Origin of the sequence: Saccharospirillum sp., assembly GCF_040881935.1 — a bacterium.
In the GTDB taxonomy this organism is placed as follows: domain Bacteria; phylum Pseudomonadota; class Gammaproteobacteria; order Pseudomonadales; family Natronospirillaceae; genus Saccharospirillum.
The window spans coordinates 1-48562 of the sequence record NZ_JBBECH010000003.1; the positions used below are offsets into that span (position 1 = coordinate 1).

Annotated in this window: 40 protein-coding genes; 10 read left to right on the forward strand and 30 right to left on the reverse strand. The window is 56.3% G+C overall.

Translation table 11 applies throughout. The annotated features are described in order from the left end of the window. Positions 1–359: 359 nt before the first annotated feature. The 7 genes from WEB54_RS00070 to rpsU all read right to left on the reverse strand — a co-directional run bounded on the left by WEB54_RS00070 (position 360) and on the right by rpsU (position 9907). Positions 360–1031, reverse strand: coding sequence for a nitroreductase (locus WEB54_RS00070; protein WP_368052604.1), 672 nt, complete (start codon positions 1029–1031; stop codon positions 360–362). A 21-nt stretch (positions 1032–1052) separates the two neighbouring features. Further along, positions 1053–2417 (reverse strand): sigma-54-dependent transcriptional regulator, encoded by a 1365-nt coding sequence (locus tag WEB54_RS00075; protein WP_368052605.1) that lies wholly within the window; start codon positions 2415–2417, stop codon positions 1053–1055. After that, positions 2414–4618 (reverse strand): ATP-binding protein, encoded by a 2205-nt coding sequence (locus tag WEB54_RS00080; RefSeq protein ID WP_368052606.1) that lies wholly within the window; start codon positions 4616–4618, stop codon positions 2414–2416. The genes WEB54_RS00075 and WEB54_RS00080 overlap by 4 nt, the downstream gene beginning before the upstream one ends. Before the next feature lie 310 nt (positions 4619–4928). Then, positions 4929–6773: an RNA polymerase sigma factor RpoD gene (gene rpoD / locus WEB54_RS00085; RefSeq protein ID WP_368052607.1), complete on the reverse strand. Its 1845-nt coding sequence runs from the start codon at positions 6771–6773 to the stop codon at positions 4929–4931. A 219-nt stretch (positions 6774–6992) separates the two neighbouring features. Further along, positions 6993–8939, reverse strand: a complete 1947-nt coding sequence (dnaG, locus tag WEB54_RS00090) for a DNA primase (protein WP_368052608.1) — start codon at positions 8937–8939, stop codon at positions 6993–6995. A 216-nt stretch (positions 8940–9155) separates the two neighbouring features. Beyond that, positions 9156–9602: a GatB/YqeY domain-containing protein gene (locus WEB54_RS00095; protein ID WP_368052609.1), complete on the reverse strand. Its 447-nt coding sequence runs from the start codon at positions 9600–9602 to the stop codon at positions 9156–9158. A gap of 89 nt (positions 9603–9691) precedes the next feature. Beyond that, on the reverse strand, positions 9692–9907 hold the full coding sequence (rpsU, locus tag WEB54_RS00100; protein WP_028669284.1) for a 30S ribosomal protein S21: 216 nt from the start codon (positions 9905–9907) through the stop codon (positions 9692–9694). 431 nt (positions 9908–10338) lie between these two features. On the opposite strand from rpsU, the gene tsaD reads away from it, so the two are divergent. Genes tsaD through folK (WEB54_RS00115) form a run of 3 tightly spaced genes read left to right on the forward strand, consistent with a single transcriptional unit; the run spans position 10339 to position 12287 of the window. Further along, entirely contained in the window at positions 10339–11370 is a 1032-nt protein-coding gene (gene tsaD, locus WEB54_RS00105; RefSeq protein ID WP_368052610.1) for a tRNA (adenosine(37)-N6)-threonylcarbamoyltransferase complex transferase subunit TsaD, read from the forward strand. Further along, entirely contained in the window at positions 11363–11746 is a 384-nt protein-coding gene (gene folB / locus WEB54_RS00110) for a dihydroneopterin aldolase (RefSeq protein WP_368052611.1), read from the forward strand. The genes tsaD and folB overlap by 8 nt, the downstream gene beginning before the upstream one ends. 1 nt (position 11747) lies before the next feature. Next, positions 11748–12287, forward strand: a complete 540-nt coding sequence (folK, locus tag WEB54_RS00115) for a 2-amino-4-hydroxy-6-hydroxymethyldihydropteridine diphosphokinase (RefSeq protein WP_368052612.1) — start codon at positions 11748–11750, stop codon at positions 12285–12287. Positions 12288–12485: 198 nt separating this feature from the next. On the opposite strand, the gene WEB54_RS00120 is transcribed toward folK (WEB54_RS00115), so the two are convergent. Beyond that, positions 12486–13121 carry an arylesterase gene (locus WEB54_RS00120; RefSeq protein ID WP_368052613.1) on the reverse strand — a complete coding sequence of 212 codons (636 nt, stop codon included), beginning with the start codon at positions 13119–13121 and terminating at the stop codon, positions 12486–12488. Between the two features lie 16 nt (positions 13122–13137). Between WEB54_RS00120 and WEB54_RS00125 the strand changes: the two genes are divergently transcribed. The 3 genes from WEB54_RS00125 (at position 13138) to WEB54_RS00135 (ending at position 17274) form a co-directional block, all read left to right on the forward strand. Beyond that, positions 13138–13830: an ABC transporter ATP-binding protein gene (locus WEB54_RS00125; RefSeq protein ID WP_368052614.1), complete on the forward strand. Its 693-nt coding sequence runs from the start codon at positions 13138–13140 to the stop codon at positions 13828–13830. Continuing rightward, on the forward strand, positions 13827–16367 hold the full coding sequence (locus tag WEB54_RS00130) for an ABC transporter permease (RefSeq protein ID WP_368052615.1): 2541 nt from the start codon (positions 13827–13829) through the stop codon (positions 16365–16367). Before WEB54_RS00125 ends, WEB54_RS00130 begins: the two co-directional genes overlap by 4 nt. A 283-nt stretch (positions 16368–16650) precedes the next feature. After that, positions 16651–17274, forward strand: coding sequence for a peroxiredoxin (locus WEB54_RS00135; RefSeq protein ID WP_368052616.1), 624 nt, complete (start codon positions 16651–16653; stop codon positions 17272–17274). A 265-nt stretch (positions 17275–17539) separates the two neighbouring features. Here WEB54_RS00135 and WEB54_RS00140 read toward each other — a convergent pair whose 3' ends face one another. Beyond that, positions 17540–18424, reverse strand: a complete 885-nt coding sequence (locus WEB54_RS00140) for a LysR family transcriptional regulator (protein ID WP_368052617.1) — start codon at positions 18422–18424, stop codon at positions 17540–17542. Between the two features lie 135 nt (positions 18425–18559). Here WEB54_RS00140 and trxA point away from each other — a divergent pair, with 135 nt between their 5' ends. Both trxA and WEB54_RS00150 read left to right on the forward strand, forming a co-directional pair. Next, positions 18560–18886, forward strand: coding sequence for a thioredoxin (trxA, locus tag WEB54_RS00145; protein WP_368052618.1), 327 nt, complete (start codon positions 18560–18562; stop codon positions 18884–18886). A gap of 496 nt (positions 18887–19382) precedes the next feature. Further along, entirely contained in the window at positions 19383–21887 is a 2505-nt protein-coding gene (locus WEB54_RS00150; protein WP_368052619.1) for an acyl-CoA dehydrogenase, read from the forward strand. A gap of 216 nt (positions 21888–22103) precedes the next feature. On the opposite strand, the gene WEB54_RS00155 is transcribed toward WEB54_RS00150, so the two are convergent. Both WEB54_RS00155 and rnt read right to left on the reverse strand, forming a co-directional pair. Next, positions 22104–22403: an MTH1187 family thiamine-binding protein gene (locus WEB54_RS00155; protein WP_368052620.1), complete on the reverse strand. Its 300-nt coding sequence runs from the start codon at positions 22401–22403 to the stop codon at positions 22104–22106. After that, a complete protein-coding gene (gene rnt, locus WEB54_RS00160; RefSeq protein ID WP_368052621.1) occupies positions 22400–23092 on the reverse strand; it encodes a ribonuclease T in 693 nt (230 codons plus the stop codon). Before rnt ends, WEB54_RS00155 begins: the two co-directional genes overlap by 4 nt. 137 nt (positions 23093–23229) lie before the next feature. Here rnt and WEB54_RS00165 point away from each other — a divergent pair, with 137 nt between their 5' ends. Then, a complete protein-coding gene (locus tag WEB54_RS00165; protein ID WP_368052622.1) occupies positions 23230–23526 on the forward strand; it encodes a hypothetical protein in 297 nt (98 codons plus the stop codon). 64 nt (positions 23527–23590) lie between these two features. Here WEB54_RS00165 and WEB54_RS00170 read toward each other — a convergent pair whose 3' ends face one another. From WEB54_RS00170 to gluQRS, 19 genes are all read right to left on the reverse strand, one after another. After that, a complete protein-coding gene (locus WEB54_RS00170) occupies positions 23591–28240 on the reverse strand; it encodes a DUF6701 domain-containing protein (RefSeq protein ID WP_368052623.1) in 4650 nt (1549 codons plus the stop codon). Continuing rightward, positions 28237–28653, reverse strand: a complete 417-nt coding sequence (locus tag WEB54_RS00175) for a hypothetical protein (protein ID WP_368052624.1) — start codon at positions 28651–28653, stop codon at positions 28237–28239. Before WEB54_RS00175 ends, WEB54_RS00170 begins: the two co-directional genes overlap by 4 nt. Continuing rightward, positions 28643–29449: a prepilin-type N-terminal cleavage/methylation domain-containing protein gene (locus WEB54_RS00180; RefSeq protein WP_368052625.1), complete on the reverse strand. Its 807-nt coding sequence runs from the start codon at positions 29447–29449 to the stop codon at positions 28643–28645. The genes WEB54_RS00175 and WEB54_RS00180 overlap by 11 nt, the downstream gene beginning before the upstream one ends. Then, complete coding sequence (locus WEB54_RS00185) at positions 29449–29961, reverse strand: prepilin-type N-terminal cleavage/methylation domain-containing protein (protein ID WP_368052626.1); 513 nt, start codon at positions 29959–29961, stop codon at positions 29449–29451. The genes WEB54_RS00180 and WEB54_RS00185 overlap by 1 nt, the downstream gene beginning before the upstream one ends. After that, entirely contained in the window at positions 29958–30428 is a 471-nt protein-coding gene (locus tag WEB54_RS00190) for a type II secretion system protein (protein ID WP_368052627.1), read from the reverse strand. Before WEB54_RS00190 ends, WEB54_RS00185 begins: the two co-directional genes overlap by 4 nt. Positions 30429–30630: 202 nt before the next feature. After that, the gene (locus WEB54_RS00195; protein ID WP_368052628.1) at positions 30631–31080 is read right to left on the reverse strand and encodes a type II secretion system protein; all 450 of its coding nucleotides are present in this window, start codon (positions 31078–31080) and stop codon (positions 30631–30633) included. 515 nt (positions 31081–31595) lie between these two features. Then, on the reverse strand, positions 31596–33239 hold the full coding sequence (gene pgi, locus WEB54_RS00200) for a glucose-6-phosphate isomerase (protein WP_368052629.1): 1644 nt from the start codon (positions 33237–33239) through the stop codon (positions 31596–31598). 409 nt (positions 33240–33648) lie between these two features. Next, positions 33649–34029, reverse strand: coding sequence for an aspartate 1-decarboxylase (panD, locus tag WEB54_RS00205; RefSeq protein ID WP_368052630.1), 381 nt, complete (start codon positions 34027–34029; stop codon positions 33649–33651). Positions 34030–34113: 84 nt separating this feature from the next. Then, on the reverse strand, positions 34114–34956 hold the full coding sequence (gene panC / locus WEB54_RS00210; RefSeq protein ID WP_368052631.1) for a pantoate--beta-alanine ligase: 843 nt from the start codon (positions 34954–34956) through the stop codon (positions 34114–34116). Positions 34957–35020: 64 nt separating this feature from the next. After that, on the reverse strand, positions 35021–35818 hold the full coding sequence (gene panB, locus WEB54_RS00215) for a 3-methyl-2-oxobutanoate hydroxymethyltransferase (protein ID WP_368052632.1): 798 nt from the start codon (positions 35816–35818) through the stop codon (positions 35021–35023). Between the two features lie 174 nt (positions 35819–35992). Continuing rightward, a complete protein-coding gene (folK, locus tag WEB54_RS00220; protein ID WP_368052633.1) occupies positions 35993–36487 on the reverse strand; it encodes a 2-amino-4-hydroxy-6-hydroxymethyldihydropteridine diphosphokinase in 495 nt (164 codons plus the stop codon). Positions 36488–36509: 22 nt separating this feature from the next. Further along, positions 36510–37859, reverse strand: a complete 1350-nt coding sequence (gene pcnB / locus WEB54_RS00225; RefSeq protein ID WP_368052643.1) for a polynucleotide adenylyltransferase PcnB — start codon at positions 37857–37859, stop codon at positions 36510–36512. An 886-nt stretch (positions 37860–38745) separates the two neighbouring features. Then, positions 38746–40185 carry a sigma-54-dependent transcriptional regulator gene (locus WEB54_RS00230; protein ID WP_368052634.1) on the reverse strand — a complete coding sequence of 480 codons (1440 nt, stop codon included), beginning with the start codon at positions 40183–40185 and terminating at the stop codon, positions 38746–38748. A gap of 151 nt (positions 40186–40336) precedes the next feature. Next, positions 40337–43270, reverse strand: coding sequence for an ATP-binding protein (locus tag WEB54_RS00235; RefSeq protein ID WP_368052635.1), 2934 nt, complete (start codon positions 43268–43270; stop codon positions 40337–40339). Further along, entirely contained in the window at positions 43270–43437 is a 168-nt protein-coding gene (locus WEB54_RS00240; protein WP_368052636.1) for a hypothetical protein, read from the reverse strand. The genes WEB54_RS00235 and WEB54_RS00240 overlap by 1 nt, the downstream gene beginning before the upstream one ends. Positions 43438–43534: 97 nt before the next feature. Further along, the gene (locus WEB54_RS00245; RefSeq protein WP_368052637.1) at positions 43535–44494 is read right to left on the reverse strand and encodes a DUF3369 domain-containing protein; all 960 of its coding nucleotides are present in this window, start codon (positions 44492–44494) and stop codon (positions 43535–43537) included. Positions 44495–44510: 16 nt separating this feature from the next. Beyond that, on the reverse strand, positions 44511–44723 hold the full coding sequence (locus WEB54_RS00250; protein WP_368052638.1) for an ATP-binding protein: 213 nt from the start codon (positions 44721–44723) through the stop codon (positions 44511–44513). Further along, positions 44692–46140, reverse strand: coding sequence for a hypothetical protein (locus WEB54_RS00255; RefSeq protein ID WP_368052639.1), 1449 nt, complete (start codon positions 46138–46140; stop codon positions 44692–44694). Before WEB54_RS00255 ends, WEB54_RS00250 begins: the two co-directional genes overlap by 32 nt. 105 nt (positions 46141–46245) lie before the next feature. Continuing rightward, the gene (gene gluQRS / locus WEB54_RS00260) at positions 46246–47109 is read right to left on the reverse strand and encodes a tRNA glutamyl-Q(34) synthetase GluQRS (protein ID WP_368052640.1); all 864 of its coding nucleotides are present in this window, start codon (positions 47107–47109) and stop codon (positions 46246–46248) included. A 110-nt stretch (positions 47110–47219) separates the two neighbouring features. Between gluQRS and WEB54_RS00265 the strand changes: the two genes are divergently transcribed. Continuing rightward, on the forward strand, positions 47220–48410 hold the full coding sequence (locus WEB54_RS00265) for an aminotransferase class I/II-fold pyridoxal phosphate-dependent enzyme (RefSeq protein ID WP_368052641.1): 1191 nt from the start codon (positions 47220–47222) through the stop codon (positions 48408–48410). The last annotated feature ends 152 nt before the right edge of the window (positions 48411–48562 follow it).

Consider the following 48562-nt stretch of genomic DNA (forward strand, 5'->3'; position numbering starts at 1 on the left):
GGGTCGGCGTGGATCCGTCCATGGAGCCTAGACCGCAGCATCCATGCTGCGGACTACCCCAGATAGGCCTACCCGGCAGCCAACACTTGGTTGGTGGAAACTTGATGCTCCAAAGATAGCCACTCAGAACTACACCGAAGTCTCGGAGTTGGACGCGATTGATTATAAAAGGGGTGCAGGGCGGTTCCCTGCAGCAGCGGGCAGGAAGCCCGCATCCCGTGAAGTGGCACAGGGATGTGCCTCTGAACGGTGGCAGCAGGGAACCGGCCTGTACCCCGAACTCATGCCACCTGTAGATTCAACCACAGCCCCAAACGACAGCCATCTGTAGATTCAACCACAGCCCCAAACGACTCCCATCAGAACCCAAGAAACCGCGCATACTCGTCGAGTGGGGCGCGAGGTGTCTCGAACTGGTTTTCGGGTGCCAGGGGGTCGCCGTAGCCCAGGGCCATGCCGCAGACGACGACTTCGTTGTCGGGGATGAGTAGTTGGTCGCGAATGATGTGTGGGTAGCTGGCGAGGGCGCCGATGCCGCAGCTGTCGACGCCTTCGACCTGGGCGGCCAGGAAGATGGATTGGATGAACATGCCCAGATCCATATAACAACCTTTGCCCATGGCGCGTTCGATGGTGATGACCAGGCCGACCGGAGCGTCGAAGAAGTGGAAGTTGCGACGGTGTTGGGCCAGGCGGCCGGGGATGTCGCGGCGGGCAATGCCCAGGCTGTTGTATAGGGCGTAGCCGACTTCTCGCTGGCGGGCTTTCAGGTAGGCGGGCATGGGTTGCGGGAAGTAGTCGTATTCTTCCGGGCGGGTGTCGGATTGCTCGAACGCATCGCACAGTCGACTGCTGAGCTGGCTGAGTGGCTTGCCGGTGAGCAGGTAGGCAAAGCCCGGTTGCAGGTTGGCACCGCTGGGTGCGCGTCGGGCGCTGGTTAGAATGCGTTCCAAGGTCGCTTTTTCGACGGGCTGGTCGAGGAAGCGGCGGGTTGAGCGGCGGTTTTGCAGGGCATCGGGCAGGGCGGTCATGTCGAGTCGGCTTTGTTGGGTTCAGAGGGTGAAGGCTTCGCGTTTGAGGCCGTATTTTTGCATTTTCTGGTTCAGGGTGCGCCGGGGCAGGTCGAGTACGTCCATGACGGCTTTGATGTTGCCCTTATGGTGGCTGAGTTCGGCGCTGATCAGTGCTTTTTCGACCTGTTCGAGCCTGGCAGAGAGCGAGCCTTCGCCGCTGTGGGCATTGCCCCGGTTGCGCGAACCCAGTTGCAGCAGTTCGGACACTGATACCTGGTTGAAACTGCGCGTCAGCAGGTAACGCTCGGCGGTGTGTCGCAGCTCGCGTACGTTGCCAGGCCAGTCGTGCAGTTCCAGTGCGACCAGATCGTCGTAGCTGAGATCCGGTACCGGGATCTGGTTTTGGGCGCTGGCCTCCTGCATGAAGTGGCTGAAGAGGAAGGGGATGTCGCGCGGGCGCTCACGCAGTGGTGGCAGCTGGATGTCGGCGACCATCAGCCGGTAATACAAATCTTCGCGAAAGCGGCCTTCGTTGGCGGCCTGGCGCAGGTCTTCCTTCGTTGCGCTGAGAATGCGTACGTTAAACGGAATCGGAGTATGGGAGCCGACGCGCACGACCTCGCGTTCCTGCAATACGCGCAATAGCTTGATCTGAAACGCCATCGGCATGCTTTCAATTTCATCGAGAAACAGCGTGCCTTTGTGGGCGGCTTCGAAAATGCCCTTGCGTTGTTTTTGGGCGCCGGTGAAAGCCCCGGCTTCGTGGCCAAAGAGCTCGCTTTCCAGCAGGTTTTCGGGAATGGCCGCGACATTGATCGCCACGAAGGGCGCTTGCTGGCGAATGCTGAGCCGATGCAGGCTGCGCGCGACCAGTTCCTTGCCGGTGCCGGTTTCGCCGGAGATGATCACATCGGCGTTGACCCGGGCCAGCGCCTGAATGTGCTGGCGCAGCGTGCGTATTGGTTCGGAATCGCCAATGATGGTGTCGGCCAGTTCGTCGGTATCAGTGTGCGTCTGGTGTGGTTGGGTGGCCAAATGTACGCGGCGCTGTTCGCTGGCACGCTGGATCATGTCGACCAGACGCTCAGGCTTGTAGGGCTTCTCGATAAAGTCGAAGGCACCAAGCTTCATGGCTTCCACGGCCTGGGCGATGCCGCCGTGTCCTGTGATCAGTATCACCGGAATCGCCGGGTCGACGGCCTTCAGCAGGCTCATGCCGTCCATGCCGGGCATGCGGATGTCGCTGACCACCACGCCATCGAAGTCTGGCGTTAGCAGGGGCAGGGCGGCATCGGCCGAGGCAAAGGTGTGTACCCTGACGTCAGCCAGATCCAGCCATTGCTCCAGTGAGGCCAGTACTTCAGGGTCGTCGTCGATGATGACGGCGGTGGTATCACAAATCATTTCATGGCCTCGGATTGCTGAACGGCAGGGCGCAGAGAGTGAGCGAAGGTCAGGTAAAACACCGTACCTCCACCGGGGTGACTGTTGACCGTTAGCTCTGCACCCAGATCACTGGCCAGATTGTAACTGATTGCCAGCCCCAGCCCCATGCCATCACCAACGGCCTTGGTCGTGTAGAAGGGTTCGAAAATGTGGGCCAGCTTGTCGGCCTCGATGCCTGGGCCGGTATCGCGGATGGTGAGTTGAAGCCCGGTATCGCGGTTCGATTGCGTCGGTGAAGAGTCCGTTGCGTCCAGCGTGATGGTGATGCTTCGGTGTTCGGCGTCGGCCAGGGCATCGATGGCATTGCTGATCAGATTAACCACGATCTGCTCCAACATCATGGTGTTGGCCTGAACCTCACGGCGGGAGCGAATGTCGAGCTGGCAATTGATGTCGGCGGCGAGCAGCCGGGGTCTGAGCAGCTCCAGCGCATAGCGAACAGGGGCTTCCAGGCTGACCTGGGTGGCACCAGTGTTGCGCTTGCCGGAAAAAATGCGCAACTGGCGTGACAGGTTTGACAGTCGGGTGAGCAGGTCTTCAATCTTGCCCAGATTGGTGCCGACGGCATCCAGCTTGCCGCGTTGCAGCAGTAAATGGCTGCTGGCGGCGTAGTTCGAAAGCGCCGTGATCGGCTGATTCAGCTCGTGGGCGATGGCCGAAGACATACGCCCCAATGCAGCCAGTTTCTGGTTCTGAGCGAGTGCCGCCTGGGCCTGTTGCAAATCCCGGGTGCGTTCTTCCACTCGTTGTTCCAGCGCCGTATTGGCGTCTTCCAGGGCCTGCTGAGTGGCGGTCAGTTCGGTGATGTCCTGCACGGTGACAATGTATTCCTGTGCCGATCCAACCCGAATCGGGTTCAGGGTGTAGAGCACCGGGAAGCGGCTGCCGTCGGTGCGCAGACCCTCTGCCCGAACCGTCGCCTGTCCATATTGGCCGGGTTGCCAGGGGGTCAGCAACTGGCCGGGCCGGTGATTCAGATCGTTCTCTGACAGCGCAAAGAGGCGGCGCGCCTGTTCATTGATGAACAGCGGGCGAAACTGGTCGTCCAGATTCAGCAGCCCGGCATCGGTGTTCTGAATGATGGCGCGCTGGTGGTGTTCGCGCTCGGCGGTCAGGCGGCTGATGGCGCGCTGGGCCTCGGTACGGCGACGGCGCTCACGGTAATAAAGCAAGGCACCAGCCAAACTGGCGTAGCCGATCAGCACCAGGCTCTGGCGGGTACGAACGCGGGCCTGGGTTTCGGCCAGCGGCTCGCGCAGATGCATCTGCCAGGGGTAGTCATCAATAGTTGAGGCAAAGACCAATTGGGTTCCGTCATCGCCAAGAGTAAACGTGGACCAGCGCTCCGACTGCCACTCCGTAACCGGTTGCAATTGTATTACCGGGTCCTGCCCGAATTGCCGGGTGCGGGCGAGTTGATCCTGATGGACTTCGCTCAGCGGCCGGGTGGCGTAGTAATGCCAGCGCGGTGACGACGACAGAAAAATAATGCCTTCCTGATCGGTTACCCAAACGCCGTCGCCAGAGGCCTGCCAGCTTTGTTCCAGGGGTTGCAGGTTAATTTTGACCACGATAACGCCATGAATCGAACTGTCGCTGGCACGTACCGGAGCCGACAAAAACAGACCCGGGATTCCCGACGTGGCGCCGACCGCGAAATAGAAACCCGGCTTGCCGTTGATGGCATCGTGAAAATAGGGTCTGAATGCATAGTTGGAACCGACAAAGCTGAATTCGGTCTCGAAATTACTGGACCACTGAGTCATTCCACTGGGGTCCATCAGGAAAATCTCATCGGCCCCGGCCTGTCGCTTAATAGTGCGCAGCAGTATGGACGTTTCCATTGAATTCTCGACCGCCGGTTGCTGCGGGTCCCGTTGCGCCAGCGCGGTAACGATACGCGGATCGTTGGCCAGAATGTGAGGCAGGTACAGATGCCGGTCGATGGACGCCGACAAGGAGGTTTCAAAAGCCCCCAGTCGCTGCTGTGCGCGCTCGGCCGCCTGAGCGATGTCCAGTTGCATCAGGCTGCGCTGTGCCAATACCAGAGCGATAAGGACTAAACCCAGCCCGACAATCAGCCAGAACGGCAACGATCTGACCCAGCGACCGGGTAGACTGCGTTTTTGTAACGCCTGAAGGGATGCAGTAAGCGGCATGAAATTTTATCGTTTTTGTGCCTGAGGCCCAAGTGTACCGCAATGCCTGAAGGGCGCGAACTTTCTGGTTTGTGGTTATCTTTGGGGTTTAACTAAGGTGTCGGTGGCACAGTAAGCTAGCGGCGGATGGCAGGGCTGCTCTTGCGGGGGTATCTGAGGCATGGATGCCGAAGTTAAGCCTACATGGACGTATTTACGGCGCCCCCGCAAGAGCAGCCCTGCCATCCGTTGCGGGTGCAAGGCGATGTCAGTCAACGTCAGGCATAAAAAAACCGCGCCGGGGCGCGGTTTTTCAGTCGGACGTGATGGATCAGTCGTCCAGGAAGCTGCGCAGGTGATCGCTGCGCGTCGGGTGGCGCAGTTTGCGCAACGCCTTGGCTTCTATCTGACGAATCCGCTCGCGGGTTACGTCGAACTGTTTGCCGACCTCTTCCAGGGTGTGGTCGGTATTCATGTCGATGCCGAAACGCATGCGCAGCACCTTGGCTTCGCGCGCGGTCAGCCCGGCCAGCACTTCGCGAGTCGATTCGCGCAGGCCGGTTACCGTGGCCGAGTCGATCGGCATTTCCATAGTGTTGTCTTCGATAAAATCGCCCAGTGAGCTGTCTTCGTCGTCGCCAATCGGCGTTTCCAGCGAAATTGGCTCTTTGGAGATCTTCAACACCTTGCGGATCTTATCTTCCGGCATGTCCATCCGTTCCGCCAGTTCTTCCGGCGTCGGCTCGCGCCCCATTTCCTGCAACATCTGGCGGGAAATACGGTTGAGCTTATTGATGGTCTCTATCATGTGCACCGGAATACGAATGGTGCGCGCCTGGTCGGCAATCGACCGGGTGATTGCCTGACGAATCCACCAGGTGGCGTACGTTGAAAACTTGTAGCCGCGACGGTATTCGAACTTGTCGACCGCTTTCATCAGACCGATGTTGCCTTCCTGAATCAGATCCAGAAACTGCAAGCCGCGGTTGGTGTACTTCTTGGCGATCGAAATTACCAGACGCAGGTTCGCCTCGACCATTTCTTTCTTGGCACGACGTGCCCGGGCTTCACCGATGGAAATGCGGCGGTGAATGTCCTTGATCTCACCCAGAGCAATCTGGCTACTCTTCTGCACATTGCGCAGCTTGCGCTGGGCGCGGCGCAGTTCGACGTCGTAGCGGAAGGCTTCTTCGGCGAACCGGCTGTCTTCGAGCAGGTTGTTCAACCATTCTTCTTCGGTCTCGTGACCGACGAACATCTTGATGAACTCTTTGCGCGGCATGTTCAGATGACGCACGCAGATTTTCAGCAGCTTGCGTTCCTGGTCGCGAATCTCATCAACGGTTTTCTTGATGATCACCAGCGACTCTTCAAACTGACGTGGGGCCAGCTTGAAACAGGAGAAGGTCATGCCCATGGCATCGAGGGCGTTGGTGGCCTCTTTGCTGTAGCGACCCTTCTTCTCGATGACCTTGGTGGCCGTTTTTAACTGTTCGGCCAGCAAGGTGAAACGCTCCCGGGCCAGTTCCGGATCCGGCCCGCCTTCATTTTCATCGTCATCATCGTCGTCGTCATCCGAGGTATCGTCACCCTCGACTTTTTCTTCGATGATGGCATCCGGTGAGTCAGCAGCGGGGGAAGGGTCGGCTTCATCCGGGTCCTGAAAACTGGTCAGGATGTCGGACAGGCGGCCGCCGTCTTCGGTCTGGGTATGGGCATAAGCCGCCAGAATGTTTTCGACGACACCGGGGAAATAAGCCATGGCCTGCATGACTTCACGGGTACCTTCCTCGATGCGCTTGGCGATTACGATCTCGCCTTCACGGGTCAGCAGCTCAACCGTACCCATCTCACGCATGTACATGCGCACCGGGTCGGTGGTGCGACCGGTATCGGTCTCTACCGCTGCCAGTGCTGCAGCAGCTTCTTCGGTAGCGTCGTCATCGGTATCGGCACTGCTTTCATCGGTCATCATCAGTTGTTCGGCGTCGGGGGCCGATTCAAACACCTTGATGCCGATGTCGTTGATCATCGCAATGATGTCTTCCACCTGGTCCGGCGAGTTAATCTCTTCCGGAAGATGGTCGTTCACCTCGGCGTAGGTGAGATAGCCCTGCTCTTTACCGCGGGCGATCAATTCCTTGAGGCGCGACTGTTGCTGAGATTTTTCAGCCATAGAAACCCTGTAAGTTCAGTAGTGGATCATGCGAAGGCAAATAGCCCTTTAGTTTACCGTAAATCAAAGGGTTAGCCAATTTTTGATCAATACAACCTGTTATTGGCCGCATTGAAAGACCTGAGTCAGGTCGAGTTCGTACGCCCGCTATGGAGCGCCAGCAGGACAGCGGGCTGTAGACCCTGGCCGAAGTCAGTTTCTGGTCACAGATTTGCCCTGTCACAGTTTGCGTTTCTTCTGCAGCTCTAAAAAGCGCCGCTTGTCTTCCGGGGAAATGGAAGGGTCTCTTTCGATGATGATGCGCCGCTTGAGTGATTCGTACTCGGCATCAGGAGCCCTCTTGGTTAGGGCGATTACCAGTTTTTCAAGTTCTGCGCGGGCTAACGTCATCGGATCGGTATCGGATGTGTGTTCCTCCAGCCAAAGATAGTCGGATGCCGCAATAGGCGCCAGTGTATCGCGCAAGCCGTGCTGACACAGGTAGTCGAAGGCATGATAGATATCGGCCCTGGGTGCTTCTTGCAGTAACCGTACCACTCGGCTGAGCAACGCCTTGCCTTCCTGTTCGGGCAGATGCTCCAATTGTTCCAGGTTCAGTTCATGGGCCAGATGGGGGTGGCGGATCAGCCACGCCAGGCAGCGATGCACCAGGCTGAACTGCACGCCCAGGTTGGCGCGACTGGCTGGTTTGGATCTGTTGTTGCTTGAGGCATTGCCTGAGTAGCTGCCGGTAGAGTAACCCGAGCCGTACTCGTCATCCGGCCCGTCATAGCTCGGCATCCAGTCATCTGGCATGGCCAGATCCGGGTTATGGTCGGCTGGCTCGGAACGGGCTTTTACCGGTTCCGGTATTACCGGCTTGACCGGGGCGTGAGTCGTCACTATCTGTTCGACGGACAAGCCCACCAGATTCGACAGCTGCTGCATCAGCAACTGGCGCAAAATGCCCTCGGGCATTGGCTCTATCCAGCCCCGCGCCAGACTGGCCAGACGGGCCTTGCCTTCCAGAGTGGTCATGTCAGTCTGGGTTTGCAGGTGCTGAAACAGGAAGTCAGCCAGGCTTTGTGACTGTTTGACGCGGCGCTGAAACCCGTCGAAGCCTTCATTGCGTACCAGCGTATCCGGGTCTTCCCCTTCGGGCAGAAACAGGAATTTGGCCTGTTGGCCGTCCTGAACTTCCGGCAAGGCGTTTTCCAGTGCCCGCAACGCAGCCCGGCGTCCGGCTTCGTCGCCATCGAAACAAAAGATGATTTCCGGAGTCAGCTTGAACAGCCGTTTAATGTGGGTTGGGCTGGTCGCTGTGCCGAGGGTTGCGACTGCGTTTTTAACACCGAACTGAGCCAGGGCGACGACGTCCATATAGCCTTCGACGATGATGATGTTGTCGAAATTGCGCAGCGCCTGGCGGGCTTCATAGAGGCCGTAGAGTTCATTACCCTTGTGGAAGATCGGGGTTTCCGGGCTGTTCAGGTATTTGGGTTTGTCGTCAGGCGTCAGGACCCGGCCGCCAAAGGCGATGGTGCGGCCGCGAATGTCGCGAATCGGGAACATCAGGCGTTGCCGGAAGCGGTCGTATTCACGTCCGTTGTCGTTACGCACCATCATGCCAGTGGCAAACAGCTGCTCGACGCTTTGTTCGGTACCGGCGAAATGCTGTATCAGGTTTTGCCAGCCAGCGGGGGCGTAGCCTATTTGGTAGCGCTGTATTACCTCTTCGCTCAGCCCCCGGCCCAAAACATAGTGCTGGGCAATGTTGGCGTCTGGGTGGTTGTACAGTTGATGCGCGAAATACTCGGCGCTGCTGCCCATCAGGTCATAGAGGGTTCGGCGCTTGCGCTGCTGGGCTTGCTGGGCCGGGTTCTGCTCTTCGCGTGGCACCTCGACACCAGCCGCGCGAGCCAACTCTTCTACCGCTTCAGGGAAGCTGAGGCGTTCGTATTCCTGCAGGAATCGCAATGCCGTGCCGGACGCACCACAGCCGAAACAATAATAGAACTGTTTTACAGAGTTAACGGAGAACGAGGGTGATTTTTCGTTATGAAAGGGACAGCAGGCCCAGTGGTCCTTGCCTTTTTTCTTCAACGGCACACGATGACCGATGATCTCGACGATGTCGGTGCGTTCGAGCAGGTCATCGATGAAATCGTTGGGAATCAGGCCAGCCATAGGTTCCTCAAAGGGATGTACGCGGCGTATTGGACAATCATAACGGGCATTGCCGGTCGAGCAGAAGGCGCGATGGATCCGGTTACGGTCCAGCCTTGGCGTAGCGTTACGACCGTCTGTTTCGGTCGTGAATGCTTGCTAATCGCAAAAAGGCCCGCTTCAGTATGGGTCTTCAGGTGATCAGTTGACGCCAGTCAGGGTCGGGGAACCCCGGGATCAGCCCAGCCGGGCTTTGATCAGTTTGCTCACCGCAGCCATATCGGCGCGGCCTTGTAATTGAGGTTTAAGAACCCCCATTACCTTGCCCATGTCTTGCATTCCTTCAGCGCCAGTGTCGGCGATGGCGGTTTCAATCAGGGCATCAATTTCGTCTTGCGAGAGCGCCGCCGGGAGAAACGTGGCAATCACCTCCATTTCTTCTCGCTCGATTGCGGCCAGATCATCACGTCCGGCAGTCTCGTACTGCGCTATGGAATCGCGACGTTGTTTGTTCATCTTATCGAGGATCACCAATACCCGGGCGTCATCGACGTCTATTCGCTCGTCAACCTCTACGCGTTTGAGCTCAGACAGAATCAGCCGCACCGTTCCCAGTCGCACCTTATCTCTGGCGCGCATGGCATCTTTCATGGCTTCGGTGATCTGTTGCTTGAGCTCAGACATGTCAGGTCAACCCACTTTTAAAGCGATATTTCGGCAACATCAGAAACGGGCAAACAGTGTTATTTGCTCGTTAACCCTGTGCAGAAATCTTAGTACAACCGTACCAAACGCTTGTTTTCACGCTGCAGTTTCTTGGCGTGACGCTTAACCGCGGCTGCTGCTTTACGCTTGCGAACCCAGGTCGGCTTCTCGTAGTGCTCACGACGACGCACTTCAGACAAAACACCGGCTTTTTCACAGGAGCGCTTGAAACGGCGCAGAGCGACGTCGAACGGCTCGTTTTCTCTTACTTTAACTGCTGGCATTAAAAAGACCTTTTCAGTGTGGGTTTGACATCTCGATGCGGGTTCCGGTCGCAGAACCCCCAAATTCGAGGCGCGTGATTTTACGGCCTGAGCCGCTCTCTGTAAAGTCTTCTGATGCAGAGACCGGACTCAGGTGATTTCCTTTATGGCACCGCATTCTTTAAACTCACGCCTCTTTGTAACCCAAAGTTCGAAGTTCGTTAGGGATGTGAGCAATGGCTGCCGGGTACGCCCCTGTGGGGAAGTCCGCAGCATGGATGCTGCGGCCTAGGCTCCATGGACGGATTTACGCCGACCCCACAGGGGCGTACCCGGTGGCCGTTGCGGGCCCATTGCCTCCTAATCAAACCGGGCTCTGAACTTTAGTTGAAACACCACCCGGCCGGCCCCGGCTCAGCTTTGGCGGCCGATTTTGCCCATTGGGAGTCTGAATGCGCGTTCTGGGAATTGAAACCTCTTGCGATGAAACCGGCGTTGCCCTGTATGACTCTGATCAGGGCTTGCTGGCTCATACGCTGTTCAGTCAGGTGAAAATGCACGCTGAATTTGGCGGTGTAGTACCTGAGCTGGCCTCGCGAGATCACATTCGCAAGCTGGTTCCACTGATTCGTCACACCTTCGAACAGGCGGGTTTGCCATTGGGCAGCGTCGATGGCGTTGCCTATACCTCGGGGCCCGGACTGGTTGGCGCCCTGATGGTAGGGGCTTCACTGGCCCGCTCCCTGGCCTGGACCTGGGAGGTGCCCGCACTGGGTGTGCACCATATGGAAGGTCACCTGCTGGCACCTATGCTCGAACCCAATGCGCCGCCGTTTCCTTTTGTTGCCCTACTGGTCAGTGGCGGCCATACCCTGCTGGTCGATGTGCAGGGCGTGGGTGAATATCGCATTCTGGGTGAAACGCTGGACGATGCCGCCGGTGAAGCCTTCGACAAGACGGCTAAAATGATGGGCCTGCCATACCCCGGAGGGCCCTTGCTCAGCAAGTTGGCCGACAGCGGCACACCCGGTGTGTTTGAATTCCCACGGCCCATGGTCGACCGGCCAGGTATGGATTTCAGCTTTTCGGGTCTGAAAACGGCGGTACGCAACACCGTGGCGACCCATGCGGTTGAAGAAGCTGTGCCACCTCAGATAATGGCCGATATTGCCGCTGGCTTCCAAGAAGCAGTCGTCGACACCCTGTCTATTAAATGCCGCCGAGCACTTAAAGAGACAGGCCATCGATCGCTGGTCATCGCCGGCGGCGTCAGCGCGAACCGGCGCCTGCGTGAAAAATTGGAAGCAATGGCCAGCGAGCGCCGGTGCAAACTGTATTACCCGCGTCTTGAGTTCTGCACCGATAACGGCGCCATGATCGCCTATGCTGGCTGGCAGCGGCTGAAAGCTGGAGAAACCAGTCCGCTCGCACTCGACATAAGGGCGCGCTGGTCACTTGATGAACTGGAGGCTGTGCATGGCTGACGATATAGCGGCGGGAGGCCCGGTGTCGGACACGGTATTTCTTGAAGGCCTGCAGGTTGAAACGGTGATAGGCGTTTACGAATGGGAGCGCTCCATTCGCCAAACCTTATGGCTTGACCTGACGCTGGCATTTGATTGCCGGCCTGCTGGCACCAGCGATGACCTGGCCAAAGCGCTCGATTACGACGCCCTGAGCAAGCACATCCGGGCCTGGGCTTCCGAGCAATCCTTCGAGTTGATAGAGACCTTCGCAGAGCAATTGTGCACTCTGATTTACACATTCGCCGACATCCGGGACATCCAGGTGCGCATTAATAAACGCGGTGCTGTGGCAGCCTGTGCCGGAGTAGGCATTCACATCAGACGGACTTTTTAACGTGACTCACTCTTCCCGCCAGACCGACGCCACACTCACCGACGTTGCACTGAGCCTGGGCAGCAATATCAACCGCTACCGGCACCTCGTCAAGGCACTGGATGCCCTGGCGGATGCCTTTGGTGACTTGCGCTGCTCGCCGGTCTACGAGAGTGAGTCGGTTGGTTTCGATGGCAGTAATTTTCTGAATTCCGTGGTGGTGATCAGTACCACGCTCGGGCTTGAAGACATCAGTCCGGTTCTGAAGCAGATCGAGGACGACAACGGCCGCGACCGCAACGGACCCAAGTTCGGCCCGCGGACGCTGGATATAGATGTGCTGACTTACGGAGACCGGGTAGGCGATTACCACGGCATAGAACTGCCACGCCAGGAAACGGCGCGCAATGCCTTTGTACTGAAACCCATGGCCGATATCCTGCCGGATACCCTGATGCCGGGGTCAGGCCTGACTTACGCCCAGTTATGGGCGCAATATCCGAAAGAGAAACAGAAACTCTGGGCGGTACCTTTCGAGTGGCGGGGCCGGGTGTTGTCCTGACTAGCGTTCAGACGTCCGCAATGTGCTGAGCGCCAGATGCCGGGTGTGCTTATCCGGGGAAGTCCGTAGCAGGGATGCTACGGTCTAGGCCCCATGGATGGGTTTATGCCGGCCCCGGATAAGCACACCCGGTGTCTGGGGCGGGCTCCTTGCTTATCAGTTAACTTAACCGCCAAAACTCACGTTGTAATCTTTACGTCAAGATGACGTCTGGCCCAGGGCTTCCCGCACCAGCGGCCATACATTATCGAGAATGATCGGTTGGGCTTCATCGGTAGGGTGCAGGCCATCGTCCTGCATTAATTCGCGGTACTGAGCCACGCCTTCCAGCATAAAGGGCAGGTAAAGCACCTCGTGTTGGTTGGCCAGAGTGGCGTACTGTTCAAAAAACGGCTCGGTGTAGCGAGAACCGAAGTTGGGCGGCAAGCGTATCCCTAGCAGGATGACCTTTGCCCCTGATTGCTGGGCCAGGTTGATCATGTCGCTCAGGTTGCGGCTGATCTGCGGAATCTGGAAGCCACGCAGGCCATCGTTAGCGCCCAGCTCCAGAATCATGATATCCGGTTCGTACTGGTCGAGCAGCGCTGGCAGGCGCTCCAGGCCGCCACGGGATGTTTCACCACTGATACTGGCGTTGATAACTGTAAAGTCCGTATCGCCCTGATCGAGCTGTTGTTCCAGTAGGGTGACCCAGGTGGCCTCAAGTGGCATACCATAGCCGGCGCTGAGGCTGTCACCCATGACCAGCAGCGTATTTGCCTGCAAGGTAGCCATAAGACTGACAGCGGCCAGAATGAACAATCGTCTCGCCTGACGGCGTAATTGAAGACTCATAAGAGACCCAAACAGCATGAATGACACGTCCAAGATAATGATTGAGACCCGGGAGCTTAAACAGGAAGTGGCCAGCGGGGAAGGGTCGCTGGTCATCCTGAAGGGAATCGACATGGCGATTTACGCGGGCGAGAGCGTTGCCATTGTCGGCGTGTCCGGCTCTGGAAAGTCCACGTTGCTGGGCATGCTGGCGGGTCTTGATCGACCCAGTAGTGGTCAGGTATACCTTGCAGGCACCGAAATAACGGCGCTCAACGAAGAACAGCGAGCTTTGTTGCGAGGTGAGCAGGTTGGCTTTGTATTCCAGAATTTCCAACTGTTACCCAGTTTGACCGCGCTGGAGAATGTGATGTTGCCGCTGGAAGTAAAGGGCGCGAAAGAACCGCACGTCCGCGCTGCCCAATGGCTCGAACGCGTCGGTCTAACCGCGCGAGCAACGCATTACCCGTTGCAACTGAGTGGTGGTGAGCAACAGAGGGTGGCGGTAGCCCGGGCGTTTGCCAGTGAAGCTCCGATTCTCTTTGCCGATGAGCCTACCGGCAACCTTGACCGGCGTACCGGAGAAAAAGTCGCTGACCTGTTGTTTTCGCTGAATCGCGAGAGTGGTACGACGCTGGTGCTGGTCACGCATGATCCGAAACTGGCTGCGCGCTGTGATCGGCAGTTGGAAATGGAGGACGGCACCTTGCGCGAGGTGGCGCTGGCATGACGGTGTCTGTGAAATCCGACGCACTCGAATCGGGTGCGAATAAACCCGGCTCAACCCGGTCGCTGGCGTTAAAACTGCTGTGGCGGGATTGGCGCAGCGGTGAACTGAACATTCTGATTGCCGCTTTAATGGTGGCAGTGACCACGGTGACCAGCATTGGCCTGTTTTCCGACCGAATCCGTAATTCGATCCAGGATGAAGCCGGTTCGCTGCTGGCGGCCGACGCCCAGATTCGCAGTCGTAGCGCCAACCCCATCTCTGAGGAGCTACGGCAACGGGCAGAAGCGGCCGGGCTGGCAACAGCAGACATTGTGACCTTTCAGGCCATGGCGTTTGGCAATGACAATGCGCTGCAATTGAGTGCTGTGAAAGCCGTCTCGGCTGAATACCCACTTAAAGGTGAACTGGTGATTGCTGACCAGCCATTTGGCGCGGGGCAATCGGTACATACCGGGCCACCCCCGGGTGAGGCCTGGATCATCTCGCGTTTGTTCCTGTCGTTGGGTATTGGAATTGGTGACACCATCGGGGTGGGCGACGCCAATTTAACCGTGACGGCCGCGCTGATCACCGAGCCGGACGAGGCTGGATCTTTTTTCGATTTTAACCCCCGGGTGATGATCAATGTCGCCGATGTCGAGCAAACCGGCGCTGTGCAACTGGGCAGCCGGGCCCGCTATCGGTTGTTGTTGGGCGGCGATGTCGAACCCTTCCGGGCTCAGGTTGAAGACGGATTACGCCCTGAGTATCGCTGGGCCGATGTGCGTGATGCCAATGAAGGGGTGGCCTCGGCGCTGGATCGGGCCGAGAGCTTTCTGCTGCTTGCCGGTTCGCTGGGTGTCATGCTGGCCGGGGTTGCGCTGGCACTGGCATCGCGGCGCTATGCCAGCCGTCAACTGAGCCATGTTGCCTTGTTGAAGACTCTGGGTCTGACGCCGAATGCCATTGCCCGGCTTTACGCTGGCAATTTATTAATACTGGGCGTGGTCACTGTGTTCGCAGGCTTGGCATTGGGCTGGGTGTTGCACTGGGCCTTCCTTGAGCTGGCGTCTGGCCTGTTGCCGCGAGAGTTGGAGCCCGCTGGTTGGCGGCCAATGTGGATTGGTCTGCTGACCGGTATGGTGTGCCTAATGGCGTTTGCCTTTCCGCCTGTCTGGGTGCTGCGTGAAGTGCCACCGGCGAAGGTATTGCGCTCTGAGCTGGAAGGCGGAACCCTCAGTCAGCGCATGGTGGTCGCCATCGGTGCGGTGGCGGTGGTTGGGCTGGTCTGGTTTTACAGCGGAGATGTGTTGTTGACGGCCGCACTGCTCGGCGGGGGGCTAATCGCCTTGCTGGGTGTCTCACTGATGGCGGCCGTGCTGATTCGTGTGGTGCGCCGCTACGGCAGTCGGTTGGGCACGACCTGGCGACTCGGGTTGTCCAATCTACAACGCCATAGCCGCCAGAATGCGTTTCAGATCATGGTGTTTTCCATCGCACTGATGCTGCTGTTCATTTTGACGTTACTGCGTTCCTCGCTGATCGGTGAATGGCAACAGCAACTGCCGGAAGGGGCACCCAACCATTTTGCATTTAACATCTTCGAAGATGAAATCAGTGGTTTTCAGGGGATTCTTGATGCGAACTCTGTGCAGCGGGAGCCGCTGTACCCAATGATACGGGGGCGACTGACCGAGGTTAACGATGAGGCCCTGTCTGATCGGCTGGATCGGCTTGATCCCAGCGGCGATGATTTCAGGCGCGAATTGAACCTGACCTGGTCCGATACTCTGGCTGACGACAATGCCGTGGTGGACGGGGAATGGTGGCAGCCGGGTGATGCCGAGCGCAATCTGATTTCCGTTGAACAGGATTTTGCTGAGCAACTGGATGTCGATCTGGGCGACAAACTGACCTTCACCATTGGGGGGCAGCCGGTGGATGTGACGGTCAAGAGCATCCGTACGGTGCAGTGGGATAGCCTGGCACCGAACTTTTACGTGATTTTCAGTGGTCCGATTCTGGATGGTGCCGGTGCGGCGTACATCACCAGTTTTTATCTGGATGCCGACCAGAAACCCTTGCTGGCAGAGCTATTGCGCCAGCACCCGACGGTCAGTGTGATTGAGGTCGATGCCATTATTCGGCAAATTCAGGACATTGTTGGACAGGTGACAGTCGCGGTTGAATTCATTCTCGGCCTGGTGTTGGTCGCCGGGTTTATTGTGCTGCTGGCCAGTGTACAGGCGACGCTCGATGTGCGCCTGGTCGAAAGCGCTATTCTGCGCACCCTGGGCGCCCGGGCGGGGCTGGTGCGCGGTGGGCTCTGGATCGAGTTTGCCTCGCTCGGTGCTCTGGCCGGGTTGCTGGGTGCATTGGGTGCGGAGGTAGCTCTGGCCTACTTCCAAACTCAAATGCTAAATCTGGACTGGACGCCACACCTGCTGCTTTGGGTAACCGGCCCGATTCTGGGGGGCGTGGTCATCGGTACTATCGGAGTCGTGTCGACCCGGCGAGTGATTAAAGTGCCGCCGATGGTTGTTCTCAGAAGCGTCTAGGAGTCTGTCGGACTCCTGGACAAGCCGGTCCTTACAATGCGGGCCATTGAAATGGCTCGCATTGCCCTAATCATGTCGCTAAAGGCATTGTTTTTGCTGCCAGGTCTGTCAGTCTGAATTGGAAGTCGAATACTCCCCTGATTTATAATTTTCAGCCATCGGCTTAATCGCTTGTGACCTGGTAACGGGTCGCACAGGGTTATTTAGGCCGCGCAACTGCGCGCCGGGACGGTGGCGCCTGTTCTTTCACCCCTTTAGTCACCAACACTCTCAAGGAGATTTCATGAGCGTATTACTGGGTCGTAAGGCCCCTGATTTCACAGCCCCGGCTGTTAAAGGCAACGGCGAAATCGTTGATAACTTCAGCTTGAGCCAGTCCATCGAAGGTCGCTATGCGTTGGTCTTCTTTTACCCGCTGGACTTTACCTTTGTTTGCCCCTCTGAGCTGATCGCGCTGGACAAGCGTGTTGAAAAGCTGAAAGAGATGGGCGTTGAGGTTATCTCTGTTTCAATTGACTCGCATTTCACCCATAACGCCTGGCGCAACACGCCAGTGAACCAGGGCGGTATTGGCCCGGTTCGCTACACCATGGTCGGCGATATGGATCACAGCATCACCCGTGCCTATGGCGTTGAGTCCGAAGGTGGGGACAGCTATTACCCGCCGGGTGTAGCGTTCCGCGCCTCGTTCGTGATCGACAAGCAGGGCGTGGTTCGTGCCCAGCATATGAACGATGAGCCGATTGGCCGCAACATCGATGAGCTGGTTCGCGTTGTTGAGGCGCTGCAGTTCTTTGAAGAAAACGGCCATGTTTGCCCGGCTGGCTGGCAGAAAGGCGATGAAGGCATGGTTAACACGCCTGACGGTGTCGCTAACTATCTGGGTGCCAACTCCGGCAAGCTCTGAGTTGAGTTGCTCTACAGGAACCCGGCTTTTGCCGGGTTTTTTTTGGTCTGCTCTGTGGCAAGTTGTTTAATTGGGTTGGGTGGCGTTGGTTCGCGTCGGATACCAGTGATGCCCCTGAGGGGTCGGCGTGAATCCATCCATGGAGCCTAGGCCGCAGCATCCCTGCTGCGGACTCCCCCTCAGGGGCACCACTGGCACCCGCCACTCGTTTCTTCAGCGAGTCCGATATCATAAAATGCTGAAACGCTAGGCGGTTAGTTCGTCTTCAAAGCAAGCTATATAGCCTACCTATATGGTTCTGGAAATGGTCCAGAAACAACTGGGTTTTCAGCGGAAGCTGGCGGCTGCGATAAACCACGGTCAGTTGCTGAGCGACCGGTTTTCCTTCCAACGTTACCTCCATCAATGCGCCTCGACGGACGGCGGGTTCGGCCTGGTAGCGGGCCAGGCGGGCGATGCCCAGGCCTCTTACGGCGGCTTGTAATTGCATGTCCGGGCTGTTCAGGACCAGTCGGCCTGAGACCGGTTGCACGGTTAGGGTTTGTCCGGTTCGGAACGACCACTGGGTTTCTCCGGTTTGTAAGATACTGCGGCAGTTGCTGAGGTCAGCCAGGGTTTGTGGTCGGGCGTCGGCGCAGTGGGGAGCGATGTATAGCCCCTGGGGAATGCTCATCAGGGAGCGTGCAATCCAGTCGCTGTCGGGCAGGGGGGCGTCATGGAGCACAAACTGCAAGTCGTGGTCGGGCGAGGGTGACGGGTATTGGCCGTTGTATTGAGTGCAGCTCAGGCTGATGTCTGGGTAGCGTTGCAGAAACTCGCTGATCAGTTCGCCCATCTGGGTGGTGAACAGTTCCTGAGGCATCTGGATGGACAGTTTGCCCTTGGGCTGGCGTTGATAGGCGAGTACTGAGGACTGGATTTCGGCCAGTTCATCGAGGAAAGGTGCTGCGTTGTCGAACAGGCTTTTGCCCGCTTCGGTCAGGTCCATCCGCCGGGTGGAGCGCTCCAGCAGGGTGACGCCGAGTTTTTCCTCAAATTGCCGCAGTTGACGGCTTAGCGTGGATTTCGGCATGCCGCGCCGGGCTGCAGCCGCGGTGATGCTGCCAGCGGTTACGGTATCGACAAAGAGGGACAGGCCATCCAGTTCCATGGTTAGGGATTCTCTTCTTGGGAATTTATTGTTCCAAATATGGCATAAAGATGCTCAAAAATACTGTCTAGTATCGAAAAATAAAGCATTTATGATGGTGGGCATCGAAGTCATTGATCTGAAGAGGTACAAATAATGTCTAATGTGAAGTTGCTGGATGCCAACGAGTTTAATGCGACGGTTGAAGGTGGCGAGGGTCTAACGCTGGTTGATTTTTATGCAGACTGGTGCGGCCCCTGTAAGATGATTGCCCCGGTTCTTGATGACCTGGCCAGCGAATACGAAGGCAAGGTGAGCATCGTCAAACTGGATGCAGACGCTCATCCCGATGTGTTGTCCAAGTATGGTGTGCGCGGTCTGCCGACGCTGATGATGTTTGAAAACGGCAAGCCAGTTGGCACCCGTGTTGGCGCTCAGCCTGCCAGCGCATTGAAAGCCTTTATCGGCGAACATTCTGCTTAAACCGTTTTTTGTAACAGATACTCTCCTTTTTAACCGGGCTTGCCCGGTTTTTTTCATTGGAACTGCGCTAAGCTGTTGATTCGTTCCCTCGTGTCAAAAAACATCAGAAAGCTAGTGCACTGTAACAGACTAAATGTCCTCACCAGCGAGTCGTCAGGCGGCCAGATGCAAGGCGCATTGGCGCAGGAATAGTGGGCCTATTTCAAGCCGATGCAACGCAGTCAGATGGCTGCCTGACGACTCGCCCGAAGGGAGCTTCCAAAAAGCCCACCCCGGCGTTGCCGCTCTTGGAAAGGGAACCACCCTTCCCGGCGAGCGGCGCCTTGTGGTGAACCTTTTGGGAAGCTCTGGTGTGGGCATTTAGTCTGTTACAGTGCACTAGGCTTTGGGTTGGCAAATTGACCCGCAAGTCGCTAAGTTTCAAACCTATGTTTAATTATTGGCTTGGCCGGAGCTTTGGCAAAGGGCACTGCTTTCCATTGATTGGGAGATCATTATGAACCATCTGTTGATTCTGGTTTTGGCGATTGTCGTCAAGCTTGTGATTTTACGCCGGGAAATGGGTGCTCTGGCCCTTGTCGTCGGCTTCACCGTCGTGGGCGTTCTCGGGTTTTGGTGGAATAGCCCATGGTTGGGCGCGTTACTGATTCTCTCCGCAGCGGGCGCGGCAATTGGTGGTTTACCAGCACTGCGCAGCAGCTGGCTGACCCCGAAACTGTTTTCGATCTTTAAACAGGTGGCCCCTAAGGTATCGGATACCGAACGGGTGGCACTGGAAGCCGGTAGTGTTGGCTGGGACGGTGAATTGTTCTCTGGTCGGCCCAACTGGCGAGTGCTGATGGATAACCGCAACAGCGGCCTTACCGACGAAGAGCAGGCTTTTGTTGATCACCAGTGCAGTGTGGCCTCTGGCATGTGCAACGCCTGGGACATTGCCAACGAACGTGCGGATTTACCCGCCGATGCCTGGAATTACCTGAAGAAAGAAGGCTTCTTCGGAATGATTATTCCTAAAGAATACGGTGGGCTGGGCTTTTCGGCCAAGGCGCAATCGGCTGTGCTGCAGAAACTGTCGGTGAATGAATCGCTGATGGTTGTGGTTGGGGTGCCCAACTCGCTCGGGCCGGGCGAGTTGCTGCTGAAATATGGCTCCCAGGAGCAGAAAGACCATTACTTGCCTCGTCTGGCCGATGGCCGGGAAATTCCCTGTTTCGGTCTGACCGGTCCACGTGCGGGCTCTGATGCGACCTCGATTCCCGATACCGGCATTGTGTGCAAAGGCATGCATGACGGTAAAGAAGTGCTGGGTGTACGCCTGAATTTTGAAAAACGCTGGATCACCCTGGCGCCTATCGCCACCGTGGTTGGTTTGGCATTTCGGATGTTCGACCCCGATAAACTGCTGGGCGAGACCGAAGACATCGGCATTACCTGCGCGCTGATTCCCCGTGGCACCGAAGGCATGGAGATCGGTCGTCGGCATGCGCCCATCGGCAGCCCCTTTATGAATGGCCCTATCATCGGTAAAGATGTGTTTATCCCGATGGACTGGCTGATCGGTGGTACTGAGATGGCCGGGCAGGGCTGGCGCATGCTGGTTGAATGCCTGTCTGTTGGCCGGTGCATTACTCTGCCATCTGGCGCTAGCGGTTCAGGCCGGTACATGGTCGGTCTGGCCGGTGGCTATACCCGCATTAGGCGTCAGTTCAATGTTCCGGTGGCGGATATGGAAGGCGTGCAGGTGCCGCTGGCCCGCATCGCTTCCATGGCTTACATCGCCCGGGCCACGGTGCGACACACCGCCAATATGATTGATGCCGGTGAAAAACCCGCGGTTCCCTCGGCCATTTTGAAAAGCCAGCTGACTGAGTTTCAGCGCCAGATGGTGACCGATGCCATGGATGTGCACGGCGGGAAAACTGTGACGCTGGGGCCGCGTAATTATTTGGGTATCGGTTATTCCTCAACCGCCGTGTCGATCACGGTTGAGGGTGCCAACATTATGACCCGCAGTCTGATGATCTTTGGTCAGGGCGCGATTCGCTGTCATCCCTGGGTGCTCAAAGAGCTGGAAGCGAAAGACAACAACGACATCGATGCCTTCGACACCGCCATTTTCGGGCACATTGGCATGGCCGCCGGTAACGTGGCCCGGTCTCTGACTGCAGCCCTGGGCATTCCGACCGGTGAGACGCCGTTTTACGGTGATGCGGGCCGCTACGCGCGGGCGGTGAACCGCTTCAGTGCCTCATTCAGCTTATTGGCTGATGTGGCCATGGGCACACTCGGCGGTGCGCTCAAACAACGCGAAATGTTGTCGGCCCGGCTGGGCGATGTGCTGTCGAACCTTTATATGACCTCGATGGTGCTTAAAGAATGGCACGAGGGCACCAAAGTCGCCGGAGAAGACGCGCTGATGCGGTACAGCTGTGAGTTTCTGTTGTACCGGGCTGAGTTGGCGATCGATGAGATCCTCGACAACCTGCCGAGCCGTGCAGTCGCGATTGCTGTTCGCCCAGTGGTGTTGCCGCTGGGCAAGCGCTGGCCAATGCCTTCCGACAAGCTGGTGGCCCGTATTGCCCGGGATATTTCAACCGATACGCCGCTGCGCAGTCACTTGATTGAAGACACCTGGCAGACGCACGAAGAAGGCCAGCAGGAGAACCCCCTGGCTCGCTATAACGCCTTGCTGAAAGACAATGAGCGTGCGACCAGTTTGTACAAAGTGGTCAACAAAGCCTACGCCAGGGGCGAGTTGCCGACAACGGCACTGCACCCGGAACAGCGTGCCGAAGAGGCCTATAAGGCAGAGCTGATTAGCGAAGAGGATTATAACTTTATGGTGGCCTATGAAGCCGATGTGCTCGACATGCTAACCGTTGATGACTTTGCATTCGATGAGTTGGCGCGCAATAAGAGCAAGATTGTCTGGCACAACGGGCGGCCCAAGGCCAAGCGCAAAGCCGTTCCCAAGAAATCTGAGGCGGCTACGGACGAGTAAAGGGTAAGGCTGGCTGGGTATTATGCTCGGCCAGTGATTAGGGCGAGAATGCGTTGAGACAGAAATTCGTGCTGATTGAACCACTGGCCAACCCTAGGACTACCGGGTACGCCTACTGAAGGTCGTTAGACCGCAGGGATGCGGTCTTCGAGCCCCCATGGATGGGTTCACGGCGTACCTTCAGTAGGCGTAGCCGGTGGTCCGCATGGCACTGAGTTAATTTAACCGGTCTTCCACCGCGCCGATTTTGTCATCGAAGGTCTGGTCCTTATCGGTTCGGGTACCGACCTTGATTGTCGAAGACAGTCGGGTGACGCCACCTTCGTGTAACTCGGTATGGCAAGCCTTGATGGCGGCGAAAACGTCGTCCCAGTCGCCATAGAGGTTGGTGCCGTAGGCGTGCATTCGGGTTTCGATCGGGAAGCGCTGCAGAATGCGCTGGCACTGGGCAATTTCATCGGCAACTGAGACGCCTTCGCCGATCGGGATCACGCAAAGATCGGCCATGCATTTCATGACTTCTGCTCCTGCCGGTCCATGAATTCTTGCTGAGTTTCAAACTCTTCGACGTCTGGTACCAGGGGCCAGCCGCCGAGTTGTTTCCAGCGGTTGACCATATCGCAGAACAGGTCGGCGGTTTTTCGGGTATCGTACTCGGCGCTGTGCGCTTCGCGGTCATTGAATTCAATGCCTGCGGCTTCACAGGCTTTCTTAAGCACGGTCTGACCATAAACCAGACCGGCCAGAGCCGATGTGTCGAAGGTTGAAAAGGGGTGAAACGGGTTGCGTTTAATGTCGGCGCGCTCTACGGCGGCCATCAGAAACGAATGGTCGAAGATGGCGTTGTGACCGACCAATATGGCCCGTTTGCAGTCTTCATCCTTAACGCCATGGCGAACCATTTTGAAAATGCTTTTCAGAGCATCGGCTTCGTCGATGGCATCACGCAGGGGGTTGTGCGGATCAATCCCGGTGAATTCGAGTGCCGCCTTTTCCATATTGGCGCCTTCAAACGGCTTTACATTGAAAAACAGGGTTTTATCCGGTGACAGCCAGCCTTCTGAATCCATTTTCAGAGTAACGGCAGCAATTTCAAGCAGGGCATCGGTGCGGGCATTAAAGCCTGCCGTTTCAACGTCGATGACAACCGGGTAATAACCACGAAAACGCTGCGACAACAGCCAGTGAGCTTCGGGGTGCGACACGCGCGCTCCAGACCAGGAATTTGACGATCATCTTAATGAACTGGTCAGTTATGGCAAGGCGTTTGCTGTGGTTTTATAAATGGGCCATGTATAGGCCACAAATGGGCCGGAAACCGGCAAGATTCTGGAGACGACTGATGACCGTTCGGCAACGATTCGCCCTGGCGCGCCGGGTAGCGGCGATTTCTGGCCGCGACCGCCTGTTAGCACTGGTGTATCACCGCGCCAGTGGTGCCCAAACCGAGTTGGACCTGGTCGACCTGACCCGGGTGTCGGTGTTTGCACAAGAAGGACAGTGTTACTGGCACATCGAAGGCAGAGGCTGCAGCGAAGCCATTGTCCCGATGGATATACCGGGCGAATCCCTGATTCGCCAGTACCTGACTGAGTGGCGCGGTTTTGAACTACGATGGCCTGGCGCGGTTTGTCAGTGAGGCCGAGCTGCAGGTGTGGCCGCTTTAATCCCGTCGTTGAAAATACGCCAGTCAACTCTAAGGTTCAGGGCTCTACTTCGCGCCAATAAATAATGCGGTCGTGCCCGCGATAAACACCGAAGGTGACGGTCGCCTCTGGTGAACTCAATACGCCATCGCCATTGAAATCATCCTGCAGCCATAGCGGCACATTCATCGTCAACCGGGCTGAACCGGTGTTGCCTGCACCAGGTGCTATCAGCGCCAGTTCTGATCCTGATTTTACCTCACCCGTGAGCAGGGTGTCGTTAACCGGCTCCAGAGTGGTGATTGCCGGTGACAGGGTAGCGTCGGTATTACTGTATACCCAGCAACTTTCCGCTTCGTGTAACACCATCATTGATCCATCGTAATATTCTGCGCGCATCGGCACGATAAGGTCCCGGGTCTCGGGACCGTAGCTATTTTCCAGACGGATTCGGCCATAACGAATGTCGAAATTCGCCGTTGGGGTTAAATTTGCGGGCAGGGCGCTGGCGCTTACGGCATCGTCGTCGGTCAATGAACTTAGGTTGATTGGCACCTGAGGCATAAAGGGCGCAACCCGGCTGACTGTGGTTTTAGTGTAGAGGAGACTGTCGGATGCGGAGAAGCGGTAGCGTTGAATGCCGGGATTAACGACATCCAATTCGCCTGCATTGAGCGTTAGCGTCAGCGGGAATGGCAAACCCTGAGCGTTCAGTGCGGCGTTGTCACTGGTTGGCGCTACCCGAGTGAGGTCTGACGCCTGCAGCTTGTTAAAACCGCCCTGGGTGTAATTTTGGGTCAGGGTGCCTTCTGCGTTGACGGCGCTGATTTGCAGCTCTGGGCGCGTCAACCAGCCCAGCGTCTGCCCCGAGTAGGCCATGGGTGTTGTCAGGTCGCAACTGGGATTAAAAGCGCCGGGCGTCTGCACCAATTCAAAATCGGCCGGGATCATTCTGGCTGAGAGTGAGCTGAGTGTGGTTCCGAGGTCGATGCTGAAATACGCAGGGGGTGTCAGCGTAAAGTCAAAGATACCGATTTCGCTTAACCGCTGGGTCAGTTCGTTTTGTCCGTCGCTCGCCGCCAGGTGATTGTAGCTTGTCAGGGAGACGGTACCCGTTTCGCCGCTGGCCGGGGCTCTGAGGGTATGTGCCAACGCTAGGTTACTCAACTGGAAATTCGGCGTTGGTTCATTGTCTGCAAAGTCAGCATCACCATCGCTCTGCCAGGCTTTGGCGGTTACAGTGATGCCAAAATCAGTGCCTGCCACTTCGGTATTGCTACAACTGCTGTCGGCGGTTCCGCACCCATTAGCAGGGGTGACTACAAAACCGGCCGGGTAGCTGACGAATATATCGCTGCCCGGCATCACCAGGCCTTCGTCCTCATTGGCGGCGCTTCCCTGATAGCGGGCATCCAGTTGCATCAGACCAGCATCGGCATAGTGCACGTCGATCAATGCTTCTCCGTTACTGTCGAAGTCAAGCGACAGGCTGGTCGCACTGGCTTCATCCTGCCCGACTTCCCGGCTGTTGACCGACAGCGGCCAACTAACCGGTCTGCCCGTGTTGTCGGGATCAACATAGCCCGACCAGAATTGAACATCCCGGCTGACACCGGCGAAGGCCGGGACGCATTGCAGGGTTTCGGTATCGGTATCTACGGCCGCAATGCGAATGTTCTCGCTGGGCTTGTTGGCCAGTTGATCCGGCAATGAAAAAGCCAGGCCACTGTCGTAGAACGTCAGGTTGCAGAGGCTGGGATCGGGCCCGGCCCCGCCGGAGATGCATTCTGTTTCCGTGAACGGTCGTGTGGTTGGTGTTGAACTGGCAACACCCAGAATAACCGTGCCTGCGCTTGTGCTTTGAAACGGAACCGTTAGTGACCCGCCTGAAAAAGTAACCGCATCACCACCGACCCAACCAGTGGGTGTAAGGTTGGCAGTGACTTCGTCGGTATAAAGCGAATCGCAATCGGCATCCAGACAAGCTTGTACAATGATGTCTTCCAGCTGGCAGGTAATACCGTTGCCACTGTGAATAAATTCGAAATGATCGAGCTGGTCGCCAACCGGGTTCAATTGGTCGGCACAGATCTGGAAGTTGCCAAATTCGTGTATATTGTTCGAGCCACTCGTCGAGCTGGTCAGTGATAGCAGGACATTGTCCGGTACAGCGGCCTGGTTTATGTCGCTTAACACATCGAAAGGCCCAATCAGCGTCGTATAGGCGTTACCAGTGCCACCGATATCACGCTCTACCGAGATTGTTGAACTGCCCGCCGGACGGGAATCAACGATGATTCGATATTTGTGCGGGTCAGTTGACGTTGTTGAATCAATGCCCGGTGACAGAACACCCGTGCCCGTCAGATACCGATAGCCTGTGCCGCCCGCACCCGATCCGCGTATGGTGACCGAGTTCAGTGTTCGACCTGGCCCGCCAATACGACCTTCTGTTGGATTGGCGAAATCACCGTATTCGTCAAGCCCAATACCCAGCCAGCCACCGGCAAAACCGGGGTCACCATTGTCGCGTTGAGCGTAGCCCAGGGAGCCACCGAAACTGCCAGTCTGCGGGGTGATGGCAGCATCGGACAGGACGATCGTCAAACCATCGGCGCCGTTTCCATCGTAGGCGTAATAATCAAATTCAAGAACGATCAGGTTGTCAGCGGCAGGAATGAAGCGTTGCAGAGTTACCGCCGTTGACTGGTTATTCTGAGCTTCCGTCATGCGTAGCCGGTTAGTCCCGGAGACGTTGACAATGCCGGGTGTAAAACTTCCATTGGCGGCGCTTGTTACCCAGTCGTCACTGAGCGTTCCGCTGTCGAAATCGTCACTGAAGCACGTAGGTGCGCAGGGCTTTCTATAGTTGTAGGCAGTATCGATCTCGGCTGCTGTTAGTACCCGATTGAACAATCGTACTTCATCGATATTTCCGTTGATGCCATAGGATCCATCTTCCGCTGAACCAAAGATCAATCCACCGGCCACTGTGTTCAAAGGTTGCCCACCACCAAAGTTTTCGGTTTCGGCTAAGGTGCCGTTGATGTGCAGCTGCAGAGTTCGTGAATCACCATTGTAGGTTGCGGTAAGGTGCTGCCAGTTACCGTTAAACAGGGTGCCGTTGTTTAGGTCTACGGACCTCGTGTCACCGTTCCTTAGTCGCACTTCCAGAAACAGACGATTGCCTGACCGGTACACTTCAAAACGGCCTTCATTTGACCGTGTAGAACCACCGTAGGCGGCGAGTGTTTGAAGGGAACCAGCCTGTTCGCTACCTTGCAATTTAAACCAAAGTGACAAAGAGAAGGATTGTTCATCGGTGATCAATGATGAGCCGGGTGTTTCAACTCGGCTTCTGTTGTTGAACTCACCATACTCACAGGTGCCCGGATTGCCACTCAGGGCAGGGTCGGAGTTGCTTGTGTTAGCACCTGACTGGGTGGTCCCGTGTAAATCATTGCCGGAGCTGTCCAGCACCTCACCGGTCGAACCGGACCATTGGGGCTGGTCCAACTCCCAGAAGCCAACCATGCCCAGAGGCGTGGCGACCGTCGGACAATCTCTCAATGTGCCGTCCAGATTCCTTTGTTCAAGTTGACGCTGGTACAGCTTATCGACCTGATTCTCGTCCAGTACGTCATCAAAAATGACAACTTCGTCCAGGTCCGCCTGAAGGAAGTTGGCTCCTGATCCATTGGAGTACAGAACACGGCCGATATCGTTGAAACTGCTCCCGACTTCTCCAATCAGTGAGTTGTTCGTTCCGTTTCGATCTCGTATGCCATCTATAAAAATTTGATAGCTACCATCTGACGCATCACGCGTGAGAACAACGTGCCGAAACGTACCATCGTTGATCGCTGTATCCGACTTGGTCGCATCAAAGTCGTTTCCTTTGGTGATCCCAATATGGCCGCTGGCGTCAATCCACCCCCAAAAAATATCGTCCGCAACGCCACTTTGTTCTACTCCGGCTATTGCCGGTGCCTGCCAGCCAATGTCATTTCCTGTATTTGTAGTACGAATCCAGAAACTCAGAGAAGATGTACCCTGTAGAACTGAAAGGTCCTCGACGGTGATATAGTCAATAGAGCCATTCAAGCGGCCCGCGTTGCAAATTTGCCCGGGGTCTACTGTTTGGCTAAAACCGGCTGGTGTGCCATGACGATCGTTGCCACTGCTATCGAGTGCTTCACCCGTCTGGCCGGACCAATCCGGTTGGTCAAATCTGTATTCAGCAAACGTTGATGGCAATGCGGCCGTGCAATAACTCTCATAGTTGCCGCCATTGGCAGTGCAATCGCCATTGGCATCGGAATTGTTGCCGATATTAATATTGCCTCCAGCTGTTAAGTTCGCGTTGATAAGCGAATTATTACCGATTGAGACGTCGCCACCGACAATTATATCGAAAAAAAAGTTATTGGCGGGGTTTAGCTCGGCATTGGTGCCAACTGTCAGATTGCCACCAATCGACAGATTGATTGCTTCGGTTAAAACGATTTCATCAAAATCGTTATCCGACAGCGTGATTGAGCCAGCGCAGTCAATGTTGCCACCACTGACCGAGCAAGACGAAAACAGCCCGGTGTTCCCGTCTTCCGGGAGGGTGTAGGTTTCTGCGAAGCTGTACCCGGTCAGCAATAAGCTTGATACAAGCAACCCTTTGATGATGAAGTGAATAATTTTTCGCAGCGCTGTCATTGTGCTCGCACCTCAACAATACGCCGTCCCTGATCCAGACCGGAGCCGCAGACCCCTTCACTGATGATCGTGTAATAGGTTGTCGGCCCCAGGTTGTCCGTGCTGCAGGAAACACTGGCCCGGCAGCCATTGAGGCCGGGGGTCGAAAAAGAATGTTGATAAATGGGCGCGGAACAACTGCTTCCGGCGCTGCCGTCAATCGGAAACAACAAAGCCAGCGCCGCCTGCGCCCCGGATTCGGCGGCATAAAAGGCGCGTGTGGACTGCAGGTCCTGTATTTCCATTTCCGCGGTGCCCTGTTGCAACTGGGTGATGGTAACCACTATCAATGCCAGCACGGTAATGATGAAGATCGCCAGCGGCAAGCCAGCCCCGCGTTGACGGTTTGCTTGATGGTTCAGGTTAGGGAACATTGCGTAACTGTACCTCCTGCGCCACGTAGATGCGTTCTGAGGATTGATCGGATTGGACGGAAAATTCCAAGGTGACCAGTCCATTGCGTTGCAGGCTGGGCGGCACGACGCTGAACAACAGTGAATCGGGCTCCAGCGGTGCTCCTATGACTTCGCGACCATCCGCAAAGGTGGCAGGTAGAGCCGCGCCGACGGTTGCCTGAAAACCATAATCACGATACCGATAGATGTATCGGCCTTCCTGGCAATAGGTAACCGGTGTGCTCACCATGAACACGCGCCGGACCGGCGAGTCAGTGATGAACTGGTGTTTGCCTGAGTCGAACGTCAGATTCACCGTGCCCGAGCCTGCTGGCAAGGTTGCTGTCATTGGAGACACTACCCCCGGTGTTGTTGGGGTGTAGAGTTCGTTGGTGGTGGCCGCATAGGGATAAATAACCGCATGTCCTGCACTGTCAGCACCATTCGCCAGTGCCAACACCGGAAAACTGGACTGTGCTGAGGTAATGGGCGCGTTACGGTAAACCGTGCTGGCCAGAATGGGAATAAATTCCAGGCAACGACCGTCGCCACTTAAGCGCACACTGCCGGGCAGGGCGACGCGTATGTCCCGGCTGATCTGCTCCGATATAACACCGGCGGCCATGGCCAGCCGCTGTCGGTTCGCGGTATCCAGAGCGCCCTGGACCGAATAGCGGATAAAGCTGATTGGAATAACCGAGATAATGCCCAACAGCACGATCACAATGATCAGCTCAGTCAGCGTAAAGCCGCTCTGTCTGGCAAGGCGACCCATTAAAAATTACTCCGGTAAGCGCTGAAGACGGCGGTTTGACTGGTTGGACTGCTGATGCTGACATCAATGCGTTTTGCCTGGTCAATATTACCGTCACCCAGCTCGGCAGCGGTATCAACACAGCTAACGCTGATGCTAACGGTGTACCCTTCATAGCCCTCGCTGATGACGCCAGACGCCAGTTCGGGTGGGCTGAACTCCAGACCATCGTATTCATCAACACTGCGGAAAGTATCGCGGTCGTCTTCATCGCCACCGATCACGCGACAGGTACCTGCATAGGGAGGTGCGCCACCATCGGGCGTTTCCCGGTCAAAGGGCTGCCCCATTATTTCGTCGAGGTAGGCCTGGGCCAGTGCGATGGCCCTGCTCTGAAACAACGTATCCGAGCTGCGTCCGACCACATTGGAAAACGCGATGATGGTACCTGACAGCGCAATGGCAATGATCACGATGGTGATGATCAGTTCTACCAGGGTGACCCCTCGTTGCGTTTTGGATGGCCCTATCATGGCTCACAACTCCCGGTGTAGGCGAAGCCGGTAGAGCCCAGACAGGCAAGATGGCTACTGCCATTGCCGTTGAAGTTCAATTCTAAATTGCTACCAACGCGCCCTCGCCGGTCGAAGGTGAAGACCTGACTGTTCGTTGCGACACTACCGTCAATGGTTAGTTGCGCATTCTTGCGATCCGCAGTGCGGGTGTTGAAATTGGTGGTGCCCTGGCTGATGAGGTAGCGCCATTCAGTGGTGTCTTGTTCCAGTGTCAGAGTGACAGCGTTAGACGCATCCGTATTGGCCAATGCGCGTTTCTGGGCGAGCAAGGCTGAGGCTATGAATTGGTCGCGAGCGAGAAGGGTGGAGTAATTGCCGGATGAGGCGAATAGACCGATTCCCACTGCGCTTAAGATGCCTAATATCAAAAGAACTACGACCAGCTCAGTTAAAGTGAACCCTTGGTGGGAATGAAAAGTGGGCATGGGAGCCCCCTATGGTTGGCTTATTCACTTAGTAGGGTTGCTTCAAATTACTGGCTTCGATCGATCTTAAGTTTAGGGTTTCCCATAGCCAGCCTTTTGTATGAGTGTGCTTGCGAAGTTAGAAAACTGTAGCACAACGAAAAGTTTCTCTGCTAAAGCAACCCCAATGCGGCGGCGGCTTTAGCAAAGCGGTTAGCGATGATTAACTACAGGTTGTAGTTCCGCCAAAAACTGGAGCAGTTGTGGCGTCAGCAGCTTCAGTGTAAACAACAGTGCAATCAGCAGCTATTTCAGCAGTTAAAGTAGGTGGCGTTGCTGAGGTATCGGGAGTTGTAGTTACACCACTAATTTGTGCTGCGGATTCTATCCCTGTAGCAGTGGCGGCAGGATAACCATATACCAGATCGATAACTACACCTTCGATAGTGATATTTGCAGCTGCACTCGATGTGTCACAGCTACTACTTGCAAGGCAGGCTGCCTTGGTAATAGAGCTTGCAGAGCGCATGGCGCCAAAAATACCCTCTCTTGAAGCGCTTTTGGCTTCCGATGAGAAATCAACAAATCGTGGTAGTGCAAAAGCAGCCAAGATGCCCAAAATCACAATCACCATGATCAGTTCAATCAGTGTAAAACCTTTTTGTTGCTTCATAGTCAGTTTCCCATGTGCGTATATGTGCTTTTCTAGCCTTAGCCTGCCAATGGTCATGCCAAGCTAAAACCGTGCCAAAGAATTAATTCCGGATCATATTATTGCTTGTTTGGCCATTCCATGGGGTCCAGAATGAGACTTGGCTCTCAATATTAGCGAGTTTATGCGGTTTTCCTGGCGTTGCAAAGGTGCAGTCGTTGTTTTTGCCTGACAGTGGCAAGGTTTTGACGTTTTAGGCCTGTTTTTCCTGGAATCCGGATTGTAAGGCTTCAAATGTGACGTCTGGCGTCAGAAAGGTTTGGACGCAAAACACTAAAAGACGTGAAACAGGAAGGGACGCCGGACAGGAGGAGACGCGAAACAGTGACAGACGCAGGACAAGAAGGGACGCAAAACACGAACAGACGCCGGGCCGTCTCCAAGGTTTAGCGTCTTACGGTGTTCCACGTCATTAAATGTTTTGCGTCCTTTTATGTGTCACGTCTTTCCATGTCCTGCGTCTTTCCAAGTCCACGTCAGTTGCAAGCCTTCCTGAACCGTTCAATCAACCGGGCGGTCGAGCTGTCGTAGCCTTCAGTGTTGCCGGTTTCGAGTGCTTCAAACACGCTGTTACCCAGCACCTTGCCGAGCTCAACGCCCCACTGGTCGAAGCTGTTTACACCCCAAATAACGCCCTGAACATAAACTTTGTGTTCATACATGGCGATCAGAGCACCTACGACTTGCGGCGTTACCTGCTCAAACACCAGGCTGTTACAGGGGCGGTTGCCGGGCACTACCTTGTGGGGCACCAGCTCGGCGATGGCGGCCGCGTCTAGACCTTTTGCTTTGAGTTCAGCCGTGACCTCGGCCTCGGTCTTGCCCTCCAGCAGGGCCTGTTGCTGGCCAAGATAGTTGGCGAACAGCCAGGGGTGGTGGTCGGCCACCGGGTTGTGGCTTTTCAATGGCATCAGAAAGTCGGCCGGGATCAGGCGGGTGCCCTGATGCAAAAGCTGGTGATAGGCATGCTGGCCGTTGGTGCCGGTACCCCCCCAGATCACCGGGCCGGTGCTCCAGCCTACGGGCCGGCCATCCTGAGTCACCGCCTTGCCATTGGACTCCATATCGACTTGCTGCAAGTGAGCCGGCAGGTCTTTCAGGCTCTCGTCGTAACTGAGTACCGCATGGGCTTCTGCGCCCAGAAAATTGTGGTACCAGACACCCAGCATGCCGAGAATGACCGGCAAGTTGTGTTCAAGACCCGTGGTGCGAAAGTGCTCGTCCATCTCATGAGCGCCACTGAGCATCTGCTCGAAGGTATCGAACCCAAGCACAATCGCCTGGGCCAGGCCAATGGCCGACCAGAGCGAGTAACGACCGCCGACCCAGTCCCACATCGGGAACATATTGGCTTCGTCGATGCCGAACTCGGTCGCGGCCTTGATGTTGGTTGATACCGCCACAAAGTGGTGTTTTACCTGCTCCGGCTTGCCGCCTTGCTGAAAAAACCACTCGCGCGCCGCTTCAGCGTTTTTCAGCGTTTCCAGGGTGTTGAAGCTTTTTGAGGCAACGACAAAGAGGGTGGTTTCGGGGTCGAGATCCCGGCAAACACTGGTGACGTCTGTGCCGTCGATGTTGGCGATGTATTTGAGCTCAAAGCCGTCTTGCCAGAAGGGTTTCAGCGCATCGGATACCACTTTCGGGCCGAGGTAGGAGCCACCAATACCGATATTGACGATGGTGCGCAGCTTTTTACCGGTATGGCCAGCAAAGTCACCGCTGTGAACTGATTCAGCAAAGGCTTTCATTTTAGCCAGGGTGGCGGTTACGGTCTCGTTGATGTCTTCACCGTTCACCTTGATCGGGCGTTGGCTGCGATTGCGCAGGGCTATGTGCAATGCCGGGCGGTTTTCGCTGCGGTTGATGATATCGCCATTGAACATGGCATCGATGGCTTCGGGCAACTTAGCCAGCCGGGCCAGGGCCATCAACTGGTTCAGTGTCTCGTCGGTAACCCGGTTTTTGGAGTAGTCGAGTTCAATACCGGCGGCCTGCGCGGTCAGGCGGGGGCCGCGCTGCGGGTCTTCGGCAAAGAGGTCACGCATGTGCACATCGGCAATGGCGGCTTTGTGTTCTTCGAGCTTCTTCCAGGTTGTCAGTTGGGTAGGATCGTAAGCCATAGGTCGTTTCCCGATTGTTTTTGTGGATGAGGATTAATAAGAATGCATGGAGGATAGGTTGGGGTATGACGAAGCGATACCAACCTGACCGTAAAGTAATTATGTAATTTAATTACAAAATGAGGTCAAAAACCACCAGTTAGTGAAATTTTCCGACAAAAATAGACGCGACTGATGAAGGGACGTAGGACATTAAGGGACGCAACACATGGAAATGACGCAGGACATTTAGGGACGCAACACATTGAGAGACGCAAGACATCGAAGGACGCGACACATAAAAAGACGCATAAGCCGGGGCTTTGCAGGTGGTTGAAGCGTCTTTTCCTGTCCTGCGTCTCTTATTGTTTCGCGTCTTTCAGTGTTCTACGTCCCTTGATGTGTTGCGTCTTTTCATGTGTTGCGTTACTTACGCAAGTTGAACAGGCAGGGCGTTGCTGGTGTGGCTTACGGTGTTGTCGTCGTTCATATAGAGCATGCGGGGTTTGAAGGTTTCCAGTTCGGTTTCGGAGAAGTTGGCGTAGGCGCAGATGATGACCGTATCGCCGACGCTGGCTTTGTGGGCGGCGGCGCCATTCACCGAGATCATGCCGCTGTTGTCTTCACCGCGAATGGCGTAGGTGGTGAAGCGTTCGCCGTTGGTGACGTTGTAGATCTGGATCTGTTCGAATTCACGAATACCGGCTGTATCGAGCAAGTCGCCACCAATGGCGCAGGAGCCTTCGTAGTTCAGTACCGCATGAGTGACTTTGGCCTTATGCAACTTGGCCTTGAGCATGATTAATTCCATTGCGCACCTCGTAATGAACCGGACAGCATCGGGCGTGATCCGGAAGCAGGGTTTTATCGGAAACTGGGGCTGGACGCGAGCTGCCTATCGATCCACCTGGATGTTATCGATCAGTCGGGCCTTGCCGAGGAAGGCCGCCGCCAGGATGACCAGTTCATGATCATTTTCAGTGGCGGGTTCCAGGTCGATGCGGCGGCTGATGTTGAAATAATCCGGAGTAAAGCCAGCGTTATGCAGGGCTTCCTTGGCGGTTCGGGTCACCTTGGCCAGGTCGTGTTCGCCCTGTTCAATGGCGGCTTTGGCGTTGCATAAAATGCGGTACAGGGCCGGCGCCTGTTCCCGCTCACGGGCCGTCAGATAATTGTTGCGCGAGCTGTGGGCCAGGCCATCGTCGGCACGGCCGGTATCCACGCCGATCATCTTAATGGGCAGGAAGAGATTGCTGACCATGGTTTTCAGCACGGTAAACTGCTGAAAATCTTTCAGGCCAAAGACGGCACAGTCTGGCTGCACCTGATTGAAGAACTTCAGCACGATCGTTGCCACGCCGACGAAATGCCCGGGGCGACTGGCGCCGCAGTGCAAGGTGGTGATTTTGTCGACACTGACGCGGGTCAGGTCCGGCTCCGGGTACATGACCGGCCTGGTTGGGGTGTATAGCAGGTGACACCCTTCGGCGATCAGTTTTTTGGTGTCTTCTTCGAGGGTGCGCGGGTAGCCGGACAAGTCTTCGTTTTCACCGAACTGAGTCGGATTAATGAAGATAGAGGCCACGACTATGTCAGCGTGTTCACGGGCGTTCTTGATCAGTCGCATGTGGCCTTCATGCAGGTTGCCCATGGTGGGTACCAGCGCCACGCGTTTGCCGCCTGCCCTCAGTTCGTCGAGGGCGGGTCGGAGTTCGTCGAGAGTAGCAACGATTTTCATAGCTGTATCACTCAGAGTCAGTTACAGAACCGGTGTCGGGGTGGGCAGTGCGCTGACGCCGCGCTCAGTCAAATGCGTGTTCCGGGCCGGGAAAAGCGCCGGATTTGACCTCGTCAATGTAACGGGTAACCGCCTCGGCCAGGGTATTGGGCTCGGCCATGTAGTTTTTCACAAATTTGGGCAGGCGGTGCTGGGTGAAGCCCAGCATGTCGTAACTGACCAGAACCTGAGCATCGGTTACGTTGCCAGCACCGATACCGATGACCGGCACCGGCACGGCGTCGGTAATGGCGCGGGCCAGATCGGTTGGAACGCATTCCAGTAGTACAAAATCCGCCCCCGCTTCAACCAGGGCGATGGCGTCGTTGATCATGGTCTGGGCGGCCACTTCATCGCGCCCCTGAACTTTGTAACCACCAAACTTGTTAACGGACTGAGGCGTTAGGCCGAGGTGCACGCAACTGGGTATACCGGCCCGGCTGAGCGAGACAATGCTGTCTGTAAGCCAGGCGCCACCTTCCAGTTTGACCATGTGCGCACCGGCCTGCATCAGTTGCCCGGCACTGGCCTGGCACTGATCGACACTGGCGTAGCTGTTAAAGGGCAGGTCAGCGACGATTAGGGCACCCTGGTTGCCCCGGGCAACGGCGGCGGTGTGATACACCATTTGATCCAAAGTGACTGGCAGGGTGGAGTCCTGCCCCTGCAGGACCATGCCCAGCGAATCACCCACCAGCAGGGACTCGACGCCCAGCTTGGAAAACATCTGGGCAAAGGAGGCGTCATAGGCGGTCAGCATGCTGAATTTTTGGCCGTCGGCGACCAACTGTTTCAGGGTCGCTACCGTGTGATTCTTCGCCATCTGGGCTCTCTCGATCGGTTAGGTGGGGGCGAATGGTTGCGATTTGAGGGGGCTAAGTCAAGCCGGGGTGTCGGTAACCCTGGTTTTGGATCTGTCCAGCCGGTTTGCCGGGGCAGTTTTGGCCGCTATTTCAGCTCTGAATCGGGGATTGTTGCCTGCTTTTTGGCAATGGCGTTACCAGCGGGTGATCGCCTGATCACTTGTCTGCTTAAGCCAGTGGCTTAATGGCTGGCCTTGAAGGACCAGATCGGGGGCGATATCAGCCAGCGGACGGACCACAAAGGCACGCTCGTGTGCCCTTGGGTGCGGCAGGGTCAGGCCTGGGTCGGGTGAGGTGAGGTTATCGAACCAGATAATGTCCAGGTCGAGCGTACGCGGGGCCCATCTAACCTGACGCTCCCGCCCAAAATGATGTTCGATTTGGTGCAGTGCCTGAAGCAACGGACGCGGCTCAAGCGCAGTGTCGATTGCGCATACGGCGTTCAGATAGTCGGGCTGGTTTGACGGACCACCGATGGCGGCACTTCGGTACCAGGGTGATATCTGTTGAACCTGGGTCTCGGGCAGTGCCGCGATTTCGGCCACGGCGCCTTCAAGAGCATCGGCGCTGAGACCCAGATTACTGCCCAGGGCGATGTAGGCATGGTGCACGGGCGTGACGGTTGGCATCAGTCAGATCCGGACAATGCAATCAGGAGACTGAGTCGCCAGAGTTTTGCGGTGGTCGCCGACGTCTGCGCCGGCGCGGACGGTCACTGGCAGCTTCGCTGGCCATGTCACGGCGAATGTCCGGGTTTTCAGTCTGGTAGTCGGTCCACCACTGGCCCAGGTTGCCGGTCTTCTCGCCAGCGCTTTCGCGCAGTAACAGGAAGTCATAAGCGGCTCGAAAACGCGGATGACTGGCGACCTGTTCGGCGCGTTTTGGAGTGCGCTTGGGCAATCGTAATTGGAGTTCCCAGATCTCTTTCATCGGAATTGAAAACCGCTTGGGAATGGCGATGGACGATATCTGATGCGCTACGATCTTGCCCATAGCCTGCAACCAGGCGGGTTGCTCTGGCGTACCCATGTTCAGGGTGTACTCCGCTTCTTCGCGAACCGCAGGCCATAGCAGGGCGGCATACAGAAACGCCGGGGTCACTGGTTTGCCGCGGTTGATGCGATCATCGGTATTGACCAGGGCTTGCTCAATAAAGGCGTCGTAATAGCCATCGGTTGAGGCTTTCAGTGCGGCGTGCGTGGCAGGCAGCAGCGGTTCAACCAGGTTGTACTCACACATCAGGCGCCAGGTTGCCAGGCCATGACCGGACATCAGCATCTTGATGACTTCGTCGAACAAACGGGCGGCCGCTACGCTGCTCAATAATGGCGCGAGTTCCGGAATCAGGTCGCCGGTGCGCGGTTCGATGCTAAAGCCAAGTTTGGCGGCAAAGCGCACGGCACGCATCATCCGAACCGGGTCTTCCCGATACCGGGTTTCCGGGTCACCGATAATGCGCAGCACTTTGTTTTCCAGGTCGTCCATGCCCGAGCCGTAGGCTTTGAGCGTGAAGTCTTTGGGTGTGTAATACAGGGCGTTGACGGTGAAGTCGCGCCGTTCAGCGTCTTCTTCGAGCGACCCATAGACGTTATCACGCAATAACAGACCTTCATCGGACTGTTTTTGCAGGTGGTTGTCGTTATTGTCGTCGGTACGGCCCCGAAAGGTGGTGACTTCGATAATTTCACGACCGAAGGTGACGTGCACGATGCGAAAGCGTCGACCAATCATGCGGGAGTTGCTGAACAGTTTGCGCACCTGCTCAGGCGTGGCGTCTGTCGCGACGTCGAAATCCTTGGGTTTCAGACCCAGTTGTAAATCGCGCACGCAACCACCCACCAGGTAACCCTCGTACCCGGCGTTTTGCAGGCGGTACAGCACTTTTAAGGCCGTATGGTTGATGTCTTTCCGGGATACGCGGTGTTCGTCCCTCGGTATCGTACTCAACTCGGTGCTGTTCGATTTTTGCGGTAACCAGCGTTTGATCCAGTCCACTACCATGGTTTGCACATGATCTCGCGTTGTTCAAAGAGCGCGCAGTTTAGCGGAAGCGGCCGCCATTCTCTATGCCTTGCGCCCGTCAATATGCCCATTTAATGGCTAAATTCGGCTATACCGTGCGGATTGACCCGCTTTTAACCATAAGAAAGAGCGTTACTACACTGGATTAACAAGGGACTACGAATGAAGATTAGAAATGAGTATTGGGGGTGAGCGACAGAGTACGAGTGATGAACTGGAATAGAGCGGCCGGCACGAGGCCGGCTCTAGCAGCGTGACGACACATCACGATCTGAACCTGTATGACGTTAACAGGTGAGTGGGGCTTATTATTCTTGATGTCAGGAGATCTTAACGCCTCCGTGACCTTACACTGTCATTTGTTTTTTTATTATTAGTGTTTTTTATTGTTCTTGTTGTTAGTAGCTGACAATGGTGTTTGCCCGTTTTTAATGCTACCCCCTTATTGTTGTTTTTGGGCGGGGGTTGCTGTTGGCTGGCCCGTTGTTGTTTTTGTTGATGGGCCGATCTTCTCTTGCCCGTTAGATATAGCAGGTGCTGTGCCATTTTTAAAAAATCGTTATAAAACAATGATTTATAAATTACTGGTCAAAATGTAAGCGATTTGTCAGGGCGGGGTGGCTGTTACTTGTTACCGTAAGTGTCAATATTGTTACGTTCGTTTGAAAAGACGCGAAACATGAAAAGACGTAGGGCTTGACGAGACGCAGGACATGAAGAGACGCAGGACATGAAAGGACGTGAAACAATAAAAGACGCAAAACATTAGGAGACGAAGGGCAAGTGGGGCGTGACAACCGCTAGGGTGTAGAGACCCGGACCTTGCGTCTTTTCATGTCCTGCGTCTGTCACTGTTCCACGTCTTTTATTGAGTGGTTGTGCTGGCGGAGGATGTTGCGCTGCTTTTTTTGGGGCGAGGGAGGCCCAGCCGCTGGCGACGTTCCCACAGGCATTTGCGGCTGATGCCGAGCTTCTGTGCCAGTTCGGTTTCCGACATGCCTTCCTGGTGTTCGAGCACGAAATGCTGGAAGTAGTCCTCCAGTGACAGATCGTCCACGTCCTGGGTGTTGCTGAGATTGGCTGAGCTGGTTGAGTCATCCTGCTGATTGACCAGGGTGTCGGGGATTTTCCAGTCTTCCTGGTTCAGATCCATCTCATCGAGACTGATTTCGCCGCCTTCGCTGAGTATCAGCGATCGCTGAATGGCGTTTTCCAGCTCTCGAACGTTGCCGGGCCAGTCGTAGCGCAGCATGGCGTCGCGCGCGTCTTTGCCCAGTACTACCGGGCCATCGAGCTTGAGTCGGCGAGCGTGTTTGGCGATCAGATGTTCGGCGATTTCGACGACGTCTTGTCCGCGTTCGCGCAGCGGGGGTAACGTGACTTCGATGACCTGCAACCGGTAATACAAATCTTCCCGGAATCGGCCCTCCTTAACCAGTTGTTTCAGGTTGCGGTGGGTGGCCGCGATGAGGCGGACATCGACGGTGCGTGAATTCACCGACCCGACTCGCCGTACCTCACTCTCCTGGATCACCCGCAGCAGCCGGGCCTGAGCCTCCATCGGCAATTCACCGATTTCGTCAAGAAACAGTGACCCGCCCTCGGCTGCCTCGACCAACCCCTGTCGAGCGGCGGTGGCGCCAGTGAAGGCGCCCTTTTCGTGGCCGAAGAGCTCCGATTCTATCAGGCTTTCAGGAATGGCCGCGCAGTTGACACAGATCATCGGTTGGTCGTGACGCGGGCTGTGCTGATGAAGGGCTCGTGCGGCCAGTTCTTTACCGGTACCGGATTCGCCGTGAATCAGCACAGTAATGTCGGCTGGCGCTACGCGCCGTATTCGATGGTAGAGCCGTTGCATCGATTCACAACTGCCCACCAGATCGCCCAGTGTGCTGTGCGGCTGATGCTGGCTTTCGTCGGCGGGGGTGTCGCCGGTTTCGAGTTGTACGCGTTGCTGCCGGTGAGTGCTGACAATGCGGCCAACGGTGCGCACCATTTCTTCATGATCAAAGGGTTTGGCGATGTAATCGACGGCACCCATTTTCATGGCATCAACCGCGGAGCGCATACTGGCGTAACTGGTCATGATCAGCACCGGTACATCGCCAGCCATGTCGATCAGATCGGTACCTGGAGCGCCGGGTAACCGCAAGTCGGTAATAATCAAGTCGAAGCGCCCCAGATCGTGCTGGCTGGCTTCGGTCACCGATTCGGCTTCAATGACCTGGTATTGATGACGTTCCAACAGTCGTTTCAGGGCTGAGCGAATAATGCTCTCATCTTCAACTACCAGAATGTCACTCATGTCTGACCTCCAACACAGCCGGGTCTGATACCCAGGCTATGGAATACGTCGTGCAGCATAGGGTATTGGATCGGCCGCGCTGCTGGAGCCGATCCCCGCGCCCCGTGTGTTGGATGGCCTGTTTTCCGGCTATCGCGGTGGAGCGCTGTGTTCAGGATGTTACCTCAGGTAACAACCGATGTAAGGGTAACCGAATTGTGAAACGAGTGCCAATGCCCTCGGAAACGAACGCCGGGCTCTCCACCGCCATGTGACCGTAGTGTTCTTCAACGATGGTGTACGCCAGAAACAGGCCGAGCCCGGTACCCTTGCCGACATCTTTGGTGGTGAAAAAGGGGTCGAAAATGTGGTCGACGACATCGGCGGGAATGCCGGTCCCCCGGTCGATCACCTCGACCACGGCGCTCTCTATTTCGGCTTCAGCCCTGACCCGGATCACTTCTCCATCGGGGCTGGCATCCCGGGCGTTGCCCAGCAGATTGATAAATACCTGGCTCAACCGCTGGGCTTCACACAACACTGTCAGATCGTCCGCAACCTCATTGATAAAGATGACTCGCTGGGCATCGCGCGACAGCGACAACAGGTCAATGGCGTCTTGCACCACCTGACGCAGCGGGTAGGGCTGATGATCCGATTTGCCGTCACCCTGGCCAGCGTGGGCGAAATTGACCAGCGAACGTACAATTTTTGTAACGCGACTGGCTTGCTCCCGTATCTGATCGGCAATGACCTGCTGCTCGGATGGGTCGGTGACGTACTTCAGATCCTGAGCCAGGCAGTCGATGCCGGTGATGGGGTTACCGATTTCATGGGCGACCCCGGCAGCGAGCCTGCCGATTGATGCCAGGCGTTCGGAGTGAACCAGTTCCGATTCCAGCAGTTTATGTTCGGTTTCATCCTCAAGCAGGATAACAGTGCCTTCGAGCGGCTCATCCCGGCGCTGAACCTGAGCACTGCGATGCAAGCTGAACCACCGTTTGCCCCGGCCATCGGCATTGAGTTGCTCAACGGTCAATTTGTTGGAATGGCCTTTCAGAAAGCTGTCGAGCAGGTCGTACCAGTTGGCGGGCAACGAATCCAGCCGCGCACCAATGGCTTCGGCTTCAATAATGCCGGTCATGTCGGCCATCACCCGGTTCCAGAGCAGTATTTCACCGTCGCTGGCCAGGGAACAAACCCCAATGGGCAGGTTGTACAGCGTTTCACGGTGATGACGGCGCAACCGGTCGAGTTCAGCGGCCATGCCAGTCAACTGGTGGTGATAGCCGTCGAGGCGTTGTTCAAAAAAGTGGATGTCATCCCGCTCGGCCCGTTCTCCCTGTTCATAGGGAAGGTAGCGTGCCACCAGTGCTTGGGCGACGCTGGGGCCCATTAAGCCTGAGAGATTGGCTTCAATGGTGTCGCGCAGTCGGCGCAGAGCATAGGGGCGGTATTCACCCAGCGGAAAACCCAGTGTTTTCAGCCCCCGTTTGACCTCTCGTTCCGCCATGATGCGGCCGAGGGGCCGGCTTAGTGTTTCAATGAATTCAGTTACGTTACGGGCTTTTAGTGGCAAACGATGACGCCGGTCAACCGAGGTGATTACGCAGGTCTGGGCGGCGTCTTTTTCTTCCTTGCTGGTACGGGTTAGCAGTGAGACCAGAACAAAGGCCAGCGCATTGATGCCTAGAGATGCCAGGGTGGTCAGCGACCAGTGATCCGCCTCCAGAGCGAACCCCATGCGCAGCTGCGTACCCAACGACAGGCTTTCAGCCAGCATGGGAATAGCGAGGCTGGAGGCCCACACCAATAAACCCAGCGTTAACCCACTAACGAATCCCTGACGATTCGCTCCGGCCCAAAACAACAGCCCTAGTATACCGGGCAGTAGTTGTAGCAGGCCGGTGAAAGCGGTGATGCCGAGCGAGGTCAGGTTCTGAACCTGGTTGAGCAACAGATACAGCGCATAGGACAGGCCGATGACCACACCGATCAGCAGGCGCCGTACCCAGAGTAGCCAGCGGTACACATCGGCGCTGAAGCTGGGTTTGTAAAACGGCAGTACCAGGTGGTTCATGGCCATGCTGGCCATTGAAATCGACGCCAGGACGGTGATGCCCGCAGCGGCTGACAGCCCGCCAAGATAGGCCAGCCAGGTCACCCAGGGTTTGTCGAGCAACAAGCCGAGGGACAGGGAAAAATATTCAGGGCTGGCAGTCGATTCCAAAGCCTGACCCGCCCATAGAATGGGCATTACCGGCAGCGCCATCAGCAACAGATAGATGGGCAGGGCCCAACTGGCCATGCGCAGGCGCGAAAGATTGGAGGTCTCCCGAAACAGTAACTGGAACAAATGCGGCAATACCAGCGGTGCGCAGATGAACATCAGTAGCAACGAAAACCACTGAATCGGCTGTAACGGCGGTGCCTGAACACCGGTGTGAGACCATTGGGTGATGCCTTGCCAACTGCCGAAGACTTCCAGTGCGGCAACCCCACCGATGACAAGAAAAGCTAACAGTTTGAACAGGGATTCAAACGCCAGGGCGAACAGCAGCCCGCGGTGTTTTTCGGTCGGTGCTATGTCACGGGCGCCAAACAGAATTGAAAACGCCAACAGAATCAGACAGATCAGCAGGGCCAGTGGCCAGGCCATGGTGTTTGGGTCGAGCAGGGTAATGGTATCGGTGATCGCCTGAATCTGCAGTGCGAGCATCGGCAGCATGGCTAAAACCACACCCAAGGTAGTCAGAAAACCCACCCAGCGGCTGCGGTAACGGAAAGCGAACAGGTCAGCGAGTGAGGCCAGTTGGTAACTGCGGGCCAGGTTGTGAATGGGGCGCAGAATAATGGCCGAGAACACCATAGCAATAGCAAGGCCAAGGTAAAAGGCCAGATAGCCATAACCAAGGTGATAAGCGAGCCCGACACTGCCATAGAAGGCAAAGGCGCTGCAATACACGCCCAGCGCAAGAAGATATACCAGTGGATGCCGGGCGATATTCTGCGGAACCCAACCGCGCTCTGCGCAGTAGGCGACCAGAAAGAGCAGCAGTAAATACCCGAGGCTGACACTGATCAGGAGTTGCCAGCTAAAACCCATCAGCGCCGACTCCTTATATATTCAGCCAGAGCATTGATCATGACCAGACCCGTCCAGATCAGAAAGGGCAGATACCAGAGTTGAGTCGTGCCTGACCCGTCGAGAGTAAACGGCAGCAACAGGTAAAAGGGTAAAATGAACAGTTTGAGTAATAACGACAGTGACATGGGTCGCCCGCCCGTGAATGCGGGCGTTATCCTACCCTGACAGCGACCGGATTTTAAGCGGTGACTGAAGAATTCCGGGTCCGGTTGTTTCAGTGCTCTAGTCTGGATGGACGTCTTCCTGCTCCAGGCGCAGTGCCAGATTTTCAAAGGCGGTCAGGGCATTCTGGCAAAATACCTCAAGCAGATGTCGTTCGATCGGGTTCTGGGGAGCCAGGCCTTTAAGAAACAGCAGGCTCAGGTGCAGGTTGTTTGGCCGGTAGAGACACAGATAGGCGTTATCCATGTATTGTGAGTGGTAGCCCAGTTCGGTGCTGTCGATAAAGGCGCGTACGCCCTCCGGCAACAGCTGTGTTACTGCAACACCGACTTTGGTGTGATAGACACCGGTGCCGGCGACAACGGTCAGTTTTCCGGCCTGATCCTGCGCGGCGATGCCTTCGCACAGTGCATAGAGTGCGTCTTCGTCCGGCGAGAGTATGGCGGAAATCTGTTCGAGAATACCCAGCGCAAAATCGGGCAGGAAGGTTTTTTTCTGCAGGTGGATGGATGCACTGAGAATCCGTTCCAACCCCTGTCGGCTGCGGTCCAGCGAGAGGATATCGCGGTAACTGCGCAAGCAGGAATACAGCAGGGTATGCAGTTTGCTGCGCGTGAGTTCGGTTTTTTCTTTGTAGTCGTTGATGTCGTAATCGGCAATGATGGTTTCTTCCGGTGCCTGGCCCGGTTGACCGGTGCGCAATACGATGCGGGTGAACGTATTGTTCAATCGGGTGCGAATGATTTCTGCCAGATCCAGTCCGGCGTGATCGGTTTCCATTACCACATCGAGCAGACACAGCGCGGTATCAGGGTTATTGCGCATGGTCGTTTCGCCATCGGCGCCGCTGTAGCTGTGTAGAAATGTTAATGGTCGACCGTCGAACCTGAAATTGCGCAATGCCAGGGTGGTGATGGCATGCACTTCTTCGTCGTCGTCGACAATCAGTACTTTCCAGGGGAGCAGCAGCCCTGGTTCTGAGGGTGTGCGTTCACTGGCAAAGGTCAGTTTTTCACTCATGATGTGGCGTCCGGATTTAAGGCGATGTCGATGTGGATTCGACCGGTGTGTAAGGTATGGTGATAATCAGCTGGCAGCCCTGATGCGGCGGACTATCGAGCCGGATTTTTCCGTTCAGCTTACCGGTAACCAGATTGAAAACGATGTTCATGCCCAAGCCGCTGCCACCACTGGCGCGGCGAGTGGTGAAAAACGGATCAAACATGCGCTTCTGAGTGTCGGGGGCCATGCCTTCCCATGCCTTCGCCATCGTCTTCATAGATCAGTTCCAGTGTTTTTTTCTGAATTCGGTTGTGCAGACGTATTTGGCCCGGCCGGGTGCTGTCATCGAAACCGTGCAACAGCGAATTGATGATCAGGTTGGTAATGATTTGCGCCAGCGCGCCAGGTGTTAGTTGCAACACAATGTCCGGGTCTATGTTGTTGACTACGGTTACCGGCGTGTTCTTGTATTTGGGTTTCAGGCTGGCCAGAATTTCATCGATATAGACATGCAGATTGATTTCCCGCTGTTCATCACTGGTCTGGTCTACCGCCACTTGTTTGAATGATCGAATCAATTGGGCGGCGCGGTCGAGATTGCTGGAGAGCAGCGCACCGGTTTCCAGACATTCCCGAAAAAACCGTTCCAGGTCCGACTTGGTTAGCGTTTCCTGTTCCAGATCGCGCTGAGTCTGGCGGGCTTCCGAGGTCAGGTGGCTGGCGGCCGTGATGGATACGCCAAGTGGTGTATTTACTTCATGGGCAACACCGCTGACCAGATTACCCAGCGATGCCAGTTTTTCGCTTTGCAGCAATTCAACCTGAGCGATTTTGAGTTTTTCGAGGGATTCGCTCAACTCGGTGTTGCTGCGTTGCAAGGCTTCAGTGCGTTCGCTGACCGTGGTTTCGAGCTCGGTGCGGTATTCCAGCAATTCCTGTTCGTGTTTAATCAGCCGGTCGCGCTGATCGTTGAACGACTGATACAATCGTCCGATCTCATCCGAGCGAGCCTCGAGCGAAGGTTCCCGTTGTACGATCCAGGTCGAAACGTCGCCTGCAGAGGTGCGTTCAACAAAGCCGGTAAACGCCTTGATCGGCACCGCAACGATGCGATCTACCAATGCGTAAAGACCGATCAATAGCAGCACAATGGTCAGTACCGCTGAAACGATGACACCACCGAGCACCAGCCGCACCTGGTTATCAATCAGGCTGTCGTCGCTGCGCAGATGAATCCAGCCGATGGTGGTCTCACCGTTGTTAAACGCATGAACGACGGGTGTGCTGATGAGCAGACCGCCGGCATCATTCCATTCGGTTCGGGCGTCAACGGATGTTAGGTCCGGGTCGCTCAAGCTATTCAAATCGCCCAGATTCAAGCTGATTTCCCCTTCTGCACTGCGCACGGCAACACCGGAGATATAGGGGTCACGCAGCAGGGCGTTGGCCGCTCTGGTGACCCCACTGTCGTCAAAGGCCCACATCGAATCCTGAATAAGCGGTAGCATATTGCCCAGAGAGGCCTCCACATTCTGATCGCGCAATCCCTCCATGGTGCGATTGAGGGTAGAGTACTGCATCAGTATGGTTGCCAGTATGGCGATAGCCACGCCCATCGTAATGAACAACAGCAAACGGCGCGCCAGTGAAGCGTGTACGGTCATCAATCAAAGCAACTTGCAGGCAAAGTCTTCCTAGCGTAAACCCGCATTCGGGTTCGCGCCAGTAAACAGGCACGGATTGTGTCTGTGACAGGGATTTGCCCGGGTTTAAATTTCAATTTCGCGAATGGTTTGAAGCGAAGAGGGTGACCATTGAGCGCTGGCTTCAGCCAGCATGTACTCCGGGGTGTCCCGCTCAATGGTCAAACCGAGCCAGTGCCAGAGCTGCATTAGATTGTCGACGGCCTGTTGGTTGTTAAGAGCTGGTGCGAAGTTCTGCTTGCTGAGTTTCTGGTCCGCGTGGACCAGAACCGGAAAATGGGCATAACTCGGACAGTCATGGCCCAGAGCCCGGTAAAGCGCACGCTGCCAGAAAGTGGAACTGAGCAGATCGATGCCGCGTACGATGTCAGTCATGCCCTGGTCAATGTCATCCACCACCACGGCCAACTGATAAGCGAACAGGCCATCACGACGGCGGATAACGACATCGCCATAGTCGTGGGCTAGCCTGCTTTGCTGAGGTCCCTGAAACAGGTCGGTAAACCTGTCCTCCACGGCGGGTGTCTGAAATCGGATAGCGGCATCGGCGCGCGGCTGCCGACAGGCGCGGCAGGTTCCAGGGTAAACCTGAGTCCCGGTTAACTGCTTTCGGCTGCACCGGCACCAGAACAGCAGGTCCCGGTTATAGAGTGCTTCGATGGCCTTTTGATAGGCTTCACTGCGCTGGCTCTGATGCATCACCGTCGAGTGCCATGCCAGTCCATGAGCTTCCAGGCTACGCAGAATCGCATCACTGGCACCGGGTTGTGTGCGTGGCGGATCCAGATCTTCAATGCGGACCCACCATTCTCCACCCTGACGCCGGGCTTCAAGATAGCTGATCAGCGCGGCCAACAGAGACCCAAGGTGCAGAGGCCCGGTTGGTGACGGGGCAAATCGACCTCGGTAGAGGGGTGACTGGTTGGTCATGCTGGCCGTGGTCTCCATTAACCGGTGGATTGAATTGCGCACTGGCATTGGACTGGGCGCTACCGATTCTGCATTATGCCCACGGTTTTCAGTCATTGCAGGTAGTTGTTATGTCCGCCACCCGGCTCGCCGATCGTACCCGACACATCGCCCCGTTTCACGTTATGGGCGTGCTTGCCAAAGCCCGGGCCATGGAAGCCGACGGCCGCTCCGTGATCAGTCTCTTTGTTGGCGAGCCGGATTTTGGCACACCGGAAGCTATCGTAAAGGCGGGTCAGCAGGCGTTGGCGAACGGGCACACCGGCTATACCGCTGCGATGGGCATCCCCGCTCTGCGGGCCGCCATTGCCGAACGCTATCAGCGCTGGCATGGCATTGCCGTCGACCCGCATCGCATCGCGGTAACCCCCGGTGGGTCGAGCGCTCTGCTGCTGGCGTTTGCGGCCACCATCGATCCCGGTAAAAACGTGTTACTGCCGGAACCGGGGTATCCCTGTAACCGGCATTTTTTGCAGGTGCTGAATGGCCAGGGTGTTTCGGTACCACTGTCGAGCGACGGTTTGCGTTTGGATATCAATGCACTTGAGGCGGCGGTCACCGAAGACAGCACCGGACTGTTGCTGGCCTCACCCTGCAACCCGACCGGCCAGGTATTGTCCCGCGAAGACTGGACCGCTGCGTCCAATTTTTCCCACAAGCATGATCTTTCGTTGTTTGCCGATGAAATCTATCATGGCCTGACCTTTACCGAGACGCTGCCGCCGACAGCACTTGAAGTAAACGACGAGGCCTGGGTCACTCAGAGTTTTTCGAAGTTCTATGGGATGACCGGCTGGCGCCTGGGATGGGTAGTGGTGCCCGACTACGCGGTCGACGCCGCCGAGCGCCTGGCGCAGAATCTGTTTCTATCAGCCCCGGCCATGGCGCAGCAAGCCGCATTAACCGCTTTTACCCCCGAGGTGGAAAAAGAATGCTTCGCCCGCGCTGCCGAGCTCAAGGCACGCCGGGATACGCTGGCACCGGCCATCGAAGCGCTGGGACTACCTTTGTTGGCACAGCCGGATGGCGCTTTCTACCTCTATGTCGATGTGTCATCAGTCTGCGATGATGCCATGCACTGGTGCCAGCAATTGCTGGAAGAAACCGGTGTGGCGATCGCCCCGGGCCTGGACTTCGGCGGGGCTACGGAACACAGCGCCGTGCGCATTGCCTACACCGTATCGATACCTCGTCTCGAAGAAGCAGTAAACCGGATTGGCGATTTTCTGACACGGCATCCTTATCTGGCACGAGGTCGCTGATTGCCAGAACTCGGAGGTTGCTCCGGTTAAGGTGCCAAGTGTTCGTGTAGGCTACCGGGCAGACCTATCCGGGGTCGGCGTAAACCCGTCCCTGGGGCCTAGGCTTCGGCATCCATGCCTCAGACTTCCCCGGATAGGCCTACCCGGTAGCC

Coding starts and splice junctions, on each gene's coding strand:
- pgi (WP_368052629.1), bottom strand. CDS start 33,239: ATGGCTTACGATCCTACCCAACTGACAACCTGGAAGAAGCTCGAAGAA.
- WEB54_RS00235 (WP_368052635.1), bottom strand. CDS start 43,270: ATGGGTTTTAGCTGGCAACTCCTGATCAGTGTCAGCCTCGGGTATTTA.
- panC (WP_368052631.1), bottom strand. CDS start 34,956: ATGAAAATCGTTGCTACTCTCGACGAACTCCGACCCGCCCTCGACGAA.
- panD (WP_368052630.1), bottom strand. CDS start 34,029: ATGGAATTAATCATGCTCAAGGCCAAGTTGCATAAGGCCAAAGTCACT.
- trxA (WP_368052618.1), top strand. CDS start 18,560: ATGTCTAATGTGAAGTTGCTGGATGCCAACGAGTTTAATGCGACGGTT.
- WEB54_RS00250 (WP_368052638.1), bottom strand. CDS start 44,723: ATGGCCCCCGACACTCAGAAGCGCATGTTTGATCCGTTTTTCACCACT.
- WEB54_RS00150 (WP_368052619.1), top strand. CDS start 19,383: ATGAACCATCTGTTGATTCTGGTTTTGGCGATTGTCGTCAAGCTTGTG.
- WEB54_RS00130 (WP_368052615.1), top strand. CDS start 13,827: ATGACGGTGTCTGTGAAATCCGACGCACTCGAATCGGGTGCGAATAAA.
- WEB54_RS00125 (WP_368052614.1), top strand. CDS start 13,138: ATGAATGACACGTCCAAGATAATGATTGAGACCCGGGAGCTTAAACAG.
- WEB54_RS00095 (WP_368052609.1), bottom strand. CDS start 9,602: ATGTCTGAGCTCAAGCAACAGATCACCGAAGCCATGAAAGATGCCATG.
- WEB54_RS00135 (WP_368052616.1), top strand. CDS start 16,651: ATGAGCGTATTACTGGGTCGTAAGGCCCCTGATTTCACAGCCCCGGCT.
- dnaG (WP_368052608.1), bottom strand. CDS start 8,939: ATGGCTGGCCTGATTCCCAACGATTTCATCGATGACCTGCTCGAACGC.
- WEB54_RS00175 (WP_368052624.1), bottom strand. CDS start 28,653: ATGTTCCCTAACCTGAACCATCAAGCAAACCGTCAACGCGGGGCTGGC.
- rpsU (WP_028669284.1), bottom strand. CDS start 9,907: ATGCCAGCAGTTAAAGTAAGAGAAAACGAGCCGTTCGACGTCGCTCTG.
- pcnB (WP_368052643.1), bottom strand. CDS start 37,859: ATGGTAGTGGACTGGATCAAACGCTGGTTACCGCAAAAATCGAACAGC.
- WEB54_RS00170 (WP_368052623.1), bottom strand. CDS start 28,240: ATGACAGCGCTGCGAAAAATTATTCACTTCATCATCAAAGGGTTGCTT.
- WEB54_RS00140 (WP_368052617.1), bottom strand. CDS start 18,424: ATGGAACTGGATGGCCTGTCCCTCTTTGTCGATACCGTAACCGCTGGC.
- WEB54_RS00230 (WP_368052634.1), bottom strand. CDS start 40,185: ATGAGTGACATTCTGGTAGTTGAAGATGAGAGCATTATTCGCTCAGCC.
- WEB54_RS00165 (WP_368052622.1), top strand. CDS start 23,230: ATGACCGTTCGGCAACGATTCGCCCTGGCGCGCCGGGTAGCGGCGATT.
- rpoD (WP_368052607.1), bottom strand. CDS start 6,773: ATGGCTGAAAAATCTCAGCAACAGTCGCGCCTCAAGGAATTGATCGCC.
- panB (WP_368052632.1), bottom strand. CDS start 35,818: ATGGCGAAGAATCACACGGTAGCGACCCTGAAACAGTTGGTCGCCGAC.
- WEB54_RS00180 (WP_368052625.1), bottom strand. CDS start 29,449: ATGGGTCGCCTTGCCAGACAGAGCGGCTTTACGCTGACTGAGCTGATC.
- WEB54_RS00120 (WP_368052613.1), bottom strand. CDS start 13,121: ATGAGTCTTCAATTACGCCGTCAGGCGAGACGATTGTTCATTCTGGCC.
- WEB54_RS00155 (WP_368052620.1), bottom strand. CDS start 22,403: ATGAAATGCATGGCCGATCTTTGCGTGATCCCGATCGGCGAAGGCGTC.
- WEB54_RS00080 (WP_368052606.1), bottom strand. CDS start 4,618: ATGCCGCTTACTGCATCCCTTCAGGCGTTACAAAAACGCAGTCTACCC.
- gluQRS (WP_368052640.1), bottom strand. CDS start 47,109: ATGACCAACCAGTCACCCCTCTACCGAGGTCGATTTGCCCCGTCACCA.
- WEB54_RS00265 (WP_368052641.1), top strand. CDS start 47,220: ATGTCCGCCACCCGGCTCGCCGATCGTACCCGACACATCGCCCCGTTT.
- WEB54_RS00185 (WP_368052626.1), bottom strand. CDS start 29,961: ATGATAGGGCCATCCAAAACGCAACGAGGGGTCACCCTGGTAGAACTG.
- folK (WP_368052633.1), bottom strand. CDS start 36,487: ATGCCAACCGTCACGCCCGTGCACCATGCCTACATCGCCCTGGGCAGT.
- WEB54_RS00240 (WP_368052636.1), bottom strand. CDS start 43,437: ATGTCACTGTCGTTATTACTCAAACTGTTCATTTTACCCTTTTACCTG.
- tsaD (WP_368052610.1), top strand. CDS start 10,339: ATGCGCGTTCTGGGAATTGAAACCTCTTGCGATGAAACCGGCGTTGCC.
- WEB54_RS00195 (WP_368052628.1), bottom strand. CDS start 31,080: ATGAAGCAACAAAAAGGTTTTACACTGATTGAACTGATCATGGTGATT.
- WEB54_RS00075 (WP_368052605.1), bottom strand. CDS start 2,417: ATGATTTGTGATACCACCGCCGTCATCATCGACGACGACCCTGAAGTA.
- WEB54_RS00245 (WP_368052637.1), bottom strand. CDS start 44,494: ATGAGTGAAAAACTGACCTTTGCCAGTGAACGCACACCCTCAGAACCA.
- WEB54_RS00070 (WP_368052604.1), bottom strand. CDS start 1,031: ATGACCGCCCTGCCCGATGCCCTGCAAAACCGCCGCTCAACCCGCCGC.
- WEB54_RS00255 (WP_368052639.1), bottom strand. CDS start 46,140: ATGACCGTACACGCTTCACTGGCGCGCCGTTTGCTGTTGTTCATTACG.
- folB (WP_368052611.1), top strand. CDS start 11,363: ATGGCTGACGATATAGCGGCGGGAGGCCCGGTGTCGGACACGGTATTT.
- WEB54_RS00190 (WP_368052627.1), bottom strand. CDS start 30,428: ATGCCCACTTTTCATTCCCACCAAGGGTTCACTTTAACTGAGCTGGTC.